The organism is Kitasatospora sp. NPDC003701 (assembly GCF_053587085.1).
In genome coordinates this window covers 1-57,671 of record NZ_JBSFNM010000030.1, presented here as the reverse complement: position 1 = coordinate 57,671, position 57,671 = coordinate 1, and the positions used below count along the sequence as shown (strand labels likewise).

The 57,671-nt window shown below is 75.3% G+C and carries 43 protein-coding genes (1 of these 43 running past the window's edge); 25 read left to right on the top strand and 18 right to left on the bottom strand.

From position 1 onward, the window contains the following. Both ACWDRR_RS25610 and ACWDRR_RS25605 read left to right on the top strand, forming a co-directional pair. Positions 1 to 126 carry the 3' end of an STM4011 family radical SAM protein gene (locus tag ACWDRR_RS25610; RefSeq protein WP_449774557.1) on the top strand. 840 nt of this gene lie to the left of the window's left edge, so only the last 126 of its 966 coding nucleotides appear in the window; its start codon lies beyond the left edge, outside the window; it ends in the stop codon at positions 124 to 126. Positions 127 to 253: 127 nt separating this feature from the next. Continuing rightward, positions 254 to 637: a VOC family protein gene (locus tag ACWDRR_RS25605; protein WP_449774556.1), complete on the top strand. Its 384-nt coding sequence runs from the start codon at positions 254 to 256 to the stop codon at positions 635 to 637. A gap of 181 nt (positions 638 to 818) precedes the next feature. Here the strand turns inward: ACWDRR_RS25605 and ACWDRR_RS25600 are convergent, their stop codons facing one another. Next, on the bottom strand, positions 819 to 1,379 hold the full coding sequence (locus ACWDRR_RS25600) for a MarR family winged helix-turn-helix transcriptional regulator (RefSeq protein WP_449774555.1): 561 nt from the start codon (positions 1,377 to 1,379) through the stop codon (positions 819 to 821). Positions 1,380 to 1,515: 136 nt separating this feature from the next. On the opposite strand from ACWDRR_RS25600, the gene ACWDRR_RS25595 reads away from it, so the two are divergent. Continuing rightward, positions 1,516 to 1,926 carry an organic hydroperoxide resistance protein gene (locus ACWDRR_RS25595; protein ID WP_449774554.1) on the top strand — a complete coding sequence of 137 codons (411 nt, stop codon included), beginning with the start codon at positions 1,516 to 1,518 and terminating at the stop codon, positions 1,924 to 1,926. A 61-nt stretch (positions 1,927 to 1,987) separates the two neighbouring features. Here the strand turns inward: ACWDRR_RS25595 and ACWDRR_RS25590 are convergent, their stop codons facing one another. After that, positions 1,988 to 2,374, bottom strand: coding sequence for a hypothetical protein (locus ACWDRR_RS25590; protein ID WP_449774553.1), 387 nt, complete (start codon positions 2,372 to 2,374; stop codon positions 1,988 to 1,990). Positions 2,375 to 2,526: 152 nt separating this feature from the next. Between ACWDRR_RS25590 and ACWDRR_RS25585 the strand changes: the two genes are divergently transcribed. Then, entirely contained in the window at positions 2,527 to 2,898 is a 372-nt protein-coding gene (locus ACWDRR_RS25585) for a hypothetical protein (protein WP_449774552.1), read from the top strand. Positions 2,899 to 2,977: 79 nt separating this feature from the next. On the opposite strand, the gene ACWDRR_RS25580 is transcribed toward ACWDRR_RS25585, so the two are convergent. Both ACWDRR_RS25580 and ACWDRR_RS25575 read right to left on the bottom strand, forming a co-directional pair. Then, positions 2,978 to 3,628, bottom strand: a complete 651-nt coding sequence (locus tag ACWDRR_RS25580) for a beta-glucanase (RefSeq protein WP_449774551.1) — start codon at positions 3,626 to 3,628, stop codon at positions 2,978 to 2,980. Positions 3,629 to 3,826: 198 nt separating this feature from the next. Further along, on the bottom strand, positions 3,827 to 4,456 hold the full coding sequence (locus ACWDRR_RS25575) for a CBS domain-containing protein (protein WP_449774550.1): 630 nt from the start codon (positions 4,454 to 4,456) through the stop codon (positions 3,827 to 3,829). A 551-nt stretch (positions 4,457 to 5,007) separates the two neighbouring features. On the opposite strand from ACWDRR_RS25575, the gene ACWDRR_RS25570 reads away from it, so the two are divergent. After that, a complete protein-coding gene (locus ACWDRR_RS25570) occupies positions 5,008 to 6,540 on the top strand; it encodes an SDR family oxidoreductase (protein ID WP_449774549.1) in 1,533 nt (510 codons plus the stop codon). 61 nt (positions 6,541 to 6,601) lie between these two features. Next, the gene (locus ACWDRR_RS25565; RefSeq protein ID WP_449774548.1) at positions 6,602 to 8,518 is read left to right on the top strand and encodes a hypothetical protein; all 1,917 of its coding nucleotides are present in this window, start codon (positions 6,602 to 6,604) and stop codon (positions 8,516 to 8,518) included. 104 nt (positions 8,519 to 8,622) lie between these two features. Here the strand turns inward: ACWDRR_RS25565 and ACWDRR_RS25560 are convergent, their stop codons facing one another. After that, on the bottom strand, positions 8,623 to 9,432 hold the full coding sequence (locus tag ACWDRR_RS25560) for a maleate cis-trans isomerase family protein (protein WP_449774547.1): 810 nt from the start codon (positions 9,430 to 9,432) through the stop codon (positions 8,623 to 8,625). A 264-nt stretch (positions 9,433 to 9,696) separates the two neighbouring features. Here ACWDRR_RS25560 and ACWDRR_RS25555 point away from each other — a divergent pair, with 264 nt between their 5' ends. Beyond that, on the top strand, positions 9,697 to 11,055 hold the full coding sequence (locus ACWDRR_RS25555; protein ID WP_449774546.1) for an NtaA/DmoA family FMN-dependent monooxygenase: 1,359 nt from the start codon (positions 9,697 to 9,699) through the stop codon (positions 11,053 to 11,055). Next, positions 11,052 to 12,272, top strand: a complete 1,221-nt coding sequence (locus tag ACWDRR_RS25550) for an LLM class flavin-dependent oxidoreductase (RefSeq protein ID WP_449774545.1) — start codon at positions 11,052 to 11,054, stop codon at positions 12,270 to 12,272. The genes ACWDRR_RS25555 and ACWDRR_RS25550 overlap by 4 nt, the downstream gene beginning before the upstream one ends. An 81-nt stretch (positions 12,273 to 12,353) precedes the next feature. Here ACWDRR_RS25550 and ACWDRR_RS25545 read toward each other — a convergent pair whose 3' ends face one another. Further along, positions 12,354 to 15,803: an AfsR/SARP family transcriptional regulator gene (locus ACWDRR_RS25545; protein ID WP_449774544.1), complete on the bottom strand. Its 3,450-nt coding sequence runs from the start codon at positions 15,801 to 15,803 to the stop codon at positions 12,354 to 12,356. 165 nt (positions 15,804 to 15,968) lie between these two features. On the opposite strand from ACWDRR_RS25545, the gene ACWDRR_RS25540 reads away from it, so the two are divergent. From ACWDRR_RS25540 to ACWDRR_RS25530, 3 genes are all read left to right on the top strand, one after another. Further along, on the top strand, positions 15,969 to 16,505 hold the full coding sequence (locus tag ACWDRR_RS25540) for an SDR family oxidoreductase (RefSeq protein ID WP_449774543.1): 537 nt from the start codon (positions 15,969 to 15,971) through the stop codon (positions 16,503 to 16,505). Positions 16,506 to 16,613: 108 nt separating this feature from the next. Continuing rightward, positions 16,614 to 17,858: an MFS transporter gene (locus ACWDRR_RS25535; RefSeq protein ID WP_449774542.1), complete on the top strand. Its 1,245-nt coding sequence runs from the start codon at positions 16,614 to 16,616 to the stop codon at positions 17,856 to 17,858. Positions 17,859 to 18,345: 487 nt separating this feature from the next. Continuing rightward, positions 18,346 to 19,116: a response regulator transcription factor gene (locus ACWDRR_RS25530; protein WP_449774541.1), complete on the top strand. Its 771-nt coding sequence runs from the start codon at positions 18,346 to 18,348 to the stop codon at positions 19,114 to 19,116. Here the strand turns inward: ACWDRR_RS25530 and ACWDRR_RS25525 are convergent. Continuing rightward, positions 19,089 to 20,276, bottom strand: a complete 1,188-nt coding sequence (locus tag ACWDRR_RS25525; RefSeq protein WP_449774540.1) for an FAD-dependent monooxygenase — start codon at positions 20,274 to 20,276, stop codon at positions 19,089 to 19,091. The genes ACWDRR_RS25530 and ACWDRR_RS25525 overlap by 28 nt on opposite strands. A 123-nt stretch (positions 20,277 to 20,399) precedes the next feature. Here ACWDRR_RS25525 and ACWDRR_RS25520 point away from each other — a divergent pair, with 123 nt between their 5' ends. Beyond that, positions 20,400 to 21,140: a TetR/AcrR family transcriptional regulator gene (locus ACWDRR_RS25520; protein ID WP_449774539.1), complete on the top strand. Its 741-nt coding sequence runs from the start codon at positions 20,400 to 20,402 to the stop codon at positions 21,138 to 21,140. An 87-nt stretch (positions 21,141 to 21,227) separates the two neighbouring features. On the opposite strand, the gene ACWDRR_RS25515 is transcribed toward ACWDRR_RS25520, so the two are convergent. The 5 genes from ACWDRR_RS25515 to ACWDRR_RS25495 all read right to left on the bottom strand — a co-directional run bounded on the left by ACWDRR_RS25515 (position 21,228) and on the right by ACWDRR_RS25495 (position 25,965). Continuing rightward, positions 21,228 to 21,797 (bottom strand): MarR family winged helix-turn-helix transcriptional regulator, encoded by a 570-nt coding sequence (locus ACWDRR_RS25515; protein WP_449774538.1) that lies wholly within the window; start codon positions 21,795 to 21,797, stop codon positions 21,228 to 21,230. Between the two features lie 122 nt (positions 21,798 to 21,919). After that, entirely contained in the window at positions 21,920 to 22,399 is a 480-nt protein-coding gene (locus tag ACWDRR_RS25510; protein WP_449774537.1) for an N-acetyltransferase family protein, read from the bottom strand. Between the two features lie 96 nt (positions 22,400 to 22,495). After that, complete coding sequence (locus ACWDRR_RS25505) at positions 22,496 to 24,625, bottom strand: MMPL family transporter (RefSeq protein WP_449774536.1); 2,130 nt, start codon at positions 24,623 to 24,625, stop codon at positions 22,496 to 22,498. A 75-nt stretch (positions 24,626 to 24,700) separates the two neighbouring features. Continuing rightward, entirely contained in the window at positions 24,701 to 25,093 is a 393-nt protein-coding gene (locus ACWDRR_RS25500; RefSeq protein ID WP_449774535.1) for a hypothetical protein, read from the bottom strand. Positions 25,094 to 25,284: 191 nt separating this feature from the next. Beyond that, positions 25,285 to 25,965, bottom strand: a complete 681-nt coding sequence (locus ACWDRR_RS25495) for a DUF2306 domain-containing protein (protein ID WP_449774534.1) — start codon at positions 25,963 to 25,965, stop codon at positions 25,285 to 25,287. 359 nt (positions 25,966 to 26,324) lie between these two features. Here ACWDRR_RS25495 and ACWDRR_RS25490 point away from each other — a divergent pair, with 359 nt between their 5' ends. After that, positions 26,325 to 27,449 carry a sensor histidine kinase gene (locus ACWDRR_RS25490; RefSeq protein WP_449774533.1) on the top strand — a complete coding sequence of 375 codons (1,125 nt, stop codon included), beginning with the start codon at positions 26,325 to 26,327 and terminating at the stop codon, positions 27,447 to 27,449. Further along, positions 27,446 to 28,207 (top strand): response regulator, encoded by a 762-nt coding sequence (locus ACWDRR_RS25485; protein WP_449774532.1) that lies wholly within the window; start codon positions 27,446 to 27,448, stop codon positions 28,205 to 28,207. Before ACWDRR_RS25490 ends, ACWDRR_RS25485 begins: the two co-directional genes overlap by 4 nt. Positions 28,208 to 28,412: 205 nt before the next feature. On the opposite strand, the gene ACWDRR_RS25480 is transcribed toward ACWDRR_RS25485, so the two are convergent. Further along, on the bottom strand, positions 28,413 to 31,535 hold the full coding sequence (locus ACWDRR_RS25480; RefSeq protein WP_449774531.1) for a phosphocholine-specific phospholipase C: 3,123 nt from the start codon (positions 31,533 to 31,535) through the stop codon (positions 28,413 to 28,415). A gap of 545 nt (positions 31,536 to 32,080) precedes the next feature. Between ACWDRR_RS25480 and ACWDRR_RS25475 the strand changes: the two genes are divergently transcribed. The 3 genes from ACWDRR_RS25475 to ACWDRR_RS25465 all read left to right on the top strand — a co-directional run bounded on the left by ACWDRR_RS25475 (position 32,081) and on the right by ACWDRR_RS25465 (position 44,345). Next, the gene (locus tag ACWDRR_RS25475) at positions 32,081 to 35,356 is read left to right on the top strand and encodes a non-ribosomal peptide synthetase (RefSeq protein WP_449774530.1); all 3,276 of its coding nucleotides are present in this window, start codon (positions 32,081 to 32,083) and stop codon (positions 35,354 to 35,356) included. 101 nt (positions 35,357 to 35,457) lie between these two features. Beyond that, positions 35,458 to 41,124 carry an amino acid adenylation domain-containing protein gene (locus tag ACWDRR_RS25470; protein ID WP_449774529.1) on the top strand — a complete coding sequence of 1,889 codons (5,667 nt, stop codon included), beginning with the start codon at positions 35,458 to 35,460 and terminating at the stop codon, positions 41,122 to 41,124. Continuing rightward, positions 41,121 to 44,345, top strand: coding sequence for an amino acid adenylation domain-containing protein (locus ACWDRR_RS25465; protein ID WP_449774528.1), 3,225 nt, complete (start codon positions 41,121 to 41,123; stop codon positions 44,343 to 44,345). The genes ACWDRR_RS25470 and ACWDRR_RS25465 overlap by 4 nt, the downstream gene beginning before the upstream one ends. A gap of 166 nt (positions 44,346 to 44,511) precedes the next feature. Here ACWDRR_RS25465 and ACWDRR_RS25460 read toward each other — a convergent pair whose 3' ends face one another. Both ACWDRR_RS25460 and ACWDRR_RS25455 read right to left on the bottom strand, forming a co-directional pair. Further along, on the bottom strand, positions 44,512 to 45,225 hold the full coding sequence (locus tag ACWDRR_RS25460) for a DUF3152 domain-containing protein (RefSeq protein WP_449774527.1): 714 nt from the start codon (positions 45,223 to 45,225) through the stop codon (positions 44,512 to 44,514). A gap of 221 nt (positions 45,226 to 45,446) precedes the next feature. Continuing rightward, on the bottom strand, positions 45,447 to 48,701 hold the full coding sequence (locus tag ACWDRR_RS25455) for an AMP-binding protein (protein WP_449774526.1): 3,255 nt from the start codon (positions 48,699 to 48,701) through the stop codon (positions 45,447 to 45,449). Positions 48,702 to 48,788: 87 nt separating this feature from the next. On the opposite strand from ACWDRR_RS25455, the gene ACWDRR_RS25450 reads away from it, so the two are divergent. From ACWDRR_RS25450 to ACWDRR_RS25415, 8 genes are all read left to right on the top strand, one after another. Continuing rightward, positions 48,789 to 50,057 (top strand): ABC transporter substrate-binding protein, encoded by a 1,269-nt coding sequence (locus tag ACWDRR_RS25450; protein WP_449774525.1) that lies wholly within the window; start codon positions 48,789 to 48,791, stop codon positions 50,055 to 50,057. Then, positions 50,054 to 50,977, top strand: a complete 924-nt coding sequence (locus ACWDRR_RS25445; protein ID WP_449774524.1) for a carbohydrate ABC transporter permease — start codon at positions 50,054 to 50,056, stop codon at positions 50,975 to 50,977. Before ACWDRR_RS25450 ends, ACWDRR_RS25445 begins: the two co-directional genes overlap by 4 nt. After that, positions 50,974 to 51,807 (top strand): carbohydrate ABC transporter permease, encoded by an 834-nt coding sequence (locus tag ACWDRR_RS25440; RefSeq protein WP_449774523.1) that lies wholly within the window; start codon positions 50,974 to 50,976, stop codon positions 51,805 to 51,807. Before ACWDRR_RS25445 ends, ACWDRR_RS25440 begins: the two co-directional genes overlap by 4 nt. A gap of 70 nt (positions 51,808 to 51,877) precedes the next feature. Beyond that, positions 51,878 to 53,056 carry an ABC transporter ATP-binding protein gene (locus tag ACWDRR_RS25435; RefSeq protein WP_449774522.1) on the top strand — a complete coding sequence of 393 codons (1,179 nt, stop codon included), beginning with the start codon at positions 51,878 to 51,880 and terminating at the stop codon, positions 53,054 to 53,056. Between the two features lie 106 nt (positions 53,057 to 53,162). Further along, complete coding sequence (locus ACWDRR_RS25430) at positions 53,163 to 53,432, top strand: GlsB/YeaQ/YmgE family stress response membrane protein (RefSeq protein ID WP_449774521.1); 270 nt, start codon at positions 53,163 to 53,165, stop codon at positions 53,430 to 53,432. Between the two features lie 85 nt (positions 53,433 to 53,517). Next, positions 53,518 to 53,841: a hypothetical protein gene (locus ACWDRR_RS25425; RefSeq protein ID WP_449774520.1), complete on the top strand. Its 324-nt coding sequence runs from the start codon at positions 53,518 to 53,520 to the stop codon at positions 53,839 to 53,841. A gap of 142 nt (positions 53,842 to 53,983) precedes the next feature. Then, positions 53,984 to 54,727 carry a polyprenol monophosphomannose synthase gene (locus ACWDRR_RS25420; RefSeq protein WP_449774519.1) on the top strand — a complete coding sequence of 248 codons (744 nt, stop codon included), beginning with the start codon at positions 53,984 to 53,986 and terminating at the stop codon, positions 54,725 to 54,727. A gap of 94 nt (positions 54,728 to 54,821) precedes the next feature. Beyond that, positions 54,822 to 56,078, top strand: coding sequence for an aromatic acid exporter family protein (locus ACWDRR_RS25415; RefSeq protein ID WP_449774518.1), 1,257 nt, complete (start codon positions 54,822 to 54,824; stop codon positions 56,076 to 56,078). A gap of 17 nt (positions 56,079 to 56,095) precedes the next feature. Here ACWDRR_RS25415 and ACWDRR_RS25410 read toward each other — a convergent pair whose 3' ends face one another. From ACWDRR_RS25410 to ACWDRR_RS25400, 3 genes are all read right to left on the bottom strand, one after another. Beyond that, on the bottom strand, positions 56,096 to 56,545 hold the full coding sequence (locus ACWDRR_RS25410; protein WP_449774517.1) for an SRPBCC family protein: 450 nt from the start codon (positions 56,543 to 56,545) through the stop codon (positions 56,096 to 56,098). A 4-nt stretch (positions 56,546 to 56,549) separates the two neighbouring features. Then, the gene (locus ACWDRR_RS25405; protein ID WP_449774516.1) at positions 56,550 to 57,023 is read right to left on the bottom strand and encodes a VOC family protein; all 474 of its coding nucleotides are present in this window, start codon (positions 57,021 to 57,023) and stop codon (positions 56,550 to 56,552) included. Between the two features lie 35 nt (positions 57,024 to 57,058). Beyond that, positions 57,059 to 57,671 (bottom strand): phospholipase domain-containing protein (locus ACWDRR_RS25400; protein WP_449774515.1); only part of this gene is annotated, 613 nt, incomplete at its 5' end.

Sequence of the window (57,671 nt, the reverse complement as noted above, 5' to 3'; positions counted from 1 at the left end):
CTGCGTGCCCGGTCCTGCCCGTTGCCGGTCTGCGACTGCCACATCGGCTATGTGCACCTGGAGACACTGCCGCTCTACGAGGTCTTCGCCGGGGGCGTCCTGGAGCGCGTGCCGCACGACCGGTGACACGGCGTGCACGGTGGCGGCAGCGCCTCGGCGTGGCAGTCGGCCACCTGCCGTGCACAGCGCGCTCCGGACGCCGCGAGCCCTGGGCAGATGGGCGTCGGCGTACCTAGCCTGGAGGGAGGAGGCGATGGCAATGCTTGGAGACGCACCACTGGTGGCCATCATCCCGGCAGCCGATCTGGCCCGGGCGAAGCGCTTCTACACCGACACCCTCGGCCTGAAGCTCACCGACGAGAACACGCAGGACGTCAGCTTCGAATGCGGCGGCACGGAGTTCGGCATGTACGAGACGCCGAGTGCCGGGCAGTCCGCGCACACGCTCGCCAGCTTCAAGGTCACCGACCTGGACGGCGAGATGGCGACGTTGCGGGGCCGCGGGGTCACGTTCGAGGAGTACGACCTGCCGGGCCTGAAGACGGTCGACGGCGTCGCCGAGGCCGAGGGCATGCGCGCGGCCTGGTTCAAGGACAGCGAAGGGAACATTCTCTGCGTGAACGAGCGGACCGCCTGAACGGGCGGAGACCGCGTGACCGGGCGCACCGCCTGACCGGGCGCACCGCCGGGTAGCGCCTGCCCGACCCGACCGGCGCAGCCCCGACTGACCGGGGCAACGGGGGCCGGCGTCCCGTCGTGACGCATCAAGGTGTCGTCCGGCCCCTCGGGCCGGACGACACCCGCGCGGGGCGGGCCCGTCAGTCCTCGCTGCCGTCCGCCAGGACCGCCGAGTCCAGCGCGCCCGTGACCCGGTTGAGCAGGACGCGCAGGGCGGCGAGGTCCTCGACCGGCAGACCGGTGGCGGTGAGCAGCCTGCGCGGCACCTGCCCGGCACGGTCGCGCAGGTCGCGCCCGGCGTCGGTGAGGCTGACGGTGACGGAGCGCTCGTCCTCGGGGCTGCGCTCACGGCGGACCAGGCCGGCCGCCTCCAGCCGCTTGAGCAACGGGGAGAGCGTGCCGGAGTCCAGTCGCAGGTGCTCGCCGATCCGCTTCACGGGCAGCTCGCCGTGCTCCCAGAGCACCAGCATGACCAGGTACTGGGGGTAGGTGAGCCCGAGGTCCTTGAGCAGGACGCGGTACACGCCGCCGAAGGCGCGCGAGGCGGCGTTCAGCGAGAAGCAGATCTGCTGGTCGAGGCGGAGCAGGTCCTCGTCGCGGAGCGGCTGCTCACCCTGGAACCGCTCCGCGTCCGTGGGTCCGGGGTGAGCGGCGTCGCGGGGGGCGGCGTCGACGGAAGCGGTCTCGGGGAGCGTGGCCATGCCCCCATGGTACCGATCGCTCGCGCCATTCAGTTGTGCGCAATTGAATTGCGTGCTCTACTTGTCTCCGGAAGGCGGCCCCACCGGCCGCCGGGGACAGAAGCACCACAGACGCAGGACGGAAGGGACCGGACCCATGGACGCGCTCTACACCGCAGTGGCCACCGCGAACGGGCGAGAGGGCCGCGCTGTCAGCTCCGACGGACAGCTGGACCTGGCCCTGGCGATGCCGCCCGCCCTCGGCGGCAGCGGCCAGGGCACCAACCCCGAGCAGCTGTTCGCGGCCGGCTACGCGGCCTGCTTCGCGAGCGCCCTGAGCCTGGTCGGCCGGCAGGCCCGCGTCGACACCAGCGAGGTCTCGGTGACGGCCGAGGTCTCGATCGGCAAGGACGGCGCCGGCTTCGGCCTCGCGGTGGTCCTGCGGGTCGAGCTGCCGGACGCGCTCGCCGGCGAGGGCGGCGAGCTGCTCGTCAAGCAGGCGCACGAGGTCTGCCCCTACTCCCGGGCCACCCGGGGCAACATCCCGGTGGAGCTCGTCGTCGAGTAGCAGCCCCGCCTCCCGGCACGCACTGGGCCCGCCGCGCGACCGCGCGGCGGGCCCAGTGCCGTCATCCGCCGCCGGGCGGCTCCCCCGCGCCACCCTCACCCGCACCGCTCGCGGCACCCCCACCCGGACCGCCCGCGGACCGGAGGACCTCCAACCGCCGGCGGTACTCGTCCGTGTCGATCTCGCCGCGCGCGAAGCGTTCGGCGAGCAGGTGCTCCGCCGTCGGCGCCACCGCCCGACGCGGCGGCCCGGCCTCGGCACCCGGCCCCCACGATCCCGGCGGTACCGGTCGCGCGTTCCGCGAGGTCCGCGAGAGATGGCGGACCAGGGCGACGGCCGCCAGGACCAGCACCACCAGAACCAGCAGCATCAGGAGCGCCAGCAGGCCGAAGCCCCAGCCGCCCAGCAGGTGGCCGTGCCCGTGGCGCGGACCGTTCCAGTGCCCCATCACGGCCTCCTCCTCCGGCCCCGCAGGGCCCATCGAGGTGATCGGCGCCTCACCACCATCGTGCGCCCGCAGGCACTCCGGCGGACCTGAGGATTGTCTGAGAAACCACTCGTGGCACGTCGACCGGGCCGGTCGGGGTAGCGTTGCGGCCCATGGACCACCACCCGCCGGCCGACGACCGCGAGCGGCTCGTCGCGGCCGGGGTGCTCCGCCGCTACGAGGACCGACGGCTGCATCCGGCCCTGCGCCACTCGCCGATCTTCTACGTCTCCACCCGGCTCTGGGAGGAGCTCACCGCGCTGGCCATCGCACCGGACGCGGCCGCCGCGACCGCGCACGCGCTGCTGGCCGCCATCGCCGCCGACGCGGTCGACGCCGCACTCGCCCCCGGCAACGAACGCGCCCCGCGCGACGACCTGTACGTCACCCACCCCGCCTACATCGGCCCGTACCGCCGGGTGGTCTGGTTCCAGCGCACCGGCCCGCGCGGCCTGGTCACCGCGATGTTCCCGCCGGAGCACTGACCGGGAACGGCGAGCCGCCCGCCGGCAGGCCCCCGGCCCGCCGGGCTCCTCGCCGGAGTCCGGCGGCCCCCGGCCGGCCTCAGCGCTCGACCCGCAGACTGTGGCAGGCCCAGCTCAGCCGGTCCGGCCCCGCCGCCGCCGGCCGGTCGTGGTAGGTGCCGTCCGCCACCGAGAGGTTGACGATCAGGTACGCGTGGAAGTCCGGCCCGACCCCGCGCCGGTCGGCGTGCACCAGCGTCCCGTCGACGAACCAGTCCACCGAGCGCGCGCCCAGCACCGCCCGCAGGTCGAAGGTGGCGCCCGGGGCTATCCCGGCGTCGGCGCCGTGCCAGTACCGGAAACCGCCGCGAACGTGGTTCGAGATCTCCAGCAGGTCCGGGTGGTCGGGGTGGTACTCGAAGACGTCCACCTCGTTGCCGCCGTCCCGCCAGGTCCAGATGGCGGGCCAGGCGCCCAGCTCGACGGGGAGGGTGACCCGCGCGGTGAGGACGTCGCCGGTGCGGATCTGGAACGCCTCCGGACTGCCCTCGGTGGTGAGCAGGCTGCACGTCCACAGCTCGCCGCCGCGCCGCCGGGTGGCGGTGAACACCCCGCCGGGGCAGTAGGCGCGGCTCAGGAAGTCGAGTTTGTGATCGCCCCGGTTGGTGGGCCCCATCCGGGGATAGGCGCTGCTGCGGCCCGCCACCCACTGCCCGGTCGAAGTGAAGTCCGCGTCGAACACGACTGCCATGGCCGCCTCCCCGGTGACCCCGTGCGCCGGCGGCCCGACGCCGCCCCGTACACAAAGAGTGACTTACCCGGTACTCTCCGCAGTATGCGAACCGGACGCTCCCGGTCCGCGCGGCGGGGACGGCCAAAGCGTGGACGGCCCAGGCGTGGACGGCCCAGGCGTGGACGGCAAGCGGCGGGCAGCGGGGCCGGGAGGCGGTCAGCCGACGACGGCGGGCGCGTCGCTGCTGCCGAGGCGGTCGGTGACCGACACGACACCGTCCACCGAGCGGCAGAGGCTCAGCACGATCGGGACGAGGTGCGGCGCCGGGACGCTGCCGCTGAGCACCACCCGGCCCTGGTCGACCTCCACGCCGACCTCCGCCGGGCTCACCCCCTCGATCCGGCCGAGCACCTCCTCGACGATCTCGCGGCGGATCACCCGGTCCTCGCGCAGGAAGACGCGCAGCAGGTCGCCCCGGCTGACCATGCCGAACACCCGGCCGTCCTCGTCCAGCACCGGCAGCCGCTTCACCCCGTGCCGGCTCATCAGCCGGGCCGCCACGACCACGCTGGTGCCGGGCGTGGTGCACACGGCCGGGCCGGTCATCAGGTCGGCGGCGGTGACGGCGCCTCCCGGACCGGTCCGGGTCAGCTCGGGCGGCGGCAGCAGGCTGCCCTGGTCCTCCTGGGCGGCCAGGGTGAGCAGCAGGTCCGCCTCGGAGACGATGCCGAGCGGCCGTCCGTCGGCGTCCACCACCGGGACGCCCGTGATGTCGTACTCGGCCAGCAACGCGACGATCTCCCGGAACCCGGTCTCGGGCGCGATCCGCACCACGGGGCTGGTCATCACTGATTCGACGCTGGCATGCCGCACGCCGGTCACCTCGTCCACGAGCCGATGTCCGCCGGACGACCGTCGTCCGGCCGGGTCTCTGGAGCATCGCTCCCGGCCGCGCCCGTGGCCAGGGGCCAAGGGGCTGACGTCCCGGGACCAACGGCACTGCCGTCGAACGCTCCCCTCACAGCGTACGGCGCGACCCGGCCCGGACCGGCGCGCGCGGCGCCGCGACCGCGTCCGGCGCCCCGCGCGGCCCACCCGTCCGGGGCGGCTCGCGGCGGACCGCCGCCACCGGCGGGATCCCACCGGGGTGCGGACGCGGCCGCACCCACCTCGCCCGCCGGGCCGGGCCGTGCTGTGGCGGCCCGGGCGCGGGGCGGCGAAGCTGGCGGAGGGCGGCGGCCGGCGCGCCCGCCGCGGGATCCGGGCCGCCACCGCCGGACCGGGACCACCGCCGAACCGGGGCCGCCGGCACCGGACCGGCACCGCCGCCGGGGCTGTGACCTCCCGGGCCGGCGGAGCCGGGCCCCGCACCGCGCCCGACGCTCCCTGGAGGAACCATGGCCGGACCGAGCACCCCCGACGCCCCGCTGCGCTGCCTGGTCACGGGCGCCACCGGCTACATCGGCGGCCGGCTCGTCCCCGAGCTGCTGGCCGCCGGGCACTCCGTCCGCTGCCTGGTCCGTGACCCGGGGAGGCTGCGCGACCACCCCTGGCGGGCCGCGGTCGAGGCCGCCGCCGGGGACGTCACCCGGCCCGACTCGCTGACCGGGGCGTTCGCCGGGATCGACGTGGCCTACTACCTGGTCCACTCGCTCGGCACCGGCGGTGACTTCGAGGCGACCGACCGGGCCGCCGCCCGGGCCTTCGGCGAGGCGGCGGCCCGGGAGGGCGTGCGCCGGATCGTCTACCTGGGCGGCCTCAACCCGTCCGGGGTGCCGGCCGCCGAGCTGTCCCCGCACCTGAGGTCGCGCGCCGAGGTCGGCCGGCAGCTGCGGGCCGGCGGGGTGGCGACCGCCGAGCTCCGGGCGGCGGTGATCATCGGCTCCGGGTCGGCCTCGTTCGAGATGCTCCGCTACCTCACCGAGCGGTTGCCGGTGATGGTCACCCCGAACTGGGTCGGCACCAGGATCCAGCCGATCGCCGTCCGGGACGTGCTGTACTACCTCACCGCGGCGGCGCACCTGCCGCCGGAGGTGGACCGGGCCTTCGACATCGGCGGCCCCGAGGTCCTCACGTACCGCGAGATGATGGCGCGCTACGCCGCCGTCGCCGGGCTGCCGCGCCGCCTGATCGTGCCGGTGCCGGTGCTCACCCCCCGGCTCTCCAGCCACTGGGTGGGCCTGGTGACACCCGTCCCCAACCCGCTCGCCCGCCCGCTCGTGGAGTCGCTGCGGCACGAGGTGGTCTGCGGCGAGCACGACCTCGCCCGGTACGTGCCGGCCCCGCCCGGCGGTCCGACCGGCTTCGACGAGTCGGTGCGGCTGGCGCTGCGGCGGATCAGGGACGCCGAGGTGGCCACCCGCTGGTCCTCCGCCAGCCTGCCCGGCGCGCCGAGCGACCCGCTGCCCACCGACCCGGACTGGGCGGGCGGCAGCCTCTACCAGGACGTCCGGGAGCGGCAGGTGGCCGCCGAGCCCGCGGCGCTGTGGCGGGTGGTGGAGGGCATCGGCGGCGAGAACGGCTGGTACTCCTTCCCGCTCGCCTGGGCGCTGCGCGGCCGGCTCGACCGGCTGGCCGGCGGCGTCGGCCTGCGCCGGGGGCGGCGCGACCCGGCGCGGCTGCGGGTCGGCGACTCGCTGGACTTCTGGCGGGTGGAGGAGATCGAGCCCGGACGGCTGCTGCGGCTGCGCGCCGAGATGCGGTTGCCCGGTCTGGCCTGGCTGGAGCTGTCCGTCACCCCGGACGGCCTCGGTGGCAGTCGCTACCGCCAGCGGGCCCTGTTCCACCCGCACGGGCTGGCCGGGCACGCCTACTGGTGGTCGGTGGCGCCGTTCCACGCCGTGGTCTTCGGCGGGATGGCCCGCCGGATCGCCGAGCGCGCCACCGCCGGATCGCAGAACGCCGCCCCGAACGGCGCAACCATCACATGATCGACTCGTTGGACCGTCCACCGACACACCACAGCACGACAGCGCCTCCGGGGAGGATTCGTTGGCAGGACGGATAGACGGCGGAGCACCGCCCCGGGGCGCGGCCGCGCGTCCGGTGGCCCGGGCCGAGGCGACGCTGGTGCGCCACTACCGCCGACTGGTCCGGCTGGCCTACCTCGCCCTGCCGGGCGACCGGGACCGCCACAGCCGGGTGCTCGCCGCGCACGCCGCCGTCCAGCGGGCCCTGCCGTCGCGCTGGACCCGGCTGGTCGAGGAGCCGGCGGGCGCGGACGAGGACCCGCTGTACGCCGCCCTGCGCCTGCGGGTGCTGCGGGCCGCGCTGCACCCTCGCCCCGGCGACCGGCTGCTGACGCCCCGGGTCTGGGGGCTGCGGCTGTTCACCCCCGGCGGCGGTGAGCAGGACGCGGCGCTGGACCGGGAGCTGGCCGCCCTGGCGGCGCCCGCCCGGTCGGCGTTCGCGCTGCTGACCGTGGAGGAGCTGACGCCCGGACAGACCGCCGAGGTGCTGCGCCGGGCCGGAGCGGCCGACCCCGACCGGGCCGTCGACGAGGCCGCGAAGCTCTCCGCCGGCCCCGAACCCGGTCTGCCGGCCTTCGACCCCTGCGCGGTGCGCGTCCAGCCGACCGACCTGCTGCGCCGTCGCCGGGCCCTCGGCGCCTCGCTCGCGGTGGCCGCGCTCGCGCTCACCACCACGGCCGCCGTACTGGCCGGCTCCGGTGCCCCGGCCCCGGCCGGTGCGCCCACCCGTCCGCTCGCCGCCCCGCCCGTCGGGTCGGCACCCGACCCGGGCCGGCTGCTCCGGGTGGCACCGGACCAGTGGCAGCACACCGCCCGGATCGACTTCTCCGCCTGGCCCGCCCGGGGCGACCGCCGCGAGGACACCGCCCTGCTCGGCCGGGCCCTCGCCGCCTGGGCCCGCCCCGGCCCGCAGACCAGGGCCGAACCGGGCACCGCGACGACCCCGCCGCAGGGCCCGCCGCACCTGCTGTTCGCCGGCACCGTCGACGGCACGGCCGTGGTGGTGCTGTACGACGGCGGGCGGTTGGCCCGCTGGACCGACGGGCGCGACGGCGGGCTGGACCTCGCCCGCGCCGACGACTCCTCCGTCACCACCGCCGGCGCGGTGGTGCTGCGCCGCCAGGGGGCCACCGCCCGCTACCTGCTCGCCCCCTGGATCGACGCGGCCGACACCCGGCGGATCGACCAACCGGACGCGCCCGCCAAGCCCCTGGACCGCGCGGACGGCGTGACGGCCGCGACGCCGGCCGCCGCACCGGGCGCGGGCTCCCCCGGTTCGAGTTCCCCGGGCCCGCTCGCGGACTGCCGGGGCGCCACCGTGCTCCAGGTGCGCTCCTCCTCCACCATCGCCGAGAAGCACGCCTTCCTGCTGGCCGACCTGGGCGGGCTCGTCCCCGCCCACCTCAGCTACACCCCGCCCCCGGACCGCACCCAGCCGGCCCGCCAGCCCCGGGAGGCGGTCGGTCCGGACGCGCTGCTGGCCTGGGCGCGCGCGGTCTGCGCGGTGCCGGACGGCACCCCCGGTGTGAAGCAGCTCAACCTCTGGGCCTTCGCGGTGCAGCAGTTGCCGCAGAACGCGGGCGCGGCGTCCTGGGTCTGCCTGCGCGCCGACCGCTGGGACGGCGAGGGCAGCGCCGCGACCGCCGTACTGCTGCCGAACGCCCGGGGCCCGCAGCGCACGGGCGGCGGGCCGGGCCGGGCGTGCAGCCGGTTCGAGCAGGACACGGTGGGCTGGACGTGGTGGCGCTCGCCGCAGGGCACGGAGTTCCTGCTGGCGGCGGGGAGTCGGCGGGTCACCCGGATCGCCGCCAAGGGCCCCGACTGGGCGGCCGACCGGCCGACGCCCGACCACACCCTGGCCGTCGAGCGGCCCGCCCGGGCCGCGGTCGCGCTGGAGGCGGTGCTGGACGGCGGCGTCCGGATCGCCCCGCTGCGGTGACGGCCCGGCGGTGACGAGCCGGCGGTGACGGCTCGTCGGTGGCGGCCGTCACCGCTCCCCGGACCACCCACCGCGGCTCGAACGGCCCGGGGCCCGACCGCCCGTCAGGCCGCGTCCCGTCGCCGGTCGGGCCGCCCGACGGCCCCGTCCAGGCGCCGCAGCAGCGGATGCACGTCCCCGGCGAACCCGGCCCCGGCCCGCTGGGCCGTCACCCGCCACGCCCACCAGGCGGAGGCCAGGTTCGAGGAGAGCAGCGGGCGGCCGCCGGTGTCCTCCCGCGCGAGCTCACCGAGGGCGCCGAGGGTGCCCATGCCGGTACCGGTGAACAGCAGCGCGGAGCCGTCGGGCAGCCGGTTCTCCCGCAGGTGGGCCCGTATTCGCTCCCTGATCCGGCCGGTGGTCACCTCGTAGGGGTCGAAGTGGTCGGCGCCGTCCGCGGTCCGCCCGGCCGGGACGAGGACCACGCCGTCCACGGTGAGCCCGGCACGCTCCCAGAAGGCCCGGGAGGTGTCGGTGAGCCACGGCTGGTAGGGCGAGACGAGGGTCAGCCGGCTCACCCCGAGCGCCTCGCAGGCGGCCAGGATCGCCTGTGTGGAGGAGGTGACGGGGAAGCCGGAGCGGTCCGACATCTCCTCGCACAGGGCGAGGTCGCCCTCCGGGTCCAGCAGGTAGTGCGAGGCGCTGCAGGCCACCACGGCCGCGTCCAGCCGCATGCCGCCGAAACCGTCGAGGGTGTCGGGCAGCACCCGGTTGTAGGTCTCCAGCATCTCCCTGAGTTCCACGCCCGGGGTGGTCGGGAAGCGGGAGGTGTACACGTGCATGGCAGCACCGATCAATCGGTTGAACTCCGGTTCCGCCGTGGGGTTCTCCGGGGGGACGACGACTCCGAGTCTGGGCAGCGAGAAGAGATCCATGGCCGCACAGTAGGCCGAATGCCGCGACGGGGGACAGATCCGTCGACGTGAAGAGACAGACCACTCACAAGTGCTTTGCACGCCGTTTCCGTTGTTGACACTCCTTGACACTCCCCCACAGATCCCTGACCCGAATTCCCTTGTTTCCCACATTGGTTCGGTGAAGTCTGGTGATCACAGCCGCCCCGTGGACCGGACCGCAGACGCGTGGCCACCCGGCCGGCCTCCCCTGGGGCCGGCCCTTCCCCCGAAGGAGCAAGCTCCGTGCCTGCTGCCGCAGAACACGTCGGAAAGAAGCAGGTGCACCTCGCCGTGCAGCTGCCGGCCATCCACAATGTGACCGTCTGGACGGACCCACGCTCCGAGAGCCAGATCGCGATCGACTCGTTCATCCGGCTCGCACGGACCGCGGAACGCGGCAAGTTCGACTTCTTCTTCCTGGCCGAGGGCCTGCGGCTGCGTGAACACAAGGGCCACGTCTACGACCTGGACGTGGTGGGCCGCCCGGAGAACCTGACGGTGCTCGCCGCCCTCGCCGCGGTCACCGACCGGATCGGGCTCGCCGCCACCCTCAACACCACCTTCAACGAGCCCTACGAGGTGGCCCGCAGGCTGGCGAGCCTGGACCTGCTCAGCGGTGGGCGGGCGGCCTGGAACGTGGTCACCAGCTATGACGCCTTCACCGGCGAGAACTTCCGCCGCGGCGGCTTCCTCGCCGAGTCCGACCGCTACACCCGGGCCGCCGAATTCCTGCAGGCCGCCCGCGAGTTGTGGGACAGCTGGGCCGAGGGCGACGTGCGCGCCGATGCGGCGGCCGGCCAGTTCCTGCGCCCCGGCGCCGGCACCTTCGCCCACCGGGGCACGCACTTCGACATCGCGGGCCGGTTCACCACCCCGCGCGGCCCGCAGGGGCACCCGGTGATCATCCAGGCCGGGGAGTCGGAGGTCGGCCGGGAGTTCGCCGCGTCCGACGCGGAGGTCATCTTCAGCAAGTACAACCGGCTCGACGACGCCCAGGCCTTCTACCGGGACGTCAAGCGCCGGCTCGCCGCGTACGGCCGCCGCCCGGAGGACCTGACGATCCTGCCGACCGCGACCGCCGTGGTGGCCGACACGGACGAGGAGGCCGCCGCGTACGCCGACGAGATCACCCGCGCCCAGGTGAGCCCGCAGACCGCGATCGCCCACCTGGAGGGCGTGTGGGGCCGGGACCTCTCCGGGTACGACCCGGACGGACCGCTGCCCGACATCGATCCGGAGCCCGACGCGCTCCTGCTGAAGGGGCACTCGGTCTTCCGCAAGGGCCGCGAGGAGACCGCGCGGCGCTGGCGGAAGCTGGCCGAGGAACGGAACCTGAGCATCCGTCAGCTGATGATCGAGGTCCACGGCGGGCAGAACTTCGTCGGCAGCCCGCGCACCGTCGCCGACACCATCGACCGCTTCGTGCAGAACGAGGCGGCCGACGGCTTCATCCTCGTCCCGCATCTGACACCCGACGGCCTGGACGACTTCGTGGACCGGGTGGTCCCCATCCTGCAGGAGAAGGGCGTGTTCCGCGAGGACTACACCGGGACGACGCTCCGTGACCACCTGGGCCTCGGCTCCCCGAAGGAGACATCGTGACCGCCACCCCGTCGAACCCCCCGCTGCACCTGGCCGTCGCCCTCGACGGCGCGGGCTGGCACCCGGCCGCCTGGCGGGCCCCGGACGCCCGGCCGTCGGAGCTGTTCACGCCCGGCTACTGGGCGGACCTGGTGGCCGAGGCCGAGCGCGGCCTGCTCGACTTCGTCACCCTGGAGGACGGCCTCGGTCCGCAGTCCTCCCCCTTCCACCGCCCCGACGACCGCACCGACCAGGTCCGGGGCAGCATCGACGCCGTCCTCCTGGCCGCCCTGCTCGCGCCGCTGACCGAGCACATCGGCCTGGTGCCGACCACCAACGTCACCCACACCGAGCCGTTCCACCTCGCGATCGGCATCGCGACCCTCGACCACGCCGCCCGGGGCCGGGCGGGCTGGCGGCCGCAGATCGCCTCCCGCGCCTCCGACGCCGCCCACTTCGGCCGCCGCACCACCCCGCAGCTCACCGACGACGACATCCGCGACCCGGAGCTGATCGCCAAGCGGCTCCGCCCGCTCTTCGCGGAGGCCGCCGACGTGGTGGAGGTGGCCCGGCGGCTGTGGGACAGCTGGGAGGACGACGCGGAGATCCGGGACGCGGCGACGGGCCGCTTCATCGACCGCGACAAGCTGCACCACATCGACTTCGAGGGCCCGCACTTCAGCGTCCGGGGGCCGTCGATCACCCCGCGCCCGCCGCAGGGCCAGCCGCTGGTGGCGAGCCTGGCGCACGCCTCCACGCCGTACGAGTTCGCGGCCCGCGCCTCCGACCTCGTCTTCGTCACCCCGCACGACCGCCCCGGCGTCGAGCGGATCCTCGGCCAGGTCGACGAGGCCGTCACCGCCACCGGGCGCGACCTGGCGGCCCGGCCGCTGAGGCGGTTCGCGGACCTGATCGTCCTGCTGGACGACAGCGAGGCCGCCGCCGCCGACCGCAAGGCCCGCCTGGACGAGCTGGCCGGCGCCGAACTCGCCTCGGACGCGGCCGTCTTCACCGGCACCGCGGCCGGTCTGGCCGATCTGCTGCTCGACTGGCGCTCCGCCGGCCTCGACGGCTTCCGGCTCCGCCCGGCGGCCCTGCCGCACGACCTGAACGCCGTCACCCGCGCCCTGGTGCCCGAGTTGCAGCGCCGCGGCGCCTTCCGTACCGCGTACACGGCGACGACGCTGCGGGGGCACCTGGGGCTGGCGCGACCCGCGAACCGCTACGCGCGGGCCTGAGCAGGCCGGGCGCCCGTCCTTGCCCGGTCCGGGCGCCCGGCCACATCCGGACCACCCCACCCGCTCACCCCCTCGTGCCGCTCACCCGCTCGTGCCCTCGTCGCCCGCCGTCCGCCAGCCGAGGGCCTCGCCCGCGCGGCACAGCGCCTGCGCCGCGGTGAGCCGCCCGCCGCGTTCGAAGGCCGCCGCGAAGGCGGCCGCCCCCAGCACCGTCCGGGCCGCCGCCGCGATCCGGTCCGTGTCGCCGCGCTCGGCCGGCGGCAACGGGGCGCCCACACCGCGGCGCGCCGCGTCCGCCGCGCCGAGCAGCAGGGCCGCGCACTCGGCGCCCTGCCGCCCGGCGCGCTCCCGGCCGGCCACCGCGGCCGCGCCCGCGAGGCCCTCCAGGGAGAGGGCCAGCGCGCGCGGCTCGTCGAGGGAGCGGGCCACCGCCCAACCGCGCAGGTGGAGGTCGGCCGCCAGCTCGGCGTCGCCCCGGAGTTCGGCGACGAAGCCGAGCTCCGCGAGGAGCAGGTGGTCGCCCGCCTCCGAGGACACCTCGGCGTAGCCGTCGCGGATGTGCAGCAGGTGCGCCTCGGCGGCGGCCAGGTCGCCGGAGCGGCGCGCGCCGAGCGCCAGGCCCATCTCGGAGTGGATCTCCCCGTACTTGTAGCCCTGTTCGGCCGCGATCCGGCGGGCCTGCTCGTGCAGGTCGCGGCCCCGCTCCCAGTCGTGGGCCAGCAGGGCCAGCCGGCCGAGCCCGGACAGCCGGGCCGACACCTCGGCCTCCAGCCCCAACTCCCTGGCGATGTGCAGTCCTTCGCGCTGGCGGCGGGCCGCGTCCGAGTACTCCCCCTTGATCTCCGCGAGCGCGGCGAGCGGCGAGACGGTCTGCAACTCGCCCCAGCGGTCGCCCAGTTCGCGGAAGAGTTCGGCACTGCGCAGACCGTCGCGGCCCAGCCCGGCGAGGTCGCCGCGGACCAGTGCGAGGGTGGCCCGCAGGCCGAGCGCGGCCGCCGTGCCCCACTGCTCGTCCTCCTCGGCGAAGACGGCGAGGGCGCGCGCGTTCAGCGCCTCGCCCTCGGCGGCCTCGCCCGCGCTGAACAGGCCGTAGGCGCAGAGCCACAGGGCACGGGCGCGGCGCACCGGGTCGGGCACGGCGCCGGCCGAGGCGACGGTGCAGGCCAGCGCCCGCGCCTCCGCACGGTCTCCGGTGAGGAGCGCGAACGCGCCGTGCAGGAGCGCGAGTTCGGAGGTGGGCCGGGGGGCGGCGGCGAGCGCCGCGGCCAGGCTGCGGCGGCCCTCGGTGAGCCGGCCGCGCAGCAGCCACCACCAGGCCAGCGCGGTGGCGAGGCGCACCGCCTCGTCGCCGTCCCCCTCCGGCGTCCGCCGCACCGCCTCGTCGAGGGCCGCGCGCAGATTGCCCGCCTCGGCGTCCAGCCGGGTGAGCCAGGCCTGCTGGCCCGCGCCGCGCAGCCGTGGCTCGGCGCGTTCGGCGAGGGCCAGGTAGTAGCGCAGATGGCGGCCGCGGACGGCGTCGAGGTCCGCCATCTCGTGCAGCCGCTCGGTGGCGTAGACGGCGACGGACTCCAGGAGGCGGTAGCGGCGCCCGGTGGGCTGGTCCACGACGACCACCAGGGAGCGGTCGACCAGCCGGGTCACCAGGTCGAGGACCTCGTCGCGGGTCACGCCGTCGCCCGCGCAGGTGGCCTCCGCGGCGTCCAGGTCGCAGCCGTCGCTGTGCACCGCCAGGCGGCGCAGCACGATGCGTTCGGGTGCGCTGAGCAGCTCCCAGCTCCAGTCGATCACGGCGCGCAGGGTCTGCTGGCGGGCGGGCGCGCCGCGGCGGCGGGAGCTCAGCAGCCGGAACCGGTCGCCCAGCCGGGTCGCCAACTCCCTGACTCCCAGCGTGCGGACGCGGGTGGCGGCGAGCTCCAGGGCGAGCGGGATGCCGTCCAGCCGGCGGCAGATCTCGGCGACGGCCGCGCGGTCGGCGAGGTCGCCCCGGTCCGGGTCACGCGGGAAGCCCGGGTCGTGGGCGGCGGCGCGCTCGCTGAACAGCCGCACGGCGTCGTCGGTGCGCAGCGGCTCGACCAGGAACACGGCCTCGCCCGTCAGGCCCAGCGGCTCCTGGCTGGTGGCCAGCACCCGCAGGCCGGGCGCGGTCCGCAGCAGCAGCTCGGCGAGTTCCGCCGCCGCGTCGACGACGTGCTCGCAGTTGTCCAGGACCAGCAGGGTGCGGCGGTCACGCAGCGCCGCGGCGAGCCGGTGGGCGGGTGAGGCGGCGCCCGCGCCGCCGCCGGTGCCCGGCGCCGCGGCGGGGACGTCGTCCCGGATGCCGAGCGTGGTGGCGACGACCTGGGCCAGGTCGGCGGCGGTTCCGCCGCGGACCCCGGCGAACTCCACCAGCCGGATCCCGTCGGACCAGTCGCCGACCGGGCCCCGCTCCGCCACCGCGGCGGCCACCGCGACGGCCAGCCGGGTCTTGCCGACGCCGCCGGCGCCGGCGAGCGTCACCAGGCGGGTGTCGTCCAGGAGTCCGGACACCCGGGTCACGGCCAGCTCGCGCCCGATGAGGCGGGTCAGCGGCACCGGCAGGTTCGAATGCTCGCCGACGGGCGGGGCGGTGGGTGCGGCGCCCTGTCCGACGCGGTCCACGGGCACGGCGCGGTCGGCGCGGTCCACGGGCACGGCGGGTGGCACGGGTGGCACGGGCCGCACGGGCTCGGCGGGTGGCACGGGCTCGGCGGGTCGCACGGGCTCGGCGGGAGCCGTCGGGGGCGGCGGGGCGGCGAGGCCGTCACCCAGGCCGTCGCCCAGCCCCGGGTCCTGGCGGAGGACGGCCCGGTGGAGGGCGGTCAGGGCGGGAGCGGGGTCGACACCGAGGTCCTCGGCGAGGCGGGAACGGAGGTCCTCGTAGCTGGCGAGGGCCTCGCTCTGGCGGCCCGCGAGGTAGAGGGCGCGCATCTGGACGGCGCGCAGCCGCTCGCGCAGCGGGTGCCGGGCGACGAGGTCGCCGAGTTCCCCGGCGAGCAGCGCGTGGTCACCCGCGAGCAGCCGCGCCTCCGCCTGCTCCTCCAGGACGGCGAGGCGCTGCTCGGCGAGCCGGCACGCCGCTGCTCGGGCGAACTCCTCGTCGGCGAAGTCCGCGTACGCCGGCCCCCGCCACAGGTCGAGGGCCTCGGTGAGGAGCGCGGCCCGGGTGCGCGGGTCGCGGACGGCGCCGGCCTCGGCCACCAGCGCGCCGAAGCGGTCGGCGTCCACCTCGGGCGCGCCGCGGTCCAGCTGCAGGCGGTAGCCCGCGCCCTGACGCACCACGCGGTCCCGGCCGAGCACCCGGCGCAGCTGGGAGACCTTGCCCTGGAGCGCGCCCCCGGGCTTCCCGGGCGGTTCGTCGCCCCAGAGGTCCTGGATGAGGCGGTCGGCGGAGACCGGACCGCCGCCGTGGGCCAGCAGGTCCGCGAGGAGCCCCCGGACCTTGACCTCGGGGACGGTGATCTCCTCGCCGTCGTCGCCCCACACCACGAGTGGTCCCAGTACCCCAAACCGCATGTCGGCCACCGTACCGCGCCCCGGGTGCGCCGACCCGGCCCGGGGGATCTTCCACCGGCCGTCGGCCGACCCTCAGCGGACCGTCAGCGGATCCGGAGCGTCCCCGAAGCGCCCTCGGGCACTGTCGAACCACTGAGACGCCGAGCGGCGGAAGGAGTGACCGGCATGACCAGGTACGCGGGCCGCAGGGCCGTCGTCCTCGGCCAGGACACCGATATCGGCCTGGCCATCGCCAAACGGCTGGTGGAGGGCGGCGCGCTGGTCCTGCTGGCCGCCCGGACCGCCGAGGAACGCGCCCGGGCCAGGGCCGAGCTGGGCTCCACCGCCACCGTGGTCGAGAGCGCGGAGGACGGCGGTCCCGGCATCGACGACACCGACCTGCTGTTCGCCGATGCCGTGGCCGGCGTCCGCCCGCTGCTGCCGTACCTCAGGGACGGCGGCGCCGTGGTGCTCACCGCCCCGGCGCCGTCCTCCGCCGCCGTGCGCACGCTCGCCGCCGAACTGGTCTCGCGCGGCATCCGCGTCAACGCGGTGGCCCCGGGCTGTATCGAGGCGGCGCCCGCGGGTGCCGCCGCACTGCCGCCGCTCGGGCGGCTCGGCTCCGCCGAGGAGGTGGCCCGCGCCGCGCTCTTCCTGGCCACCGAGGCGACGTTCACGACCGGCGCCCGGCTCCCCGTCGACGGCGGCCTGGGCGACGCGTAACCGGCCCGCCCGACCGGGTGCCGCCCGCCCGCCGGTCCCCCGGGCAGCACACCGGCCGCCCCCTCGCACCACCCCGTCCCATCCCCTGGAACATCCGGAGCACACCCCATGAGCACCTCACCCGACATCACCGACGCTCCCGGCTCGGAGACCCGCTCCTCGCCACCCGCGGCGGCGGGTGGCGAGGAACCGCAGAAGCTTCCGCTGCTCGCCCTGATCGCCCTCGCCACCGCCGTCTTCATCACCAGCCTCACCGAGACCCTGCCCGCCGGTCTGCTGCCGTCGATGAGCTCGGACCTCCAGGTCAGCGAGTCCGCGACCGGCCAGACGGTCACGATCTACGCGATCGGCACCGCCCTGACCGCGATCCCGCTGGCCTCGGCCACCGCCGGCTGGCGCCGCAAGCGGCTGCTCCTGACGGCGATGGCGGGCTTCGCCGTGGCCAACACCGTCACGGCCGTCTCGTCGGTCTACGGGCTGACGATGGTCGCGCGGTTCGTGGCGGGTGTCGCCGCCGGTCTGGCCTGGGCGCTGCTCGCCGGCTACGCGCGGCGGATGGCCCCGGTCGCGCTCCAGGGCAAGGCGATCGCCATCGCCATGGCCGGCATCCCGGTCGCGCTCTCGCTCGGTGTGCCGGCCGGCACCTTCCTCGGCACCCAGACCGACTGGCGCGTGCCGTTCTTCGCGATGACCGGGCTCACCGTCCTGCTGCTGCTGTGGATCTCCGCGACCGTGCCGGACTACCCGGGCCAGCAGGCGGGCGAGCGGCCGAAGATGCTGCGGGCGCTGAGCGTGCCCGGCGTGACCCCGGTGCTGTTCGTGACGCTGGTCTTCGTCCTCGCGCACACCGTGCTGTACGCCTACATCGCCACCTTCCTCGACGACCACGGCCTGGGCGGCAGCACCGACCTGGTGCTGCTCGTCTTCGGCGGCGCCTCGCTCGCGAGCATCTGGATCGTCGGCTCGCAGATCCACGCCAAGCTGCGCTCGCTCACCGTCGCCAGCACGCTGCTCGTCGCCGTGGCGGCGCTGCTGCTCGCAGTGCTCGCCGACAACACGGCCCTGGTGTACATCGCGTCCGCCCTGTGGGGCCTGGGCTGGGGCGGCATTCCGACCCTGCTGCAGACGGCGGTGGCCGACGCGGGCGGTGACCAGGCCGACGCGGCCCAGACGATGCTCGTGACGCTGTGGAACGTCGCGATGGCCGCCGGCGGCATCATCGGCGGCGTCCTGCTCGATGTGAGCGGCAGCGACTCCTTCCCCTGGACGGTGCTGCTGCTCCTGCTGCCGGTGCTCGTGGTGGTCCTGGTCGCCCGCGGCCACGGCTTCCCCGCCAAGCGCCCGACCGCCTAGGGCGACCCGGGGCGCCGGTCCGCCCCCCCCTGAACGGCCACCGAAGGCAACCCGTCCCCCGGGCCTTCGGTGGCCTCCCGCCGTTCTCCCCCGGGCCCCCGCCCCCGTGTCGTGCCGTTCGCATTCCTAACAGCGCGGCAGATTTCACAAGTTGTTGACACGTCAGCCCGGGCGCCCCGCCCGCGCCCGCCCCCGCCCGCGCCGCCGTTCGCCGCCGCAGCCCTCTGACCAGCGAAGAAGGACCCGCGGACACTTCCCGGAGCGCTCGGTGCCGCACGGCCGGGCGACCCGGCCGGATCCGTGGCGAGAGCGTTTCCGGAGCATGTCTCCGCAGGTCGGAGCAGGAATCCGGCCGACCGGCTCCTTCCCGTGACCTTTTCGTTCGAAGCGGTACGTTGACTTTCGAACGGCGCCCGAGGGGAAGCGACTCGGGGGGTCGAGCGGGGGTGGGCACGGAAGGGCGTGGCGTCCGGAGGAGGAGCTCGGAATGAGAAACGTACTCGTGGTGGAACGGGAGATCACCTCCGCCGAGTCGATGGTGCGCGACCTGCGCCGGCAGGGCTTCCTCGCCCGCAGCGTCGGTACCGGGGCGCAGGCCCTGCGCACCTACCGCGAGGCCGATCTGGTGCTGCTCTCGCTGGAACTGCCCGATGTCGACGGCATCGAGGTGTGCCGGAGCCTGCGGACCGAGAGCGACGTCCCGCTGATCGCCTTCACCCGCCGCGACGACGAGTTGGAGCGGGTGCTCGCCCTGAAGGCGGGGGCCGACGACTGCGTCGCGCAGACCTGGGGCTTCCGGGAGATGGGGGCGCGCATCGACGCGGTCCTCCGCCGGTCCTCCCGCCGCACCGGCCCGGCGACGCCCGAGGCGATCTCGCTGCTTCCGCTGCACATCGATCCGCGAACCCGCGAGGTGCGCCTGCGCGACCGGCTGATCGACGTGACGTCGAAGGAGTTCGAGCTGCTCTACGTGCTGGCCGCCAACTCCGGGACCGTGGTGTCGCGGAAGGAGCTGATGGCGAAGGTGTGGGGGAGCGACTGGGGGCAGGCCAGCCGCACCATCGACACCCACGTGAGCACGCTGCGGGCGAAGCTCGGCTGCAGCCGCTGGATCATCACCGTGCGCGGGATCGGCTACCGGATGGGGCACGCCGCGCGATCCAGGCACGCGGCGCACGCCGCGCCGTCCGCCGACCCGTCCGCCGTCTCGCCGGACGGGGCCCCCGAGGCTCAGCGGGCGGCGAACTCGGCCTGGTAGTCGGGCAGGGCGATCGTGCTGCTGACCTTCCGTCCCATCGCCAGCATCCGGTTCAGGATCCACTGCCGGCCCAACAGCCCGTTGCGCAGCCGGAGTCCGGTCGCCGTGCCCGGAGCCAGGAACGGCCCGGTCCGGTCGCCGCCCTTCTGACAGCCCTCGGCGTAGCCGCGCACGGCGTTCTCGTAGCGGGTGAAGGCGGTGCGGTGGTCGCCCCGGGCGCGGGCGAGCTCGCCGGCCAGGACGTACGCGGCCACCACCGCGGTGCCGGTGCCCATGCCGCCGATGGTGGCCCCGCAGGCGGCGTCCCCGACCAGGGCGATCCGGCCGGTGGACCAGGCGGGGACGTCGGCCCGGCTGATCGAGTCGAAGTAGAGTTCCGGGGCGTCGCGCAGGCTCTCCAGCAGTCGCGGCACCTCCCAGCCGAGGCCGGCGAAGGCGTCCGCGATCAGCGCCTTCTGCTGCCCCTGGTCGTGCCGGTCGTAGTGCAGTTCGGGCGCGGCGAACAGCAGGAAGGCGCCCGCCCTGGACCGGTCCCGGTGGTCCGCGCCGACGGCGGCGAGCCGGCCCGGCACGTTGAGGCCGACCGAACCGGGCGGCAGACCGAGGTAGTTGGGCAGCTGCCAGGTCGCCGCGTAGTAGCCGAGGTGGCGGACGTAGCGCTGCTCGGGACCGAAGGCGAGCCGGCGGACGGTGGAGTGCAGGCCGTCCGCACCGATCACCAGGTCGAACTCGCGCGGGGCGCCGTGCCGGAACCGCGCCCGGACGCCGGTCGGCGTCTCCTCCAGCGCGGTGACCGAGTCGCCGAAGACGTACTCGGTGGACGGCAGGCTGTGCCGGTGGAGCAGTCGGGCCAGCTCGCCGCGCGGCACCTCGACCTCGCCGCCGGCGAAGTCGGCCGGCAGGTGCAGCAGTCGACGACCGCGCCGGTCGACGAAGTCCATCGGACTGCCGCCGGTGTCGAGCCGGCGCAACTCGTCGAGCAGGCCCATCCGTTCCAGCACGGTCAGGTGGGTGTCACCGCGGAAGTCGACGGCCTGGCCACCGCCGCGCAGGGCGGGGGCCAGCTCGACGACGGTGGGCTCGAAGCCGTACCGCCCCAGCCAGTAGGCCAGTGCGGGGCCGGCGATGCTCGCACCCGAGATGAGGACCTTCGTACCCATGGGAACCACTCCGTCCAGGAGATCCGAAAACTGTGTCTCGCGGACACTGTTTGCTGCTGTGTACGGTAGACACAGTTGGCCGGTTCGGCAAGGCGCCGGCGGAGATCGGGACGGGAGCGGGGATTGAGCAGCACATCCGGCGGCGCGGCGGGAGACACGGCGCGGCTGCTCTGGGGCCCGCGCCAGAAGCCGACCCGGGGGCCCAAGCCGGCGCTCAGCCTGGAGCGGATCGCCCGGGCCGGCATCGAGATCGCGGACGCGGAGGGGCTCGGCGCCGTCTCCATGCAGCGGGTGGCCGGGCTGCTCGACTACACCAAGATGTCGCTCTACCGCTACGTGCCGGGCAAGGCCGAACTCGTCGCCCTGATGGTCGAGGCCGCGATCGACGGACCCGTCCGGGCCACGCCGCCCTCCCCCGCCGACGAGGCTGCGCCACCCGCCTGGCGCAGCGAACTCCACGCCCTGGCACGCCAGTTGGCCGAGACCTTCACCGCGCACCCGTGGCTGCCGGACGCCACCGTCGGCCCCCGGGTCATGGGCCCGAAGGAACTCGGCTGGCTGGAACGGGCGGTGGCCGCGCTGGACGGCACCGGGCTGACCGGGCCGGAGCGGATGGACTCCGCCGTCCTGTTGGCCGGCCACGTCCGCAGCATCACCGAGCAGGCCCGTGCCGCCGGACCGGGCGGCACGCCGGAGTCGGAGCTCCTCGCCCTGCTCGGCGGACTGGTCCAGGAGCACGCCGACCGCTTCCCGGCGCTCGCGGCCGCGATGACCGTCGAGGACGGCCGTGACCAGGCGCTGGAGTTCGGCCTGGAGCGCATCCTGGACGGCCTGGCGGCCCTGATCGCCCGCCGGTCGGGGTGACGACGCCGCCGAGCGGGCCGACGTCGGCCGGCCCTGCGCCCGCCCGGCTGCACCGGTCGGAGCCCCAGCCCCGACCGGTGCGGCGGGTCAGCGCGAGTGGCGCAACTCCTCCAGCTCACCGGTCATCCGCCCGAGGAAGCGCGCCACCGCCGCCAGCTCGGCCGGGGTGAACTCGCCGCGCACCGCCTCGGTGCGCCGGGCCACCGGCGCGAACCACTCGGCGGCCATCCGCCCGGCGCCCGGCAGGTACCGCACCAGCACCTGACGGCGGTCGGCGGCGTCCCGGGTCCGGCGGATGTGCCCGGCCCGCTCCAGCCGGTCCAGTACGGCGGTGACCGCCCCCGAGCTGAGGGCCAGCTCCTCGCCGAGCCGACCGGGGGTGATCCCTCCCCGGCCGTCGCCCCGGCCGGGCGCCGCCCGCATGACGGCGAGCAGCGCCTGGACGTCCGTGGCGTGCAGACCGCTGGCGGCGGCGAACCCGTGCCCGAGCAGGTTCATCTCGGAGGCGAGGTCCTGCAGGAGCCGCCCGAGCGCGGGGGTGTCGGACGGCGGCGCGGCGGGCGCGGGCGCAGGTGGCGCGGCGGGCGCGGGCGCAGCCGGCGGGGGCGGATCTGCCGGGGCGTCGGGCGGGGGCGTGCTCGGGTCCTGCTCCGACAAGGTCATCCGCTCCGGTCGCGTACGGCGTTCCCATCCACTGTTACCCGTTCAGCCTAACGACCCCGTCCACGACCGAGGCCGGCGCCGGCGTGCCGCACCCCCTCGGCCCGGCATCCGGGCTCTCACTGCGGGTCGGGGCCACGCCGCGCCGTCCCGCTCGGCGTCGGGCGGAGGAAGAACAGTTCGGGGTCACCCTCGTCCAGGCCGTGGACAAGGCCGACCGGGCTCCACCCGGCTCGGTGCAGCAGCCGCTGCATCGGCTGGTTGGAGACGTTGGTGGAGGTGAACAGCTTCGGGGTCTCGCACGAGGCCGCCACGGCGTCCAGCAACCGACGACCGACGCTTCTGCCCCGCGCGGACGGCGCGACCATCAGCATCGTGACGAAGCCCTGTTCGAAGAAGGTGTACTCGACCACGCAGTAGCCGAGCAGGCCGGACGCGCCCTCCGCCACGACCACCAGGCCCTGCCGGCACCACCTCCGGACGGTCGCCGCCCGCTCCGCGTCGCCCGCCGTCGCCACGGAGTCGATACCGACCAGCGCGTCCGCATCCGACTCCCCGGCGCGACGCACGACGAGGTGGCCGAGGTCCACTGCATCCATGGGGCCATGCTGTCAGTCCGCCCCGCCGGCCCGCACCGCCGGTCCGCCCGCCTCGGGCGCTCCGGTGGGGACACCGCCGTCACCGGCCGGGCTCCGTCAGACGGGCTCGCCGACCGGCTCGGGCACCGCCGCACCGGGCGTCACCCGGCCCGGCCGGGCCGGCCACCAGACCCGCTCCCCGAGGTCCCGGACCAGCGCGGGCACCAGCAGCGAACGCACCAGCAGGGTGTCCAGCAGCACGCCGAAGGCGACGATGAAGGCGATCTGGGCGAGGAAGGCCAGCGGGATCACGCCGAGCGCGGCGAAGGTCGCGGCCAGCACCACCCCGGCCGAGGTGATCACCCCGCCGGTGGCCGTCAGGCCGCGCAGCACCCCCTCCCGGGTGCCGACCCGCAAGGCCTCCTCGCGGACCCTGGTCATCAGGAAGATGTTGTAGTCCACGCCCAGCGCGACCAGGAACACGTACCCGTAGAGCGGCACCGAGGGGTCGACGGCGGTGAAGCCGAAGACGTGGTCGAAGACGACCGCGCTGACGCCGAGCGTCGCCAGGTAGGAGAGCGCGACGGTGGCGGCCAGCAGCACCGGGGCGAGCAGCGAGCGCAGCAGCAGCACGAGCACGGCGAGGATGCAGAGCAGCACGACCGGCATGATGAGCGCCCGGTCGCGCTCCGCCGTGATCCGGGTGTCGTACTGCTGCGCGGTGTACCCGCCGACCAGCGCGTCCCCGCCGGGCACCGCGTGGACGGCCTGCCGCAGGCGCCGCACGGTGGCGATGGCCGCGTCGCCGTCGGCCGGGTCGGCGAGCGTGACGTCCAGCCGGACCCGCCCGTCCACCGTCCCGGGCGCGCCGCCGGGTGCCCCGCCGGTGTACGGGCGGACGGCGGCCACCCCGGGGACGGCCGCCGCGGCGGCGACCGCCTCGGCCCGCCCGGCGGCGGCGATCACCACGGCCGGGTTGCCGGCGCCGCCGGGGAAGTGCTTCGAGAGCAGGGCCTGCCCGGCCGCCGAGGGCTGGGCCTTGATGAAGAGTTCGCTCTGCGGGACGCCGCCGGAGTCCAGGGTCGGCGCGAAGGCGGCCAGCGCGGCGAGCACGGCCAGGCTCGCCGCCCAGGTGGTGCGCGGCCGGCGCCCGACCAGGGCGGCCACCCGCTGCCAGACGGCGTTCACCGGGGCCCGCCCGTCGGCGGCCGGTCGGGCCGGCCAGTAGGCGGCGCGGCCCAGCAGGACGAGTGCGGCCGGCAGGAAGGTCAGCGCGGAGAGCACCGCGCAGCCGATCCCGATCGCGCCGACCGGGCCGAGCGCCCGGTTGTTGGTGAGGTCGGAGAGCAGCAGGACGAGCAGGCCGAGCGCGACCGTCGTCCCGGAGGCGGCGATCGGCTCGACGGACTGCCGCCAGGCGGTGCGCATCGCCGCGAACCGGTCGCCGTGGAGGTGCAGTTCCTCGCGGAAGCGGGCGGAGAGCAGCAGTCCGTAGTCGGTGGCCGCGCCGATCACCAGGATCGAGAGCAGGCCCTGCACCTGGCCGTCCACCCGGACCAGGCCGTGGCCGGCGAGCAGGTAGACCAGCGCGCAGGAGATCCCGAGGGCGAACACCGCGCCGAGGATCACCAGCAGGGGCAGCAGCAGACTGCGGTAGACGGCGAGCAGGATCAGCAGCACCACGCCGAGGGCGACGCCGAGCAGCAGTCCGTCGATGCCGGCGAAGGCGCCGCCGAGGTCGGCCGCGATCGCCGCCGGGCCGGCCAGGCCGACGGTGGTGTCCGGCACCCGGTCGGTGAGTTCGCGGACGGCCCGGACGCTGTCTCCGGTCTGCCGTCCGAGGTCGGCGCGGAGCTGGACGACGCCCTGCAGGGCACGGCCGTCCTCGGCCGGCACGGCGGGCGACACCCGCCCGGTGGCGCCGGGGACGGTGGCGGCCGCCTGCAGGGCCCGGCCGGCGGCGGCGCGCTGGGCGTCGTCGACCGCTCCGGTGCGGCTCTCCCAGACCACGATCAGCGGCACCGCGGCGGCCGTCCGGAAGCCCTCCCCGAGGCGGGCCACCTCGGTGGACTCGGCGCTGCGGGGCAGGAACGCGGCCCGGTCGTTGGTGGCCACCTCGGAGAGCCTGCCGGCGTAGGAGCCGAAGGCACCGCCCAGGCCGAGCCAGACGACCAGCAGGACGAGCGGGACCAGCAGCCTGGTTCGGCGCCGGGAGGTGGGGCGGGGAGCGGCTGGACCGGTGCGCATCGCGGAGCGCCCTTCGGGCGGGGGCGGGTGACGGACAGCCGGATCATATCTCTCGACCATCGAGAGACTTGACAGTCAAGAGGTCCGGTCGCCCGGCGGCTTCCGGCGGCCCCCGAGCAGCCCCGCCACCGAGAGCGCTCCCCAGCCGACGGAGACGGCCACCGCCATCGCCCGGTGGCGGCGCTGCGGCAGTGCGGTGGCCAGCAACGCGGCGTCACCCAGGTCGGAGGCGATCCGCACCAGCGTCGCCGTCCGCAGCGCCGACTCGTCGGGCGCGAACGCCATCGCCAGGCCGCAGGCGGCGTCGCGGAAGGCGAGGGGGCGCAGGCAGGCGGCGGTGGCGCGGGGGAGCGAACCGTCGGCGGCGGTCAGCCCGGACGGGGCGGCCAGCAGGGCGGGCCACCGGGCGACGGTGAGGCCGTAGACGGCGGTGGCGGCGCCGGTCAGCCGCAGCAGACGAGGGTTCATGGCGGGGGTCTCCCGGGGTCGGTGGGCGTCGGGGGCGGTCTCGGGTGGCGGTCTTGGGTGGCGGTCTTGCGCGGCGCCCCCCGGGCGGCCCGGGGGCGCCGACCGGGGCGCGGACCGGGCGGCGGACGTCCGGGTGGTCGGACGCGGCGGACGCCCGGTCCGGCCCGGACCCCGCCGCGCGGCCCCATCCTCTACGACACGTCACCTCCGCCCGGGCCGACACGTCCGGCGGAGGCGTCCCCGCGGACCTCCACGCGCGCGACCGTCGCCCCCGCACCGGCGACGAGGAGTTCGGCGACGAGCAGATTGATCAGCCACGACGTCCAGGCCGCACTGGCGTAGGCCGGCTCGAAGGAGACACCGAGCGCCCCGAAGAACACCAGCCAGAGCCGCAGGGTGACGGCCGCCAGGATCAGGGCGTACGACCGGGTCGTCCAGATCCGGTGCCGGGCGAACTCCCGCCGCCGGGCGGTGGCGTACGCGGCCGCGGAGGTCACCAGGAGCAGGACGGCCAGCAGCGCGAAGCCGATCGGGGCGATCGGCGCGACCAGCGCCCGCGGTGCCAGCAGCAGGCCGCCGACGCCGGCCACCAGCGCGCTCACCAGGTAGGCCCGCCCGACGAACCGGTGCACGGCCGGGCGTCGGGTGCGCAACCGGGGGAGGAACTGCCACGGTCCGAGCAGCAGCGCCAGGACGCCGCCGCCGATGTGGAGCAGGAGCGGGGCCAGGTGGGCGAGGTAGACGGCCCGTTGCTCGGGGAGGAAGGTGTCCGGGTCGAGGGTGAAGTAGCGGGCGCCGAGCAGGGCCGTCACGGCGGCCAGGGCGGTCGTCACGGCCCAGCCGGCCCGGCGGAGTCCGCGGGGCGCCGTCATCGGGGTGCCCGGGATCCGTCGCCGCGGCGGACGACCGGTATGGCAGGTGAGTTCATGCCGGGAAAGCTACGGACCGGGCGGGCCCGGCCGCGTCCCCCCTGCGGGGCAGTGCGCGTGCCTCTGCCGGGGTGGGCGGTACTCCCGGCCGGGCTGCGGCTACTCCGGCGGGAGCAGCACGGAATACCCCAGCAGGGCGATGTGCGCGGCTGGCGGGCTTCGTTAGCGTTCCCCGTGGTTCCGCACCCTGCCCTGCGCGCTCCACACACCCACCTGCCACCGGCTGCTGCCCACCGACCACCGACCACTGCCTGCTGACCACCGATCACCGATCACCGACCACCGAGACCATCAGGAGTCCGATGAAACGACCGGCCCCGGCCCCGATCCGCCTCGCCGACCTCGCCCTCGCCGCGGCCTTCCTCTGCGCCATGCTGGTCGACCGCGCCGGCGCGGCGACGGAGCTCGGCGGGCGGCTGGTCCCGGCCATCGCCCTGAGCGTCGCCGTCGCGGGCGCGCTCGCCGCCCGCCGGACGGCGCCGCTGGCCTCCTACCTGGTCGGGTCGGCCGCGCTGGCGGCGGAGGCACTGCTCGGGCTGGGCACCGCCGTCTCGCCCTACGCCAATCTGATCGGCCTCTACTCGCTCGGGCTCCACGCGTCGCGCGACCGGGCGCGGCTCGGGCCGTTCGTCGCTCTGGTCGCCATGGCCGCCTACTTCAGCGGCCCGGGCGGCGGCGGCACCTACCCCGCGATACCCGCCGGGGTGCTGTTCGTCTGGCTGCTCGGCTGGGCCATCGGCTACGGCACCGCGCGGCGGCTGGAGGAGCGGGACACCGCCCGGCTGCTGCTGCGCCGCGAGGCCGTCACCGAGGAGCGCACCCGGATGGCGCGGGAGCTGCACGATCTGGTCGGCCACACCGTCAATGTGATGCTCGTCCAGGCCGGCGCGGCCCGGCGGCTGCTGGACCGGGACCAGGAGCGCACCCGCGAGGTGCTGGCGGAGCTGGAGCACACCGGCCGGGAGGCGCTCGACGAGCTGGACCGGGTGCTCGGCCTGCTCCGCCGCGGCCCGGACGTGGCGGACCATCCACCGGACGAGCCCGTGTTCCAACCCGGTCTGGCCGACCTGCCCCGGCTGACCGGCCGGATCGGCCAGGCCGGGATCCGGGTGAGCGTCAGCATCGACCCCGGCGCGAGCGGGCTGCCGCGCAGCATCGACGTCTCGGCCTACCGGATCGTGCAGGAGGCGCTGACCAACACGGTGAAGCACGCCCGAGCCCGGTCCGCCGACGTCACCGTCCGCCGGTTCGGCGACGTGCTCGACATCGAGGTCCGCGACGACGGGCGCGGCGCCGCCGCCGGGTACTCCCCCGGGCGGGGGCTGCTCGGCATCGCGGAGCGGGTCTCGATGCTGGGCGGCCGGGTGGAGCACGAGCGGGGCGAGCAGGGCGGCTTCCGGCTGCACGCCGCCCTGCCGATCCCATGAGCCTCCCACCGCCGTCGAACGGGCGGCCCGCCACGCCGGAGCCCACACGCCCCGGCCCCACCAGCCCTGCCAGCCCCACCGGCGCCACCGGCCCCACCGCCGTCCGGGTGGTCGTCGCCGACGACGACGCGCTGCTGCGCGCCGGGGTCGCCCTGGTGCTCAGCACGGCCGACGGCATCGAGGTGGTCGGCCAGGCCGCCGACGGCCTCCAGGCGGTCGGGCTGTGCCGCAGCCTCTCCCCCGACGTCGTCCTGATGGACGTCCGGATGCCCGGCATCGACGGCATCGAGGCGACCCGCCGGATCGTGGCCGAGGGCCTGCCGACCCGGGTCCTGGTCCTGACCGTCTTTCACCACGACGACTACGTGTGGGGCGCCCTCCGGGCCGGCGCCGATGGCTTCCTGCTCAAACGCACCTCCCCCGAGCGCCTCATCGACGCCGTGCAGGCGCTCGCCGCCGGAGAGGTCCTGCTCGACCCGGCCGTCACTCGCAGCCTGGTCGCCCGGGTCGTCGACCGGGCCCCGGGCCGCTCGGCCGCCGAGCCCGAGGACCCTCGCCTGGGCCAACTGACCGCCCGGGAACGGCAGGTGCTGCGGCTGGCCGCCGAGGGGCGCTCCAACGCGGAGATCGCCGGGCTGCTCGTCCTCGCGGAGTCCACCGTGAAGACCCACATGAAGCGGGTGCTCGCCAAGCTCGACGCGCGCGACCGGGCCCAGGCCGTCGCGATCTCCTACCGCGGCGGCCTGATGTCCTTCTGAAGCCCCGCTCCGAACCGCCCGGGCCCTGCCCACACCCTGCCCACACCAGGGCCCTGCCTCGGCCCGCACCCGGGCCCTGCCCCCGCCCCAGCCCCTGCCCCTGCCCCTGCGCCGGCCACAGCGACGGCCCACGCACCCCGGCCACAACCGCACGGCCCGCGCGCCCCGGACGGGGTGCGCGGGCCGTGGCGGGCTGCTGCCGGAGTCAGCCGGTGATCGGCTTGGTGTCGAGGCGGATGTGGTCGACGGCCCAGAACCAGTTGTTGCCCGCGTCGTACATCCGGAACTTCAAGGTCACCGCGCGGGCGCCCGCCGGAACGGCGAACTGCTTGGTGACGAAGGTGTTCTGGACGTCCTTGCCGGCGTTGTCGTTGCCCGTCGCGTCGCTGCTGTAGAAGACCAGACGGGTCTCGGCGCCGTTGTCGAAGACGGCGGTGACAGCCGCCTTCTGCGGGGCCTCCTGCCGGTAGTGCGAGTCGAAGGCGAGGTACAGGGTGCTCGCACCGGCCGGGAGCTGGACGGCGGGCGAGACCAGGGTGGAGTCGAACTTGCCCTTGCCCGACGGCGCGCCGGTGTCGTCCCAGTCGTCCGGGTCGGCGACCGCGAGGATGCCCAGGCCGCGGCTGAAGTTGCCGCGGTCCTGCCCGGCCGGGGTGGACCAGGCGCGCTTGGTGTGGAAGGTCCAGCCCTGCAGGCGGGCGGTGCCCTGCGGCATGCCGGGGGCGTTGACCACCGACCAGCCCTGCGGGGCCTGCGGCGTCCAGCCGAGGACGCCGCCGATCGGCTGGAGGGCCCCGGCCAGCGACTCGAAGTCCTCACCGAGCAGGTGACCGGCCATCACGGGGGCGGTGCGCGCCCCGATCTCGCCGTCGGCGACCGCGAACCGGTTGCCGGCCAGCGCGCGGGCGGTGACCAGGATCCGGTGGGTGGCGCCGTCCGGCAGCACGGCGGGCGGGGTGACGTCCCACTCGGCGGTGGCGGTGGCCCCGGCGGCGAGCGAGGCGGGCGGCGGGGTGACGGCGGTGACCGTCCAGCCGGCCGGCACGACCGGCTGCGTCTCGATCGCGGTCAGCGCGGCGGTCGCGGTGAACCGGGCGGCGACCCGGGCCGGGCGGCCGGGCAGCAGGATCGCCTCGTCGATGGTGGTCGAGGCGGCCTTGAGCGTGACGTCCAGCGCGAGCGGGTCGGCGAGACCCATCGCCGGGTCGGTCACCAGGTGGTCGCCGTCCCACGGGAAGCGCCCGGCGATCCGGCGGCGGAAGCCGAGCTCGCCGCGGACGCCCACCGCGACGTCGTACCAACCCTCCGGCCCGACCTTCACGTTGACGGTCTTGTCGTCCCCGGCCGCGACCCGCACTTCGCGCAGCCCGTCGCCGTAGGCGAGGTCGCCGACCAGGAAGGTCTGGGCGGTGCGCGAGCGGTTGATCACGTCCACCTCCAGCACCTTGCCGTTCTGCTCCTCGGAGAGCGAGATCTCGTACGCCGAGGCGGCGTCCCCGCGCAGGTGCCAGAGCGCGCCGTTCGGGCCGTGCACCCGCAGGTCGTAGCCCTCGGGGCCGACCGTCCAGACGTCGGAGATCCGGCTCTTGGCGCCGACGGTGTAGTGGCGCGGCGCGGTACCGGGCGCCGGGTAGACGGCGAAGACGGCGCCCTGGCGGCCCTGGTTGATGAAGTCGACGGTCAGCTCGTTGCCCTTGAGCTTCGGCTTGACCAGCAGGTCGTACGGGCTGATCCGGGCGGTGCGGGCACCGCGCTGCTGCTGCGGGAACGCCTGCGGGTTGGGCACGGTGGGCGCGGGCAGCTTGCCGGTGTCGACGACCTTCTGCCGGTTGCCGCTGGTGTCGGGCAGCTGCGGCCAGACCGGGTTGCGGCCGGAGAAGTCGAACACATTGGTGAGGTCACCGGTGACGGCGCGCCGCCACGGGCTGATGTTGGGCTCCTCGATGCCGAAGCGCTGCTCCAGCAGGCGCAGCACCGAGGTGTGGTCGTAGACCGTGGAGTCGACCACGCCGCCGCGCGTCCACGGCGAGACCACGATCATCGGGACGCGCACGCCCAGGCCCATCGGGTACGGGCCGGAGACCAGGGTCTCGCCCGCCGGCAGGGTGTCCGACCAGCCGAGCGAGCCGTCGGCGGCCTTCACCCGGTACTTGCCGTCCTGGCTGACCACCCGGTGGTAGGTCGAGCCGCCCTTGGAGACCCGGACCACGACCTCGCCGTCGACCGGGACGGTCGACTTGCCGCGCCCGGCGGCCAGCGGCGGGACGGGCGGCAGCTGGTGGTCGAAGAAGCCGCCGTGCTCGTCGTAGTTGAGGATGAAGACGGTCTTCTCCCACACCTCCGGCTTCGCGGCGAGCGCGGCGAGCAGCCGGGCCGTCAGGTGCTCGCCGTTCGGCGGGGCGTAGTTGGCGTGCTCGGAGAGCGCGGCGGGCGCGACCAGCCAGGAGACCTGCGGCAGCTGGTCGGCCTGGACGTCGGCGGTGAACGCCTCGACCAGGGCGTCACCCATCGCGAAGGGGTCGTCCTTCTTCGCCGGGTCGCCGACCGCGCGCATGCCGCGCTCATAGAGCGGCTCGCCCGGCTTGGCCTTGACGAAGGGGGTGAACCAGGCGAGCGCGTTGTCGTCGAAGTTGTCCAGCGCCTGGTAGGTCTTCCAGCTGATCCCGGCCTTCTGCAGCCGCTCGGCGTAGGTGGTCCACTCGTAGCCGCCGGGGATCTCGGTGTTGTCGGTCACCGGGGTGTCCCGCACCGTGCCGCCGCTGGTCCCGGTCATCAGGTGTTCGCGGTTGGTGTTGGTGTTGCACTGCACGGACGCGTAGTAGGCGTCACAGGTCGTGAAGACCGAGGCGAGCGCGTTGTAGAACGGCATGTCGGCGGGCTCGTAGTAGCCCTGGCCGAGCCAGCCGCCGGAGCGGCGGGTGACCGAGCCGTCGGCGCGGCCGTCGTTCCAGGCGTTCATCGAGTCGACGAAGCCGAAGGCCGGGGCGCCCTGCTGGTAGGCGTTGGTGTGCGCCGCGTTCATCGGGAACGGCAGCAGGTGGCCCTCCTTGCGCCCCGGGTCGGGCTGGTGGAACACCGAGCGCCCGTTGACCCCGCGCACCGCCGTCCGGTCGCCGAAGCCGCGCACGCCGGGCAGCGTGCCGAAGTAGTGGTCGAATGCGCGGTTCTCCTGCATGAACACCACGACGTGCTGGATGTCCGCCAGCTTTCCGGGGCGGGCGGGAGCGGCCAGCGCCTCGCGCACGCTGAGCGGAAGGGCGGACAGCACGGCGGCCGCCGCCGCGCCGCCGAGCAGGGTGCGGCGCGACAGTTCGGGCATAGGACTCATCGGGGGATGGCTCCTTGATCACGGGTGCTGGGCGTCGGGGTTCGGCCCAGACCCGTTATGTCTATGTGCCCGAGATAAACGGAAGCGGACGGGTTCGATGGCATTTCGGTAACAGAGAGTGAACCCAGAGCTGTACAGACAACTTGGCAACATCGGTCACATCAGACCCGGATGCACCTCCTCCCCGAGCGCCGGACGGGTTCTTGACGGGACCCGGACACCCCAAAATGAGCCGGTAGTTGACGAACCGTCTGGCCTGTTCAGGCCCGGTCGTGGACAACCCTTGACGAGGCATGTGGTCTGTGGAAATCTCTCGGCAGGTCCAGGCCAATGATCTTTCCACGGGGGAGAGGATCGGACCGCCTGACGCATCAGGGGGGAACCTGGGAGTCGGGTCGGCCTAGCTCCAGCGGCCTGCCGACCGGCCCGTGGGGCGGGCCGGCCCCATACGGCAGCCGCGCCGTCCGCCGGGCCGCCTCGTCGTGGCGAAGCCGCTCGGACGGGTGCCCCGCAGCTCCGTCTCCGTCTCCCGAATCGAGCCCGCCATGTCCCACTCCCCCGCCGTGCCCGGCCCGTCCTCCACCCCGGAGGAGCCCGCGAGAGCGGCGAACGCCCCGGCCCGCACCGGGCGCCCCGCCTCCCCCGCCCAGCACGGGATCTGGCTGACCAGCAGGCGGACCACCGTCCCCGAGGCCTTCCACCTCGCCCTGCGGTTCGCGTTCGACCGGATCGACACCGAGGCCCTGGCCCGCGCCGTCGCCACCGTCGCCGCCCGCCACCCCGCGCTCTCGGCGGCCCTGGTCGAGCGGGACGGCGTCGTCCACCAGGTCCCGGCCGGGCGGCCGCCCGCCCTCACCGTCGTCGACGCGACGACCGACACCGGCGAGGCGCTGGCCAAGCGGCTGGCCGAGGAGGTCGCCCTCCCGTTCGACCTCGCGGCCGGACCGCTCGCCCGGTTCACCCTGTACCGGCGGCCCGACGAGGCGGCCGAGCTGCTGGTGGTGGCCCACCACGCGGTGTTCGACGGCCACTCCAAGGACGTGCTGGCCGCCGACCTCGCCGCCGCCTACGCCGCCGCGCTCGCGGGCGAATCACCCGTCACCGGGTCCGCCGCACTCGGCTCCGCCGCGGTCGGCTCCCCCGAAATCGGCGACGACCGGCCGGCCGACCCCGACCTCGTCCGCCGGGCGGCCGAGTTCCACGGCCCCCGCTGGGCCGCGGCCACCGACCCGGTGCTGCCCCACGGCCCCCGGTCCACCACCGACGCCGGCCGGGGCGAGGCCGTCACCTGGCGGCTCGACGGCCCCGGCCGGACCGCCCTGGTGGACGCCGCGCGCGACTGCGGGGTCACCGTCTTCGAGTTCCTGCTCGCCGCCCTGCACGGCCTGCTGCACCGCTACGGCGGCGAGGCCGTGCCGGTCGCCGTCCCGTTCTCCACCCGCCGCCCGGAGCAGCGCGACGAGGTCGGCCTCTTCGTCAACGAGCTGCCGGTGCACGCCCCGGCCGGCGCCGACGGGGAGAGCCCGTTCGCGGAGTACGCGCGGGCCGTCCGGGCCGAGGTCCGGCTGGGTGCGGCCCACCGGGCCGTCCCGTTCGGCGCGGCCGTACCCGGGCTCACCCCGCGCACCGGCCTGGCACCGGTTTCCTTCGGCTACCGCCGCCGGACCACCGCCGACCCGCTCTTCCCGGGCACCGCCACCCGGGTCGACTGGACGGTGTTCCCGCACGCCTCCCGCAACACGCTGCACCTCCAGGCGGTCGAGGACACCGAGGCCGTCGCCTTCTCCCTCCAGTACGACCCGGCCGTCCTCGCGACGCCCGGCGCCCGGCGGATCGCCGGCCACCTCACCACCCTGCTCGCCGCCGCGACGGCCGACCCGGGCACGGCGCTGGCCGACCTGCCGCTGCTCGACGAGGCGGAGGAACGCCTCGTCACGACCGGCTGGAACGCCACCGCCCACGCCTACCCCGCCGACCGGACGGTGCTCGACCTGGTCCGCGAGCGCGCCGGAGCCGCGCCGGAGGCCCTCGCCGTGGTGGCCGGCCCGGAGCGCCTGACGTACCGGGAACTCCTTCGGCGCGCCGACCGGCTGGCCGGCGCGCTGACCACGGCCGGCGTCGGCCGGGGCGACCTCGTCGGCCTGCACCTGAGCCGCACCGCCGAGCTGCCGGCCGCGCTGCTCGCCGTGCACGCCGTCGGCGCCGGCTACCTGCCGCTCGACCCCGGGTACCCGGCCGAGCGGCTCGCCCTCGTCCTGGCGGACTCCGGCGCCGCGCTGCTGCTGGCCGACCGCGAGCCGGCCCCGGAGGTGGCGGCCGCGGCCCCGGCGCTGCTGCGGCTCGCCGAAGCGGTGGGCGACACCTCCGTGGCCGGCACGACGACGGCCGGCGCGGCAACAGCAGGCGCGGCAACGGCAGGCGCGGCAACGACCGGCGCGGCAACAGCCAGCGCGGCAACAGCCGGCACGACAAAGGCCGGTGCCGCGCCGGGCCGGCTCGCCTACGTGCTCTACACCTCCGGCTCCACCGGCCGCCCCAAGGGCGTCGAGATCGGCCACCGCGCACTGGTCAACCTGCTCACGGGCTTCGCCGACCGGCTCGACTCCGGCCCCCGGGACGTCTGGCTCGGCCTCACTTCCCTGTCGTTCGACATCTCCGCACTCGAACTGCTGCTGCCCCTGGTCACCGGCGGACGCCTGGTCCTGGCCCCGGACGGCCTCGCCGTGGACGGCCCGGGCCTGCGCGCCCTGGTCGAACGCGAGGGCGTCACCCACGTCCAGGCCACCCCCTCGGGCTGGCGGGTCCTGCTCGGCGCCGGCCCGCTGCCGCCCGGGCTGACCGCCCTGGTCGGCGGGGAGGCCCTGCCGCTGCCGCTGGCCCGCGAGCTGCGGGCGGGCACCGACCGCCTGTTCAACGTCTACGGGCCGACCGAGACCACGATCTGGTCGACCTGCGCCGAGGTCCCGGCCGTGCCGGAGGCCGTGCGGATCGGCCGGCCGATCGCCAACACCCGTGCCCACGTACTGGACCGGCGGCGCCGGCCGCTCCCGATCGGCGTGCCGGGCGAGCTGTACCTCGGCGGCGACGGGGTCGCCGAGGGCTACCTGGGCCGCCCCGAGCTGACCGCCGAACGCTTCGTCGACGACCCCTTCGGCGCACCCGGCGACCGCCTCTACCGCACCGGCGACCTCGCGGCCTGGACCGCCGACGGCGAACTGGAGTTCCTCGGCAGGCTCGACGACCAGGTCAAGATCCGCGGCCACCGGATCGAGCTCGGCGAGATCGAGTCGGCGCTGCTGGCGCACCCGGAGGTCGCCGAGGCGGCCGCCGCGGTCCGCCAGGAGGGCGACGGGGAGCCGTTCGTGGCCGGCTACCTCGTCCCCGCACCCGGCGCCGCCGCGCCGGACGCCGCCGAACTGCGCGCCCTCCTCCAGCGGGTGCTGCCGGCCGCCGCGATACCCCAGCGCTTCGCGGTGCTCGACCGGCTGCCCCTGACCCCGAACGGCAAACTGGACCGCCGGGCGCTGCCCGTCCCGCCGCGCCCGGTCAACGACCCGGTCGGCGACGCGGCCGAGGACGCGGCCGGGCACCGGGAGCCCGACGAGGTGCTCACCGCCGTGCTCGGGGTCTGGGCCGAGGTGCTCCAACTGCCCGGGCTGGGCCCCGAGGACGACCTCTTCGAGCTCGGTGGGCACTCCCTGACGATCATTCAGATCACCGCCAGGATCCGCGACCTGCTCGGCGTCGAGCTCGACTTCGACGTCTTCTTCGCGACCCCCACCCCGCTCGGCATCGCCGCCGCCGTCCGCGACCTGCGCTGACCCGCCCGGGCGGCGCGCTGCACCGCGCCGCCCGCCCACCCCGCGGCGGATGCCGCCCCGAGGGCACCGCCACCTCCGACGTGCGCCGAAATGGACCACCTATGACCGACATCCAGGACCCCGCAGCCGGGCTGTCCGCGACCAAGCGCGCCCTGCTCGCCCAGCGGCTGCGCACGGCCCCGGCCCCCGCCAGAACCGTGCCCGCCCGACCGCCCGGCACCGCCCCGCCGCTCTCCAGCGGCCAGGAACGGCTCTGGTTCATGGACCAGTTCGCCCCGCGCTCCACCGCCTTCACCCTGGCGCCGGCCCGCCGGCTGCGCGGGCCGCTCGACCGCGCCGCGCTGGACGCCGCCCTGACCGACCTGGTCGCGCGGCACGAGGCGCTGCGGATGACCTTCCCGAGCACCCCCGAGGGCACCGCCGAGGTCGGCGTCGCCGAACCCGCGCCGTGCGCGGCCCGGTTCGTCGACGCCGCCGCCGACCCGGACCCGGCCGGGCGCGCCGCCCGCGAGCTCGGCGCCCTGGTGGCCGAACCGTTCGACCTGGCCACCGGGCCGCTGCTGCGCGCCCTGCTGGTCCGCACCGGGCCCGAGGAGCACGTGCTCGCGCTGGTCATGCACCACATCGTCAGCGACGGCTGGTCCCTGGACATCCTCAACCGCGAGCTGGACGCGCTCTACGCCCGGCACGCCGACGGCACCCCGGACGGCCTGGCCGCCCCCGCCGTCCGGTTCGGCGACTACGCGCACTGGCAGCGCGAGCGCCTGGCCGGCGACGCGCTGGCCGCCTCCCGCGCGTACTGGCGGACCGAGCTGCGGGACGTCCCCGCCCTCGAACTGCCCACCGACCGGCCGCGGCCGCCGGTGCTGACCTTCGACGGCGCCGCGCTGGAGTTCCACTGGGACGCGGAACTCGGCAGCGGCGTCAAGGCGTTGGCCCGGTCCTCGAACGCCTCCGCGTACATGGTGCTGATGGCCGCGCTGCAGACCCTGCTCGGCCGGCACGCCGGTCTGCGGGACTTCGCCGTCGGCTCGGCGGTCGCGGGCCGGCTCCACCGCGAACTGGAGGACGTCGTCGGCCTGTTCGTCAACATGCTGCCGATCCGGGCCCGGCTGGAAGGCGATCCGACCTTCACCGAACTGCTCGGCCGGGTCCGCGAGACCACCCTCGACGCGTACACCCACCAGGAGGTGCCCTTCGAGCAGATGGTGGCCGACCTGGAGATCGAGCGCGACGTCAGCCGGTCGGCCGTCTTCCAGGTCAGCTTCGCCTTCCAGAACTACGGCGACCGCGGAGCGGGCACCGGCACCGGTGGCGGCGGGCTCACCGGGGAGGGCTTCGGCCACGAGGCCGCCACCACCCGCACCGACCTCGCGCTCTACATGCGGGAGAAGTCCGACGGCGGCCTGTACGGGCTGCTCACCTACCGCACCGACCTGTTCGACGCCGCGACCGTCCGGCGGCTGGTCGAGCGGTTCGAACTGCTGGTGACCGCGGCGGTGGCCGATCCGGCGCGCCGGGTCTCCCGGCTGCCGCTGCTCACCCCCGCCGAACGGCGGGACGTCCTGGAGGTCTGGGCCGCCGGGCCGCCGCTGCCGGACGCCGCCGCGGCGCCGGGCACCCTGACGGCACTGCTCGCCGCCACCGCGCGGGCCCACCCGGAGCGCCCGGCCGTGGTCCTCGCGGACCGCACGGTCGGGTACCGGGAGCTGGACCAGCGGGCCACCGGCCTCGCCCGCCGGCTGCGGGCGCTCGGCGTGCGGCCCGACGACCGGGTCGCGGTCTGCCTGGAGCAGTCGCCCGAGCTGGCGACGGCCCTGGTCGGCGTGCTGAAGTCGGGCGGCGCCTACCTGCCGCTGGACCCGGAGCAGCCGCCGGCCAGGCTCGCCCGGCTGGTGGCCGACGCCGAGGTCCGGGTCCTGATCACCGACACGGCGCTGCGGGAGCGCTTCCCCGGGTACACCGGCACCGAGCTGCTGATCGACGGCCCGGCCCCGGGCGATGCGGACCCCCTCGCGCCCGACCGCCTCGCACCCGACCCCCTCGCACCCGACCCGGAGCCGCTCGACGAGACCTCCGGCCCGGACCACCTGGCGTACGTGATCTACACCTCGGGCTCGACCGGCGCACCCAAGGGCGTGGCCGTCCAGCACCGGCAGGTCCTCAACTACCTGGCCGGGGTGCGCGAGCGGCTGCGGATCGAACCGGGCGCCGCGTACGGGCTGTTGCAGTCGCTGTCCTTCGACTTCAGCATCACGATGCTCTACCTCGCGCTCAGCACCGGAGGCCGGGTCCACCTCCTCCCGCGCCGGATCGCCGGCGCCGAACTCGCCGAGCAGATCGAGGCGTTGGGGCTCGACTACCTCAAGATGACGCCCTCCCACCTGGCCGCGCTCAGTGCCGACGCCCCCCTGGAGCGGCTGCTGCCGCGCCGGGCGCTGGTGCTCGGCGGCGAGGCCTCGGCCTGGCCGTGGGCCGCCGAGCTGGCCGCCCTCGGCCGCTGCGCCGTGTTCAACCACTACGGCCCCACCGAGGCGACCGTGGGCGTCACCGTGCACGAGGTCACCGCCGGTGCGGCCGGCCCGGGGAGCACACCGATCGGCACCCCGCTGGCCGGCGCCCGCTGCCACGTCCTCGACGAGGCGCTGCAGCCCGTACCGCCGGGCGTCACCGGCGAGCTGTACCTGGGCGGCGACCGGCTCGCCCGCGGCTACCTGGGCCGCCCGGACCTCACCGCCGAGCGCTTCGTCGACGACCCCTTCGGCGCACCCGGCGACCGCCTCTACCGCACCGGCGACCTCGCCCGCTGGCGGCCCGACGGCACCCTCGACTACCTGGGCCGCGGCGACGACCAGATCAAGGTGCGCGGCTACCGGGTCGAGCCCGGCGAGATCGAGGCCGCCCTCACCGCCCTGCCCGGCATCACCCAGGCCGTCGTCCTGGCCCGTGGCGAGGGGCTGCGGCAGGCCCTGGTCGGCTACCTCGAACACCCGGGGGGCGGTCCCGCTCCGGCCCCCGCCGAACTGCGCGACACCCTCGCCGAGGTCCTGCCCGACTACATGGTGCCGGCCCGCTTCGTGGTGCTGGACCGGCTGCCCCTGCTGGCCCACGGCAAGGTCGACCGCCGCTCGCTGCCCGAGCCCGACGAGCCCGCCGCCACCGGCGAGTACGTCGAACCGCAGGGCGAGGCCGAGCAGTTCCTCGCCGAACTCTGGACCGAACTGCTGGCCGTCCCCCGGGTCGGCGCCCTGGACGACTTCTTCGAACTCGGCGGCCACTCGCTGCTCGCCACCCGGGTGGTCGCCCGCCTGCGCCGGGCCTTCCCCGAACTCCCCACCCCGGTCGGGGTGATGGACCTCTTCAAGTACCCCACCGTGCGGCGGCTCGCCGCCCTGCTCAGCGACCCGGACGCCGACCGGGGCCCCCGCCGGCTGCTGCACCGGCTCACCCCGGCCGGCCGCCGGACCACCGCCAGCATCGTCTGCACCCCCTACGGCGGCGGCAGCGCGCTCATCTACAAGCCGCTCGCCGACGCACTGCCCGCCGACTGGGCGCTGCACTCGCTCGCCGTCCCCGGCCACGAGCTGGGCGAGGAGGCGATGGACATCGACGAGGTGGCCGCCCTCTGCGCGCAGGAGATCGTCGACACCGTCGAGGGCCGGATCGTCCTCTACGGCCACTGCGGCGTCGGGGTCCGGCTGGCCGTGGAGGTCGCCCGCCGGGTCGAGGCGGCCGGGCGCGAGATCGAGGCCGTCCACCTCGGCGGAATCTTCCCGTTCGCCCGGCCGGGCGGACGCGGCGCCGCCGTCGGCGAGCGGTGGGCGCGGATCGCCGACCGGCTGCGCAGCGACCAGGGCATGGTCAACGCGCTGGCGGCGGCCGGTCTGGACACCGACGAGGTCGGCACCGAGCAGCTGCGCCTGATGGTCAAGAACCGCCGGACCGGCACCAAGGAGGCCGAGCAGTACTTCACCCGGCTCTTCGAGAGCGCGGACGGCCGGATCGCCGCACCGGTGATCGCGGTCTGCGGCGACCGGGACCCGGCCACGGAGTTCTACCAGGAGCGCTACCGCGAGTGGCACCGGCTCAGCGACACCACCGGCGTGGTGGTGCTCGACGAGGCCGGCCACTTCTACCTCAAGTACCGGGCCGCCGAACTCGCCGAGATCCTGACCACCGTGCACCGCTCGGTGGCGGCCGGGCGGGAGGAGCGGCACCAGCGGGCCGAGGGCGCCACCTGGTGGCTGGCGGGCCTCTCCCGGGACGCTTCGGAGCAGCCCGCCGACGCCGCCGGCACCTCGGACACCACCGCGGCGGCGCGGCCGACCATGCGGCGCTTCCTCGGGGTCGCCGCCGGGCAGCAGATCTCCATGATCGGCTCGGCGCTCACCGAGTTCGCCCTGCCGGTCTGGATCTACCTGACGACCGGCTCGCTCGCCCAGTTCGGCCTGCTGGCCGCCTGCGGCCTGGTGCCCGGCATCCTCGCCGCCCCGATCGCCGGCGCCGTGGTGGACCGCGGCGACCGGCGCCTGATCATGCTGTACGGCGACGTGGCGGCCGGCCTGACCCAGGCGGTGATGCTGCTGCTGTACCTCGTCGACGGCCTGGAGGTCTGGCACGCGTACGTCCTGATCGCGGTGCTCTCGACAGCGCTCACCTTCCAGCGGCTGGCCTGGAACTCGGCCGTCCCGCAGCTCGTACCGAAACGTTTCCTCGGCCGGGCCAACGGCGTCGTCCAGATGGCCTTCGGACTGGCCCAGTTCCTGGTGCCGCTGTTCGCGGTCGGTCTGCTCTCCGCGCTCGGCCTCGGCGGCATCCTCGCCCTCGACGTCGCCAGCTACGTGGTCGCCACCGGGGTCACGCTGGCCGTGCGCTTCCCGGACGTGATGGCCGCCCAGCGGCGGGAGAGCGTCGCCGCCGAGATCCGGGCCGGGTTCCGGCGCGCGCTCGGCAGCCGGCACTTCCGCGCGATGCTGCTGTTCTTCGCCGTCCTCAACATCTTCCTCTCGCCGCTGTTCCTGCTCACCACCCCGCTGGTGCTCTCCTTCGCCCCGCTCGCGGCGGCCGGGTGGGTCGCCGTCGCGGCCGGCCTCGGCGCCGTGCTGGGCGGTCTGACCCTGCTCGTCTGGGGCGGGCCCCGGCGGCTGCGGCTGCGCGGCGTCCTGTTCGCCACCCTCGGCCTGGCCGCCGCCTGCCTGGTGACCGGTCTGCGGCCCTCGGTGGTCCCGGTCGCGCTCGGCGCCTTCGGCATGGCCTACGGGCTGGCCCTGGTCAACGGCGTCTACGCGACGATCGTGCAGACCAAGGTCCCGCTGCGCTTCCACGGCCGGGTGATCGCGGTGAACACCATGGTCGCCTGGTCCACCCTGCCGGTCGGCTTCGCCGTGGTGGCGCCGCTCGGCCCGCGCCTGGTCCAGCCGCTGGTCGACCAGGACGGCGCGCTCGCCGGCACCGTCGGCCGGCTGATCGGCACCGGCGAGGGGCGCGGCATCGGCCTGCTCTACCTGCTGTTCGGCCTGGCCATGGCCCTGCTGGTGCTGGCCTGCCTGGCCGTCCCCGCGCTGCGCCACTTCGACCGCGACGTCCCCGACGCCGAGCCCGACGACCTGGTCGGCCTCGCCGCCCTGACGGACCGCGCCGCCACCCCCGCCGCGCCCGCGACCACCCCGGCCGCGCCCGCCGCACCCGGCACCGGCGCACCCACCACCACCGCGCCCGCCGCCACCCCGGCCGCGCACCGTACCGGAACCGAGGCCGCCGCCCGATGACCACCACCGACCCCACCGACCCCAGCGGGACCGCCGGGACCACCGGGACTTCCAGGACCGCCGGGACCGCCGAGGCCGCCCACCCGCTCACCGAGGAGCAGCGGCGCCTCTGGTTCCTCCAGCAGCTCAACCCCGCCGACGCCGGCTTCAACATGTACCTCTGCCGCCGCTGGAGCGGCCCGCTCGACCGGGACGCGCTGCGCGGGGCGCTCGACCGGCTGACGGCCCGCCACGAGACCCTGCGCACCCGCTTCGCACTGGCCGGCGAGGCGCCCGTCCAGCTGGTCGGGCCGCCCGCGCCCGTCCCGCTCGCCGTGGTCGAGCTGGCGCCCGGCGCGGGCGAGCGCGACTTCACCGAGGCCTGCCGCCCGGCGGTCAACGCGCCGTTCGACCTCGCCGCGCGCCCACCGCTGCGGGCCGTCCTGATCTCCTCCGGGCCGGACGAGCACGCACTGGCCGTGGTGGTGCACCACATCGTCTCGGACGGCTGGTCGTTCGGGATCCTCTGGCGCGAACTGCTGGCCCTGTACCGGGAGGAGACCGGCGAGGCCCCGGCCGGCCTGGCGCCGCTCGCGCTCCGGTACGGCGACGTCGCCCGGGCCGAGCAGGAGCGTGCGGCGGCCGGCGGCGCCGAGGCGGCGTTCCGCTACTGGGCCGAGAAGCTGGCCGGCACCGGCCGGCTGCGGCTGCCGCTGGACCACCCGCGGCCGGGCGACCCGCTGCACCCCGCCGGGTTCGCCTCGGTCGAGCTGGGCCCCGGGCTCACCACGGCCCTGGACGCCCTGGCCCGGCGCGAACGCTGCACCCCGTTCATGGTGCTGCTGGCCGCCTACCAGTGCGTACTGGCCCGCTGGACCGGCACCCGGGACTTCCTGGTGGGCACCCCGCTGGCGGGCCGGACCGAGGCCGCCCAGGAGGCACTGGTCGGCTACTTCGCCCGTACCGGGGTGATCCGCGCCGACCTCACCGGGGACCCGGACTTCCGGACGGTGCTGCACCGGGTCCGGACGGCCACCCTGGGTGCGCTGAGCCATCAGGAGGTGCCGGTGGAGCGGCTCGCCGCCCACCTGGGCCTGCCCGCCGAGGCGGGCGCGGCGCCGCTCTACCAGGCGGTGTTCGTCCACCAGAGCCAGTACGACCTGGCCGGCGACGGCGGCGCCGCCCTGCCGGCCGGGGTGCGCACCGCCTCGATGGACTCCGGCTTCGAGCGGGCCAAGACCGACCTGCTGCTGGACAGTTGGCGGACGGCGGACGGCGGGCTGACGCTCTCCTTCACCTTCGACCGGGAGGTCTTCGAGGACGCGACGGTGGCCGCGCTCGGCGCACGCTGCCGGGCGCTGCTCGCCGCCGTCGTCGAGGACGCGGCGCTGCCGCTGCACGGGGACTGGCTGATCGGGCCGGACGAGCGGGCCGAACTGCTCGCGCTCGGCGCCGGGCCGGTGCCCGGCCCGCTGCACCCGGTGCCGGCACGCTTCGCCGAGCGGGTCGCCGCCGCCCCCGGCGCCCCCGCCCTGGAGTGCGCCGGCCGCACCCTCTCCTACGCCGAACTCGACCGGCGGGCCGAAGAGTTGGCCGACCGGCTCGGCCCCGTCGCCGGACGGCTGGTCGCGGTCCGGCTGGCGCCCTCCTTCGACCTGGTGGTCGCGCTGCTCGCGATCTGGAAGGCCGGGGCCGGCTACCTCCCGATCGACCCGGCCCACCCCGAGGAGCGGCGGCAGCTGATGCTCCGCGAGTCGGGCGCCGTCCTGCTGCTGACCGACGAGGGCGGCGACGGCAGCGACGGCGGCGAGGGACCGCGGATCGTCCCGGCCGCCGCCCCCTCCCCCGGCGACGACCCCGCCGACCGTGCCGGCCTCGCCTACGTCCTCTACACCTCCGGCTCCACCGGCACCCCCAAGGCGGTGGCCGTCGACCACACGGCCCTCGCCGCCCGGGTCGACTGGATGGCCGGGCCGGCCGGCTACCGGCTCGCCCCCGGTGACCGGATCGTCCAGTTCGCCTCGATCGGCTTCGACACCCACGCCGAGGAGCTGTGGCCTGCCCTCGCCGCCGGCGCCTGCGTCGTCCTGCTGCCCGGCGGCGGCCGCACCCTGCCCGAGCTGCTGCGCGGCCCGCAGGGGCCGTCCGTCACCGTGCTCGACCTGCCGACCGCGTACTGGGAGGAACTGGTCTCGCTCGACGACCGGAGCCTGTGGCCGGCCGCCCTGCGGCTGGTGGTCCTCGGCGGCTCCGAGGCCCGCCCGGACGGCGTCGCCCGCTGGCGCGAGCAGCACGGCGACGCCGTCCGGCTGGTCAACACCTACGGCCCGACCGAGGCCACCGTGATCGTCACCGCCGCCGATCTCAAGGCCCCCGACGCCGTCCGGCACCCGCCGCTCGGCCGCCCGCTGCCCGGGGTGCGGCTGTACGTGCTCGACGAGCGCGGCGCGCTCCTCCCCCGCGGCTCCGAGGGCGAACTGCACATCGGCGGCGTCGGCCTGGCCCGCGGCTACCTGGGCCGCCCCGACCTCACCGACGCCGCCTTCCGTCCCGACCCGTTCGCCGGCCCCGGCGCCCGGATGTACCGCACCGGCGACCGGGCCCGCTGGCGCACCGACGGGCAACTGGAGTACCTCGGCCGCACCGACGAGCAGATCAAGCTGCGCGGCTACCGCATCGAACCGGCCGAGATCGAGGCCGCCCTGACCGGCCACCCCGAGGTGGCCCGGTCGGCGGCCGTCGTCCTGGCCGGCCGGCGCCTGGTCGCCTACGCCGTCCCCGCCCCCGGCGCCGAACCCCCGCCGGCGGCACTGCGCGAACACCTGGTCCGGAGCCTGCCCGGCTACCTCGTCCCGGACACCGTCGTCCTGCTCGACCGGCTGCCGCTGACCCTCAACGGCAAGCTCGACACCGCCGCCCTCCCCGCCCCGGACCCGACCACCACGGCCGAGTACCTGCCCCCGCGCACCGACGCCGAACAGCTCGTCACCGAGCTCTGGCAGGAGGTCCTGGGCCTGCCCCGCGTCGGCGCCCTCGACGACTTCTTCGCGCTCGGCGGAGACTCCCTCCTGGTCACCCGCGTCGTCGCCCGCATCCGCGCCGGCGTCGGCCTGGAGGTCCCGATCCGCGACGCCTTCGAACTCTCCACGGCAGCCGCCCTGGCCGCCCGCATCGAGGACCTGCTGGTCGCCGAGATCGAGGCCCTGACCGAGGAGGAGGCCGCCGACCGCCTCAACGGCTGATCCACCGCCACCTGCCGCGCCTCTCCGGCCCCCGGGGATCCTCCCGGGGGCCGGAACCTCCACCGGCCTCGGGAGGCGCGATGCGCGCCACGCTGCCCGGCGTCGCCCTCGTCCCACGGGACGTCGAGGTCGTCCGGGTGGCGGCCGTCCTCGTCCTGGGACTCCGCTACGGGGCCGGGGTGGCGGCCGCGACGGCGGGGCCGGTGAGGAGGGTACCGGTCTCGGAGTAGGGCCAGCCGTTGGGCACGCAGCCGTGCAGGCCCTTGATCTGCTGCATCATCACCGGTGCCGGCTCGCCCGGGCCGGGGCAGTCGACGTGGCCGAGGCCGAGGACGTGGCCGACCTCGTGGTTGACGGCGAGGGCGTGGTAGAGCTCGGGCCGGCCGGTGTAGAACTCCGTCAGCTCGGTCCAGCGCTTGACGTTGATGACGACCTGGTGGCCCACGCCGCAGTTGACCCAGCCACCGGTGTCCAGCCCGTACTGGCCGCATATCCGGTCGGTGGTCTCCGGGGTCGCCAGGTAGACGGTGAAGTCCACCGGGTCGGCGGGCACGCGTTGGAAGGACCGGGTGCCGTCCGCGGCCCAGCCGCGCCGGACGTCGCCGAGGACGGCGTCGACCTCGGCGGCGAACCGGTCGGGGCTCTCCTTGAGCCCCTTCTCGGCGCGCACCTTGTAGCGGAGGAGCTGCTCGCCGGTGCCGAAGCGGGCGGACCCGCCGGGGGCCGTGGTGAACGCCTCCGCCAACGGCTTCTGCCGGGCGGGGGCGGCCGGGCTCCACGGGTGCCACCACAGCAGACCGGCCGTCAGGGCGCCGGTCACCACCACCGCGAGCGCACCCGTCCAGGCCTTCCGCCGCCGGAGGGCGGCCAGGGCCCTCACCGGCCGCACCGCGGCGCGGGCCGTGGCACCCGGAGTCTCGGAAGGGCGGCGCTGACTGGACGGAGACGGTCCGGGGCCTGGGTCGACATGGTGGTGCGGCACTCCTGTACAAGGGACGAACGTATGCACGATTGTGCAGGAAAGAACGGACCCCGACGGACCACCGGTTCAGCCGACCGTCCCGGGGGGTGCCGGAGCCGGGCCCCCGGCACCCCCCGACCTCAGACTCCGGCGGCCTCCGCCAGACGGGTTTCCAGCGCCCCGGCCAGCTCCGCGACGGTCTCCGGAGCGAAGGCGTGCTCGTTGTAGCGCAGCCAGCAGACCAGCCCGCCGTCCGGCTGCTCGACCGCCGCCAGCTCCGGCACGTGCCGGTCGCCGCCCGGCATCGGGTACGGGACGGTCGCACTGCGCGGCACCTCCCAGGCGGTGCAGGCCAGCCCCGGCAGTTGGGCCGGGGCGCTCCAGCTCTCGTAGCGCAGCCAGGCGGCGAACGGCACCCGGGGGCTGAACTCGGCGAACGGGTAGAGCTGGTGGTCCAGCGCGGCCGTCGAGGCGGCCCTGACCCGGGCGAGCAGCTCGGCGAACCCGGGCGCACCCGCGGCGTCGATCCGCAGCAGCAGCGACTGGACGAAGCAGCCGACGGCCCGCTCCGCCTCCGGCTCGGTCCGGCCCGGCACCGGGGTCATCAGCACCAGGTCGGACTGGCCGCTGCGGTCCGCCAACAGGCCCAGCCAGACCGCCGCGAGCGCCTGGAAGGGGGTCGCGCCCGCCTCGCCCGCCCGGGCCCGCAGGGCCTCCGCCCGCTCCGCCGGGACGGCCAGCCGGTGGGCCGCGCTCAGCACGACCTCGGTGTCCCGCCGCCCCGGGAAGGGCTCCACCGCCTGCGGTGCGCCCGCCAGGGTGCGGGCGAAGTGGGCGCGGGAGGCCGGCCAGTGGGAGTTCGACCAGGTGACGAGCTCGCGGTAGGCCCGCCCGGGCCGGGGCTCGGGCGCCGACCGGCCGCGCCGCAGCGCCGAGTAGACCACGCCCAGGTCGCGCAGCAGCACCCCGACCGACCAGCCGTCGGCGACCATGTGGTGCACCGCGAGCAGCACGGCGTGGTCCTCGGGGCCCCGGGTGACCACGGCGAGGCGGGTCATCGGCCCCTCGGCGACATCGGTCACCAGGTCCCGGACGGCGACCAGCCGGGCGGAGACCTCGTCGTCGCTCTCGCCCCGGGCCTCGGCGAGCACGGTCTCCACGTTCGGCTCCTCGTCGAGCACGGCGCGATGGATCCCCGGCTGCCCGGCGTCCGGCACCGGGACGAACCTCGTCCGCAGGGCCGGGTGACGGCGCGCCACCTCGCGCAGCGCCTCGGCCAGCAGGTCGGTGCGCAGCGGCTCGGTGACCCGGAACATCACCGCCACCGAGCCGACGTTGCGGCCCTCGGCCTCGGCCGTCCAGCGCAGGAAGTTCTCCTGCTGGGAGGTGAGCGGGACGTCGTGCGGCTGGGCGCGCAGCTCCCGGAGGAAGGCCGAGACCTCCTCGTCGGCCGCCGGGCCGGCCGCCTCCGCCGTGGGCGGCGCCTCCTTGAGCCAGGCGGCCTGGGCCCGCAGCGAGGGCCGTTCGAAGACCAGGGCGGTGCTCGCCGTGACGCCGAACTCGGCGGAGATCGCGGCGGCCAGCTGGACGGCGCGGAAGGAGTCCCCGCCGAGGGCGAAGAACTCGTCCTCCACCGCCCGGACCGGGCGGCCCAGCACCCGCCGCCAGAGTCCGGCCAGCGCGACCTCGCGGTCGGTGGCCGGCGGGGTGCCGGGGGCGGCCGGGCGGTCGGCCGCTTCGGCGAACCGGGCCCGCAGTTCGTGCTTGAGGACCTTTCCGCTGGGGTTGCGCGGCAGCCGGTCGGTGACCAGGATCCGGACGGGCAGTTCGCCGCGCCCGAGCCGGGCGCTCAGGAAGAGCCGCAGCTCGTCGAGGTCCAGGCCGTCGGCGGCGGGCACCACGGCGGCGACCGGCACGGCGCCCATCACGGGGTGCGGGACGCCCAGCGCCGCCGCGTCCGCGACCTGCGGGTGGGCGTGCAGGACGTCCTCGATCCGCAGGGTGGAGACCTTCAGCGCACCGGACTTGATGAGGTCGCTCTCCCGGTCCACCAGGTAGAGGTAGCCGTCGGCGTCGAGCCGGCCGAGGTCGCCCATCCGCACCCAGCCGTCGCGGAAGACCGCGGCCGACTCGACGCCCCCGGCCACGTAGCCGCGCGGCGGGCCGGGCTGGCGCAGCCAGACCTCGCCGACGGCGCCGGGCTCCACCGGGCGGCCGTCGGCGCCGAGCAGCCGCAGGTCGGCCGGGTTGGCCGGACGGCCGACCGAGCCCGGGCGGCGGGCGTCCACGACGGCCGATATCTGGGCCGGCGAGGACTCCGCGGAGGTGTAGGTGTTGACGACGGTCGCGGTGGGGAGCGCGGCGGTGAGCGCCGTCGCGACCGGGGCGGGCAGCGCCGCCGCCGAGGAGCTGACCAGCAGCACGCTGCCGAGGTCCCGGCGGCCGGCCACACCGGAGTTCAGCAGCTCCACGGCCATCGACGGCACCAGGAAGACGGTGCCCACCCGGTGTTCCTCGACGGTCCGGCCGAACTCCTCGGCGTCGAAGCGCGGCAGACAGATCGTCGCGGGCGCGGCGACCAGCGCGTTGACCAGGACGACCTGCGCCGCGTTGGTGCCGATCGGGAAGGCGTGCACGGCGTGCGCCGAGTGGGCGTACGGGCGCGGCCGCGGGTCGAGCCGCTGGCCGGCGGTGAGGCTGGCGTGCGCGGCCCGCACGCCCTTGGGCGCCCCGGTGGTGCCGGAGGTGCCGATCACCTGGGCGAGGTCCTCGGGGCGGGGCCGGTGCGGCGGCTCGGCGGGGGTGTCGGTCACCGCCTCCAGCGCGGCGAGCCGCAGGCAGGGCACGCCGGCCCCGGCTCCCCGGGGGTCGTCCGCCTTACTGGCCAGCGCCAGCCGTACCTCGCTCGCCGACGCGAGCCGCGTGGTGTCCTCCCGGCCGAGGTCCTCGCGGACCACCACCCCGGCCGCGCCCGCGTAGTGCACGGCGAGGAAGGCCACCGCGTACTCGTCCCACGCGCGGTTGGGGAAGAGCAGCAGCACCCGGTCCCCGGGGCGGACCCCGGCGCGGGCGAGTCCGTGGGCAGCGCGGACGGCGCGCTCGCGCCACCGGCGGTAGTCGAGCGGAGCGCCGCCCGGGACGATCAGGGCGGTCCGGTCGGGGTGCCGGGCCGCCCGGTCGTCCAGCAGATCGGGCAGCGTGAGCGGGGCACTGACGGTGGATCGGGTGTTGATGACGACTCCCGGAAAGGGCCAGGACAGGGGGACGGCCGATCGGCCGGACGGGTGACTGGTCCAGACCGTAGCGGCTGTGCGGCCCAGCCCGCCAGAGCCGTCCGGCCGTCGTCCCGTCGCCGGGCCGGCGCCGCCCCCGCCGCTGGGCCACTCGGCGGGCATCGGGTGTGTCGCACCGTCAGCTGCCGTGCGACGCGCCACCGCGCGCCCTAGCGTGACCACCCCCAGGCCGCCACCGGAGGGAGAGCCGTGCCGAGACCACGCCACCGGGCCGCACTCGTCCTGGCCCAGCTGCTGACCCTGGCCCTCGCCGCCTGCGGCGGCGGCGCCGACGGCGGGAGCGGACCGGTCACCCTCGACTGGTACAACTTCCCCGACGACTCCGGCGCCCTCCAGCAGGCCGCCGACTCCTGCGGCCGGGCCTCCGGCGGCCGCTACTCGATCCGCTACAACAAGCTGCCGCGCACCGCCGACGGCCAGCGCCAGCAGCTGGTCCGCCGGCTCGCCGCGCACGACGCCGGCGTGGACATCATGGGCCTGGACGTCACCTGGGCGCCCGAGTTCGCCGAGGCCGGCTGGATCCGCGAGTGGACCGGCGCGCTGAAGGAGCAGGCCGGCGCCGACACCCTGGCCGCCGCGCTGAAGACCGCCACCTGGAAGGACCGGCTGTACGCCGTCCCCTACAACTCCAACACCCAACTGCTCTGGTACCGCGACGACCTGGTGCCCACCCCGCCGCGCACCTGGGCCGAGATGCTCGCCGCGGCCGGTGAGCTGGCCAAGGCCGGCAAGCCGCACTTCGTCGAGGTCCAGGGCGCCCAGTACGAGGGCCTGACGGTCTGGTTCAACACCCTGGTGACCAGCGCCGGCGGCTCGGTGCTCACCCCCGACGCCACCGCGCCCTCGCTCGGCCCGCCCGCCGTCACCGCCGCCGGCGTCATCCGGGACCTCGCCCACTCCCCCGCCGCCGACCCCTCGCTCTCCAACCAGATGGAGGACCAGAACCGGCTGGCGATGGAGTCCGGCACGGCCGCCTTCGAACTCAACTACCCCTTCGTCTACCCCTCCATGAAGGCCGACCGGCCCGAGCTGTTCCCGCACTTCCGCTGGGCGCCCTACCCCGCCGTCCTCCCGGACCGCCCGGCGAGCGTGACCATCGGCGGGATCGACCTCGCGGTCGGTGCCTACAGCCGGCACCCCGACCTGGCCCAGGAGGCCACCCTCTGCCTGCGCAACCGCGACAACCAGCTGACCAACGCGCTCAAGGGCGGCCTGCCGCCCTCGCTGCGCAGCCTCTACACCGCCGCCGAACTCACCGACAGCTACCCGTTCGCCGCCGATGTGCTGGCGGCGCTGGACTCCGCCTCCGTCCGGCCGCAGACGCCCGCCTACCAGAACGTCTCGATCGCGATCTCGCACGCGCTCTCCCCGCCGTCGGCCGTCCAGCCGGAGAGCACCGTCTCCGCGCTGAGCGGCCAGCTCCGGGACGCGCTCGGCTCGAAGGGGCTGATCCCGTGACCAGGCCGCCCACCGTCCTCGGGGCAGCGCCGAAGGCCCTGTCCGAGGGCTCGCGGCAGGAGCGCCGGCTCGGCTGGCTGCTCTGCGCCCCGGCCGTGCTGGTGATGACCGCCGTGACGGCCTATCCGGTCGGCTACGCCGTCTACCTCTCCCTCCAGCGCTACGACCTGCGCTTCCCCCAGCAGGCGAAGTTCGTCTGGTTCGGCAACTACGCCGCCGTGCTCACCTCCCCGTTCTGGTGGCAGGCGCTCTGGGTGACGGTGCTGATCACCGCCGTCTCGGTGGCCATCGAGCTGGTGCTCGGGCTCGCCCTGGCGCTGGTGATGCACCGGGCGGTGTTCGGCCGGGGCGCGGTGCGCACCGCCGTCCTGGTGCCGTACGGGATCGTCACCGTGGTCGCCGCCTACTCCTGGCAGTACGCCTGGACGCCCGGCACCGGCTACCTCGCCGCGCTGCTGCCCGAGGGCAGCGCCCCGCTCACCGACCACTGGCAGGCGATCGGGCTGATCATCCTGGCCGAGGTGTGGAAGACCACGCCCTTCATGGCGCTCCTGCTGCTGGCCGGCCTGGCCCTCGTCCCCGGTGAGACCGTACGGGCCGCGATGGTGGACGGCGCGACCTTCGGCCAGCGGCTGCGGCTGGTGATCCTGCCGCTGATGAAGCCGGCCGTGCTGGTCGCCCTGCTCTTCCGGACCCTCGACGCGTTCCGGGTCTTCGACAACATCTACGTGCTGACCGGCGGCTCCAACGACACCGGCTCGGTGTCGATCCTCGGCTACGACAACCTCTTCACCGCACTCAACCTGGGCATCGGCTCGGCGATCTCGGTGCTGATCTTCCTCTGCGTGGCGGTGATCGCGCTGGTCTTCATCAAGGTGTTCGGCGCCTCGGCGCCCGGCGGCGGGACGGAGGGCCGATGACCGCCCGACAGACGCGCACGGCGGCCGGCTGGGGAGTCGTCAACCTGCTGGTGGTGCTCTACGCGCTGTTCCCGGTCTGGTGGATCGCGGCGCTCTCCTTCAAGGACCCGAGCACGCTCGACGACGGCGACTTCGTCCCGCGCAAGTGGACGCTGGAGAACTACCGCGGCATCTTCCAGACCTCGGACTTCACCCGCGCCCTGATCAACTCGATCGGCATCGCCGTCATCGCCACCACCATCGCGGTGGTGCTCGGCACCATGGCCGCCTACGCGGTGGCCCGGCTGCGCTTCCCGGGCAAGCGGCTGCTGATCGGGATGTCGCTGCTGATCGCGATGTTCCCGCCGATCTCGCTCGTCTCGCCGCTGTTCAACATCGAGCGGGTGCTCGGCCTCTTCGACACCTGGGCGGGCCTGATCATCCCGTACATGACGTTCTCCCTGCCGCTGGCCATCTACACCCTGTCGGCGTTCTTCCGGGAGATCCCGTGGGACCTGGAGAAGGCGGCGAAGGTGGACGGCGCGACGCCCGCGCAGGCGTTCCGGCTGGTGATCGCGCCGCTGGCGGCGCCGGGTGTGTTCACCACCGGGATCCTGGTCTTCATCTTCTGCTGGAACGACTTCCTGTTCGCCATCTCGCTGACCTCCACCAACGCCGCGCGGACCGTCCCGGCCGCGATCGCGTTCTTCACCGGCAGTTCGCAGTTCCAGCAGCCGACCGGTTCGATCGCCGCGGCCGCCGTGGTGATCACGGTGCCGATCGTGGTGTTCGTGCTGCTGTTCCAGCGCCGCATCGTGGCCGGCCTCACCGCCGGCGCCGTCAAGGGCTGACGCCGGGCTCCACGACGCACGGTCGCAGCACGCAGGCCCAGGAAGCACGTCCAAGGAAGGCAGGCAGGGCATGGCCGAGATCGTCCTCGACGGGATCACCAAGCGCTATCCGGACGGCGCGGTCGCCGTCCACGGCATCGACCTGACCGTCGCGGACGGCGAGTTCGTGATCCTGGTCGGCCCCTCGGGCTGCGGGAAGTCCACCACCCTCAACATGATCGCGGGCCTGGAGGACATCACCGAGGGCACCCTGCGGATCGGCGGCCAGGTGGTCAACGACCGGGCCCCCAAGGACCGGGACATCGCCATGGTGTTCCAGAGCTACGCGCTCTACCCGCACATGAGCGTGCGCGAGAACATGGGCTTCGCCCTGCGCCTGGCGAAGACCGACAAGGCGGTGATCACCGCCAAGGTCGAGGAGGCCGCCCGGATCCTCGACCTCACCGAGCACCTGGACCGCCGCCCCGCCAACCTCTCCGGCGGCCAGCGCCAGCGGGTCGCGATGGGCCGGGCGATCGTCCGCGACCCCAAGGCCTTCCTGATGGACGAGCCGCTCTCCAACCTCGACGCCAAGCTCCGGGTGCAGATGCGCACCCAGATCTCCCGCCTCCAGCGCCGGCTCGGCACCACCACCGTCTACGTCACGCACGACCAGGTCGAGGCGATGACGCTCGGCGACCGGGTGGTGGTGCTGCGCGGCGGCGTCGTCCAGCAGGTCGGCGCCCCGCAGCAGCTCTACGACGAGCCGGTGAACCTCTTCGTCGCCGGGTTCATCGGCTCGCCGGGGATGAACTTCCTGGACGCCACCCTGGAGCAGGGCGTGCTGCGCACCGCGCTGGCCGACCTGCCGGTGAGCGACCGGCTCCGGCAGCGGCTGACCGCCGCGGACGCGCCGCGCGAGGTCGTGGTCGGCCTGCGGCCCGAGCACTTCGAGGACGCGGCCCTGCTGGAGCACCCGCCGGGCGGACGGACGGCCACGGTCGACGTCGAGGTGCTGGAGTCGGTCGGCTCGGACGTCTTCGTGCACTTCACGGTGGCGGGCCAGACACCCGTCCCGGGCGCGCTGGAGGAGCTGGCCGCGCAGCAGCGCGACACCGGCGCCGGCACGGGCGGGCGCGAGGTGGTGGCCCGGATCGGCACCGACACCCGGGCCGCCGAGGGCAGCCCGCTGGAGCTGTGGATCGACACCGACCGGCTGCACGTCTTCGACCCGGTCACCGGGGCCGCCCTCAGCCACGCCGACAGCTGAGCGGCGGCTGCCGGGCGGGCGGCGGCCGGGCGGCGGCCGCCGTCGACGTGCCGGAGCGGGCGATCCGGGCGATCATGGGGAAACGCGCCTCGAAAGGTGGAATGCGATGTTCCAGCTCCTGTGGATTCTGCTCATCGGTTTCGTGCTGGGCGTCCTGGCCAAGCTGATCCTGCGCGGCCCGCAGGCGATCCCCTGGTGGCTGACGATGCTGCTCGGCGCCGCCGGGGCCTGGCTGGGCAACGCGGTGGCCGGCTGGGTGGGCGTCCGGCACACCTCGGGCATCGACTGGATCCGCCACGTGCTCCAGCTCGCCTTCGCCGTCGGCCTGGTCGCCCTCGTCGCCCCCGCCTGGAGCAGGTCGCACCCCAGCCGGTAGGACCGCCGCCGGACACCCCGGTTGTCGGTGGTGTCGGGCAGACTTCCGTCGGGGTCCGAGCGCCGGGCCCCGACGGAGGTGGCAGATGGCATTCGGCGGCACCTGGCGGCTCCTGCACCGGGGCGGGCCGATCGGCGAGATCCTGGTCGACGACGGCGACTTCCCCTGGCTGAGCGGACGGTTCGTCCCGGCAGCCGGCTTCGCCGAGGTCGCGCCGTGGTTCGCCGAGTCGCGCGCGCTGCTGGAGGCCGAGGACCACGACGGCTTCGACCGCGTCTACGACCGGATCGCCGGGGAGCTCACGCTCATCGCCCCGGACGGTCCCGTCGCGGAGTTCCTGCTGCACATCGACGGCGACCGCGCGTCGTTCCGCTGGTCGGACGAGCCCTTCGAGGAGGACACGCCCTGACGCCCCCGAGGGCCGCCGGCGGGCGGTGGGACCGGGCACGTACGACCGCGGCTAGACTCGCTCGACCGAAGTGGACACCTGTCCGGTCGGGTGCGGGCGCCGGCGGCGCGGTACCGGCCGGGGATCGCGCGAGGGACAGAACATGGTCGAGGCCTCCCCCAAGGTCGTTGTGGTCGTACCCACGTACAACGAGCGGGAGAACCTGCCGGTCCTCGCGGGGCTGCTCGCGGACCTGCGGCTGCCCGGTCTGTGCCTGCTGGTGGTCGACGACAACTCCCCGGACGGCACCGGCGACGTCGCGGACAAGCTCGCCGCGGAGGCGCCCGGCCGGGTCGGCGTGCTGCACCGCACCGAGAAGGACGGGCTCGGCCGGGCCTACGTCGCGGGCATGACCCGGGCCCTGGAGGAGGGCGCCGACGTGGTGGTCCAGATGGACGCCGACCTGTCACACCCGGCCTCGGTGCTCCCGCTCATGGTCGAGACGCTGCTGGCCGACGACACCACCGCCGTGGTGCTCGGCTCGCGCTACGTGCCGGGCGGCTCGACCGCCGAGGAGTGGCCGTGGCACCGCAAGGCGCTGTCGGCCTGGGCGAACTTCTACGTCAACACCATCCTCGGCCTCGGGGTGAGGGACGCCACCGCCGGGTTCAAGGCCTGGCGGGCGGAGGCCCTGCGGGCGATCGACCTGCCCTCGGTGGAAAGCAACGGGTACTCGTTCCAGGTCGAGCTGAACTACCGCGTCATCCAGCGGGGGCTGCGGATCCGCGAGGTGCCGATCCGCTTCGAGGAGCGGGTCGAGGGCACCTCCAAGATGAGCCTCGGGGTGCAGCTCGAATCGGCGCTCGCACCGTGGAAGCTGCTGCGCGAGCAGCGCCGCCGGCCGTAGCGGCTTCCTCCGCTGCGCCGGACGAGCGGCTCTTTCGAGTGCCGGTCGGGCGGATCGGCGGTGTGAGCGGCCGCGGCGGGGAAAGAAGGGCGGCATGGCCCTTCTCCCGGAGTCCTTCGCCACCAGGCTGCGCCGCGGTGCCCGAGAACCCTTCGTCGTCCAGACGGTCCGGGCCACGGTGGCCGCCACCCTCTCCTACGCGGTGGCGACGCAGCTGAGCAGCGAGCCGGCCCCGCTGACCGCGCCCCTGACGGCGCTGCTGGTCGTCCAGGTCACCGTCTACTCGACGCTGACCACCAGCATCCGCCGGGTCAACTCGGTGGTCGTCGGGGTGCTGATCGCGATCGGGTTCAGCTCGGTGGTCGGGCTCTCCTGGTGGAGCCTGGGCCTGATCATCCTGGCCTCGCTGACCGTCGGCCGGTTCGTCCGGGTGGACGAGTTCGTCCAGGAGGTGGCGATCAGCGCCATGCTCATCCTGGGGGTCAGCCAGGTGACCTCGCAGGCCTGGGACCGGGTGCTGGAGACGCTGATCGGCGCCACCGTCGGACTGCTGTTCAACCTGGTGTTCGCCGCGCCGGTCTGGGTGGACACGGCCGGCGAGTCGATCGAGGACCTCGCCCGGCGGGCCCGGCACCTGCTGCTCGGCATCGCCGAGGAGCTCGGCCGGCCCACTCCCGTCGAACGCGCGGCCGAGCGGCTGCACGAGGCCCGCCGGCTCGACCAGGCCATCGCGGACGTCGACGGGGCACTGCGCCAGGCCGAGGACAGCCTGCGGCTCAACCCCCGGATCAGCGAGGGGCTGCTCTCCCGGCTGGTGCTGCGGACCGGCCTGGACACGCTGGAGATCTGCGTGGTGGTGATCCGGGTGCTGGCCCGCTCGCTCACCGACCTGGCCAAGCGGCGGGCCCCGGGCGAACGGCTCTTCCCGGCCGAGGTGGCCCTCGCGCTGGAGGAGCTGCTGGGCCACCTCGGCGGGGCGCTGGTGAGCTTCGCGGTGCTGGTCACCACCCAGGTGAGCCGCAACGCCGAGGAGGCCGAACGGCGGCTGACCGCCGAGCTGGCGGCCGCCTGGGCCAGCCGGGAGAACGTCGCCCAGCTGCTGCTGCTCCGGGTGCAGGAGCACCCGGAGGCCTGGCAGCTGCACGGAGCGCTGCTGGCCGAGGTGGACCGGATCCTCGACGAACTCGATCTGGAGCACCGCAGCCGGCGCCTGATGGAGGAGCTGGACCGGGCCTCGGTGGCGAACCGGGAGCGGTTCTCCCGGTTCGCCCGGCTGCGCCGGCTGGCCCGGGGCGAGCGGCTGAACCCGGCCCGGCTGCGCCGGCGCCGGGCGGCCGGGCAGCGGGCCTGAGCGCCGGGGCCCGGGGGTCAGGGCATCGACCAGGGTTCCTGCGGGAGCGGGCGGCCGGTCTCCAGGTAGGTCTTCAGGTTGGAGAGGACCGCCGACCAGCCGGCCGTGGAGTCGGCCAGCTCGGCCTCGTCGGCGAGGTCGTCGTGGGTGACGGTAAGCCGGGTGAGGTCCCGGTGGCCGTCGAGCTCGAAGGTGACCCGGGACGGACCGGCGGGGCGCCGTTCGTCCGGGCCGGCCCAGGTGGTGACGAGGCGGTGCGGGCGGTCGACGGCCTCGACCGTGCCCACCACGTCGGCGGTGCCGGCGGCGTCGGTGCGCCGGTGCTCCCAGGGCGCGCCCGGGAGCCAGGTGGAGACGTTGCGGTGGCCCCAGTAGACCGCGGACTCGTCGGCGCTGGTGAGGGCGTGCCAGACCTGCTCGGGCGTGGCACGGAGGTAGAGGCTGTAGCGGAGCGCGGGGACGGTCATGGGGTCAGCCCCGGGCTGCGTCGAGCAGCGGCTGGATCTCGATCTTCTGCATCCGGAGCATCGCCGCGGTGACCCGGCCGACCCTGGCCGGGTCCGGGTCGGCGATCAGCTCGATCAGGACGCGGGGGACGATCTGCCAGGAGAGGCCGTAGCGGTCCTTGAGCCAGCCGCACGGACCGCCCGCACCGCCGTCGGCGGTGAGCTTCGCCCAGAGCTCGTCGACCTCCTGCTGGTCGGCGCAGTCGACCTGGAGCGAGATCGCCTCGGTGAAGGGGAACATCGGGCCGCCGTTGAGGGCGACGAAGCCCTGGCCGTCGAGTTCGAAGGCGACGGTCATGACCGTGCCCGCCTCGCCGGGGCCCTCCTCGGCGTAGTGGGTCACGGCTGTGATCCGGGAGTTGGCGAAGACCGAGGTGTAGAAGCGGGCGGCCTCTTCGGCCTGGGTGTCGAACCAGAGGAAAGTGGTGATCTTCTGCATGGCCCGACGCTAGCCGCCGGGCCCGGGCGGGCGGGTCAGTGCACCCAGCCCGCGTACCGCTGGGTGAAGCGCAGGCCGGTGCCGGCCGTCACGACGACGTCGTAGCGGCCCTGCTTGTCCAGCGGCCAGGCGAGGTTGACCTGCTTGCCGGGCTTGACCCAGACCGTCTGCGCGGTGCCCGCGAAGTCGTTGGGCACCGCGGTGAAGCCGATGTCGGTCATGCCGTCGTTGACCAGCTGGAGGGTGAGCCGGGAGGAGTTGCTCAGGTCGGCCGTCACGATCGGCACGCCGATGTCGTTCTGGCCGTCCTGGCCGTCGCGGACGACGGTGCCGGCGAAGCGGCGGACGAAGCCGTCGGGGCCGTGGACGGTGAAGTCGTAGCGGCCGTGGGTCGCGGCGGCGTCCCAGACGTAGCTGGCGGTGGCACCGGGCGCCACCGTGTAGGGCGTCCCCGCGAACGGGAGGACGATGTTCGGGTAGACGGTGTAGGGGAAGGCGACCGAGCCGTCGTTGCTCAGGGTGCAGGTGACCTTGCCGGTCTTCCGGTCCACCTCGATGTCGGCCCAGGGCTGGTAGGGCAGGTGGCGGTGGGGGCGCTCGCCGGGTTCCTGGACGGGCATCGACTGGGTGCCGGTGGCGGGCAGGGCG

Coding starts and splice junctions, on each gene's coding strand:
- ACWDRR_RS25500 (WP_449774535.1), bottom strand. CDS start 25,093: ATGAACCCTCGTCTGCTGCGGCTGACCGGCGCCGCCACCGCCGTCTAC.
- ACWDRR_RS25415 (WP_449774518.1), top strand. CDS start 54,822: ATGGCCCTTCTCCCGGAGTCCTTCGCCACCAGGCTGCGCCGCGGTGCC.
- ACWDRR_RS25590 (WP_449774553.1), bottom strand. CDS start 2,374: ATGGGGCACTGGAACGGTCCGCGCCACGGGCACGGCCACCTGCTGGGC.
- ACWDRR_RS25410 (WP_449774517.1), bottom strand. CDS start 56,545: ATGACCGTCCCCGCGCTCCGCTACAGCCTCTACCTCCGTGCCACGCCC.
- ACWDRR_RS25455 (WP_449774526.1), bottom strand. CDS start 48,701: ATGCCCGCCGAGTGGCCCAGCGGCGGGGGCGGCGCCGGCCCGGCGACG.
- ACWDRR_RS25440 (WP_449774523.1), top strand. CDS start 50,974: ATGACCGCCCGACAGACGCGCACGGCGGCCGGCTGGGGAGTCGTCAAC.
- ACWDRR_RS25485 (WP_449774532.1), top strand. CDS start 27,446: ATGAGCCTCCCACCGCCGTCGAACGGGCGGCCCGCCACGCCGGAGCCC.
- ACWDRR_RS25580 (WP_449774551.1), bottom strand. CDS start 3,628: ATGGCAGTCGTGTTCGACGCGGACTTCACTTCGACCGGGCAGTGGGTG.
- ACWDRR_RS25605 (WP_449774556.1), top strand. CDS start 254: ATGGCAATGCTTGGAGACGCACCACTGGTGGCCATCATCCCGGCAGCC.
- ACWDRR_RS25540 (WP_449774543.1), top strand. CDS start 15,969: ATGACCAGGTACGCGGGCCGCAGGGCCGTCGTCCTCGGCCAGGACACC.
- ACWDRR_RS25435 (WP_449774522.1), top strand. CDS start 51,878: ATGGCCGAGATCGTCCTCGACGGGATCACCAAGCGCTATCCGGACGGC.
- ACWDRR_RS25510 (WP_449774537.1), bottom strand. CDS start 22,399: ATGGATGCAGTGGACCTCGGCCACCTCGTCGTGCGTCGCGCCGGGGAG.
- ACWDRR_RS25470 (WP_449774529.1), top strand. CDS start 35,458: ATGACCGACATCCAGGACCCCGCAGCCGGGCTGTCCGCGACCAAGCGC.
- ACWDRR_RS25575 (WP_449774550.1), bottom strand. CDS start 4,456: ATGACCAGCCCCGTGGTGCGGATCGCGCCCGAGACCGGGTTCCGGGAG.
- ACWDRR_RS25560 (WP_449774547.1), bottom strand. CDS start 9,432: ATGGATCTCTTCTCGCTGCCCAGACTCGGAGTCGTCGTCCCCCCGGAG.
- ACWDRR_RS25420 (WP_449774519.1), top strand. CDS start 53,984: ATGGTCGAGGCCTCCCCCAAGGTCGTTGTGGTCGTACCCACGTACAAC.
- ACWDRR_RS25480 (WP_449774531.1), bottom strand. CDS start 31,535: ATGAGTCCTATGCCCGAACTGTCGCGCCGCACCCTGCTCGGCGGCGCG.
- ACWDRR_RS25570 (WP_449774549.1), top strand. CDS start 5,008: ATGGCCGGACCGAGCACCCCCGACGCCCCGCTGCGCTGCCTGGTCACG.
- ACWDRR_RS25475 (WP_449774530.1), top strand. CDS start 32,081: ATGTCCCACTCCCCCGCCGTGCCCGGCCCGTCCTCCACCCCGGAGGAG.
- ACWDRR_RS25405 (WP_449774516.1), bottom strand. CDS start 57,023: ATGCAGAAGATCACCACTTTCCTCTGGTTCGACACCCAGGCCGAAGAG.
- ACWDRR_RS25600 (WP_449774555.1), bottom strand. CDS start 1,379: ATGGCCACGCTCCCCGAGACCGCTTCCGTCGACGCCGCCCCCCGCGAC.
- ACWDRR_RS25430 (WP_449774521.1), top strand. CDS start 53,163: ATGTTCCAGCTCCTGTGGATTCTGCTCATCGGTTTCGTGCTGGGCGTC.
- ACWDRR_RS25465 (WP_449774528.1), top strand. CDS start 41,121: ATGACCACCACCGACCCCACCGACCCCAGCGGGACCGCCGGGACCACC.
- ACWDRR_RS25425 (WP_449774520.1), top strand. CDS start 53,518: ATGGCATTCGGCGGCACCTGGCGGCTCCTGCACCGGGGCGGGCCGATC.
- ACWDRR_RS25490 (WP_449774533.1), top strand. CDS start 26,325: ATGAAACGACCGGCCCCGGCCCCGATCCGCCTCGCCGACCTCGCCCTC.
- ACWDRR_RS25595 (WP_449774554.1), top strand. CDS start 1,516: ATGGACGCGCTCTACACCGCAGTGGCCACCGCGAACGGGCGAGAGGGC.
- ACWDRR_RS25530 (WP_449774541.1), top strand. CDS start 18,346: ATGAGAAACGTACTCGTGGTGGAACGGGAGATCACCTCCGCCGAGTCG.
- ACWDRR_RS25525 (WP_449774540.1), bottom strand. CDS start 20,276: ATGGGTACGAAGGTCCTCATCTCGGGTGCGAGCATCGCCGGCCCCGCA.
- ACWDRR_RS25535 (WP_449774542.1), top strand. CDS start 16,614: ATGAGCACCTCACCCGACATCACCGACGCTCCCGGCTCGGAGACCCGC.
- ACWDRR_RS25495 (WP_449774534.1), bottom strand. CDS start 25,965: ATGACGGCGCCCCGCGGACTCCGCCGGGCCGGCTGGGCCGTGACGACC.
- ACWDRR_RS25585 (WP_449774552.1), top strand. CDS start 2,527: ATGGACCACCACCCGCCGGCCGACGACCGCGAGCGGCTCGTCGCGGCC.
- ACWDRR_RS25545 (WP_449774544.1), bottom strand. CDS start 15,803: ATGCGGTTTGGGGTACTGGGACCACTCGTGGTGTGGGGCGACGACGGC.
- ACWDRR_RS25505 (WP_449774536.1), bottom strand. CDS start 24,625: ATGCGCACCGGTCCAGCCGCTCCCCGCCCCACCTCCCGGCGCCGAACC.